At 50.9% G+C, this 56,085-nt stretch carries 60 protein-coding genes and 1 pseudogene (2 of these 61 only partly in view); 26 read left to right on the top strand and 35 right to left on the bottom strand.

The window, feature by feature from the left end; genetic code table 11:
• The 6 genes from OGX89_RS22005 to OGX89_RS21980 form a co-directional block, all read left to right on the top strand.
• On the top strand, positions 1–618 hold the 3' portion of the coding sequence (locus OGX89_RS22005; protein WP_170974252.1) for a TVP38/TMEM64 family protein. It extends 39 nt beyond the left edge of the window; only the last 618 of its 657 coding nucleotides appear in the window; its start codon lies beyond the left edge, outside the window; the stop codon is at positions 616–618.
• Positions 615–1,325 carry a TVP38/TMEM64 family protein gene (locus OGX89_RS22000; RefSeq protein WP_126956095.1) on the top strand — a complete coding sequence of 237 codons (711 nt, stop codon included), beginning with the start codon at positions 615–617 and terminating at the stop codon, positions 1,323–1,325. The genes OGX89_RS22005 and OGX89_RS22000 overlap by 4 nt, the downstream gene beginning before the upstream one ends.
• Positions 1,326–1,357: 32 nt before the next feature.
• Positions 1,358–2,527: an ABC transporter substrate-binding protein gene (locus OGX89_RS21995; RefSeq protein WP_003832516.1), complete on the top strand. Its 1,170-nt coding sequence runs from the start codon at positions 1,358–1,360 to the stop codon at positions 2,525–2,527.
• The gene (locus OGX89_RS21990; protein WP_063941484.1) at positions 2,500–4,035 is read left to right on the top strand and encodes an ABC transporter permease family protein; all 1,536 of its coding nucleotides are present in this window, start codon (positions 2,500–2,502) and stop codon (positions 4,033–4,035) included. The genes OGX89_RS21995 and OGX89_RS21990 overlap by 28 nt, the downstream gene beginning before the upstream one ends.
• The gene (locus OGX89_RS21985; RefSeq protein ID WP_126956093.1) at positions 4,035–4,667 is read left to right on the top strand and encodes an ATP-binding cassette domain-containing protein; all 633 of its coding nucleotides are present in this window, start codon (positions 4,035–4,037) and stop codon (positions 4,665–4,667) included. Before OGX89_RS21990 ends, OGX89_RS21985 begins: the two co-directional genes overlap by 1 nt.
• An 88-nt stretch (positions 4,668–4,755) precedes the next feature.
• Positions 4,756–6,063, top strand: coding sequence for a sulfurtransferase (locus tag OGX89_RS21980; RefSeq protein ID WP_200920490.1), 1,308 nt, complete (start codon positions 4,756–4,758; stop codon positions 6,061–6,063).
• Between the two features lie 100 nt (positions 6,064–6,163).
• Here OGX89_RS21980 and OGX89_RS21975 read toward each other — a convergent pair whose 3' ends face one another.
• Positions 6,164–6,787: a CDP-alcohol phosphatidyltransferase family protein gene (locus tag OGX89_RS21975; RefSeq protein WP_063941483.1), complete on the bottom strand. Its 624-nt coding sequence runs from the start codon at positions 6,785–6,787 to the stop codon at positions 6,164–6,166.
• Complete coding sequence (locus tag OGX89_RS21970) at positions 6,780–7,349, bottom strand: carboxymuconolactone decarboxylase family protein (RefSeq protein ID WP_003832506.1); 570 nt, start codon at positions 7,347–7,349, stop codon at positions 6,780–6,782. Before OGX89_RS21970 ends, OGX89_RS21975 begins: the two co-directional genes overlap by 8 nt.
• A gap of 79 nt (positions 7,350–7,428) precedes the next feature.
• On the opposite strand from OGX89_RS21970, the gene OGX89_RS21965 reads away from it, so the two are divergent.
• Entirely contained in the window at positions 7,429–7,842 is a 414-nt protein-coding gene (locus OGX89_RS21965) for a pyrimidine (deoxy)nucleoside triphosphate diphosphatase (RefSeq protein WP_126956334.1), read from the top strand.
• Here the strand turns inward: OGX89_RS21965 and OGX89_RS21960 are convergent.
• Positions 7,802–8,062 (bottom strand): YnjH family protein, encoded by a 261-nt coding sequence (locus OGX89_RS21960; protein ID WP_170974251.1) that lies wholly within the window; start codon positions 8,060–8,062, stop codon positions 7,802–7,804. The two genes, OGX89_RS21965 and OGX89_RS21960, sit on opposite strands and share 41 nt — an antisense overlap.
• Before the next feature lie 252 nt (positions 8,063–8,314).
• Between OGX89_RS21960 and gdhA the strand changes: the two genes are divergently transcribed.
• Positions 8,315–9,658: an NADP-specific glutamate dehydrogenase gene (gene gdhA / locus OGX89_RS21955; RefSeq protein ID WP_003832501.1), complete on the top strand. Its 1,344-nt coding sequence runs from the start codon at positions 8,315–8,317 to the stop codon at positions 9,656–9,658.
• Positions 9,659–9,746: 88 nt separating this feature from the next.
• On the opposite strand, the gene topB is transcribed toward gdhA, so the two are convergent.
• The 3 genes from topB to OGX89_RS21940 form a co-directional block, all read right to left on the bottom strand.
• On the bottom strand, positions 9,747–11,693 hold the full coding sequence (gene topB / locus OGX89_RS21950; protein WP_032934436.1) for a DNA topoisomerase III: 1,947 nt from the start codon (positions 11,691–11,693) through the stop codon (positions 9,747–9,749).
• Positions 11,694–11,697: 4 nt separating this feature from the next.
• Entirely contained in the window at positions 11,698–12,741 is a 1,044-nt protein-coding gene (gene selD, locus OGX89_RS21945; protein WP_003832497.1) for a selenide, water dikinase SelD, read from the bottom strand.
• A 116-nt stretch (positions 12,742–12,857) separates the two neighbouring features.
• A complete protein-coding gene (locus OGX89_RS21940; protein WP_003832496.1) occupies positions 12,858–13,409 on the bottom strand; it encodes an NAD(P)H nitroreductase in 552 nt (183 codons plus the stop codon).
• A gap of 175 nt (positions 13,410–13,584) precedes the next feature.
• Between OGX89_RS21940 and sppA the strand changes: the two genes are divergently transcribed.
• From sppA to pncA, 3 genes are read left to right on the top strand one after another with little or no spacing between them, the layout of a single operon-like run.
• A complete protein-coding gene (gene sppA, locus OGX89_RS21935) occupies positions 13,585–15,441 on the top strand; it encodes a signal peptide peptidase SppA (protein WP_126956089.1) in 1,857 nt (618 codons plus the stop codon).
• A 55-nt stretch (positions 15,442–15,496) separates the two neighbouring features.
• Positions 15,497–16,513 carry an asparaginase gene (gene ansA / locus OGX89_RS21930; protein ID WP_003832492.1) on the top strand — a complete coding sequence of 339 codons (1,017 nt, stop codon included), beginning with the start codon at positions 15,497–15,499 and terminating at the stop codon, positions 16,511–16,513.
• Positions 16,514–16,527: 14 nt separating this feature from the next.
• Positions 16,528–17,166, top strand: coding sequence for a bifunctional nicotinamidase/pyrazinamidase (gene pncA / locus OGX89_RS21925; RefSeq protein ID WP_126956087.1), 639 nt, complete (start codon positions 16,528–16,530; stop codon positions 17,164–17,166).
• Positions 17,167–17,202: 36 nt separating this feature from the next.
• Here the strand turns inward: pncA and OGX89_RS21920 are convergent, their stop codons facing one another.
• The 8 genes from OGX89_RS21920 to OGX89_RS21885 all read right to left on the bottom strand — a co-directional run bounded on the left by OGX89_RS21920 (position 17,203) and on the right by OGX89_RS21885 (position 25,946).
• A complete protein-coding gene (locus OGX89_RS21920; protein ID WP_191219443.1) occupies positions 17,203–18,561 on the bottom strand; it encodes an MFS transporter in 1,359 nt (452 codons plus the stop codon).
• A gap of 140 nt (positions 18,562–18,701) precedes the next feature.
• Positions 18,702–19,460: a DeoR/GlpR family DNA-binding transcription regulator gene (locus tag OGX89_RS21915; protein WP_032943120.1), complete on the bottom strand. Its 759-nt coding sequence runs from the start codon at positions 19,458–19,460 to the stop codon at positions 18,702–18,704.
• A 136-nt stretch (positions 19,461–19,596) separates the two neighbouring features.
• A complete protein-coding gene (gene ydjG / locus OGX89_RS21910) occupies positions 19,597–20,580 on the bottom strand; it encodes an NADH-dependent methylglyoxal reductase (protein ID WP_003832488.1) in 984 nt (327 codons plus the stop codon).
• Positions 20,581–20,589: 9 nt separating this feature from the next.
• Positions 20,590–21,537 (bottom strand): carbohydrate kinase family protein, encoded by a 948-nt coding sequence (locus tag OGX89_RS21905; RefSeq protein ID WP_003832487.1) that lies wholly within the window; start codon positions 21,535–21,537, stop codon positions 20,590–20,592.
• 4 nt (positions 21,538–21,541) lie between these two features.
• Positions 21,542–22,378 carry a ketose-bisphosphate aldolase gene (locus tag OGX89_RS21900; protein ID WP_003832486.1) on the bottom strand — a complete coding sequence of 279 codons (837 nt, stop codon included), beginning with the start codon at positions 22,376–22,378 and terminating at the stop codon, positions 21,542–21,544.
• Positions 22,379–22,402: 24 nt separating this feature from the next.
• Positions 22,403–23,446 carry an NAD(P)-dependent alcohol dehydrogenase gene (locus tag OGX89_RS21895; RefSeq protein ID WP_003832485.1) on the bottom strand — a complete coding sequence of 348 codons (1,044 nt, stop codon included), beginning with the start codon at positions 23,444–23,446 and terminating at the stop codon, positions 22,403–22,405.
• A 17-nt stretch (positions 23,447–23,463) separates the two neighbouring features.
• Positions 23,464–24,843 carry an MFS transporter gene (locus OGX89_RS21890; protein WP_126956083.1) on the bottom strand — a complete coding sequence of 460 codons (1,380 nt, stop codon included), beginning with the start codon at positions 24,841–24,843 and terminating at the stop codon, positions 23,464–23,466.
• Positions 24,844–24,869: 26 nt separating this feature from the next.
• A complete protein-coding gene (locus tag OGX89_RS21885; RefSeq protein ID WP_003832481.1) occupies positions 24,870–25,946 on the bottom strand; it encodes a zinc-binding dehydrogenase in 1,077 nt (358 codons plus the stop codon).
• Positions 25,947–26,242: 296 nt separating this feature from the next.
• Here OGX89_RS21885 and chiD point away from each other — a divergent pair, with 296 nt between their 5' ends.
• Together chiD and yajD are read left to right on the top strand one after the other, a co-directional pair.
• A complete protein-coding gene (chiD, locus tag OGX89_RS21880) occupies positions 26,243–27,496 on the top strand; it encodes a chitinase ChiD (protein ID WP_126318376.1) in 1,254 nt (417 codons plus the stop codon).
• A gap of 92 nt (positions 27,497–27,588) precedes the next feature.
• Positions 27,589–27,933, top strand: a complete 345-nt coding sequence (gene yajD, locus OGX89_RS21875; RefSeq protein ID WP_003832478.1) for an HNH nuclease YajD — start codon at positions 27,589–27,591, stop codon at positions 27,931–27,933.
• 44 nt (positions 27,934–27,977) lie between these two features.
• Here the strand turns inward: yajD and OGX89_RS21870 are convergent, their stop codons facing one another.
• On the bottom strand, positions 27,978–28,253 hold the full coding sequence (locus OGX89_RS21870) for a YeaC family protein (RefSeq protein ID WP_003030693.1): 276 nt from the start codon (positions 28,251–28,253) through the stop codon (positions 27,978–27,980).
• 42 nt (positions 28,254–28,295) lie between these two features.
• Positions 28,296–28,709, bottom strand: coding sequence for a peptide-methionine (R)-S-oxide reductase MsrB (gene msrB / locus OGX89_RS21865; protein ID WP_003832475.1), 414 nt, complete (start codon positions 28,707–28,709; stop codon positions 28,296–28,298).
• Between the two features lie 341 nt (positions 28,710–29,050).
• Between msrB and gapA the strand changes: the two genes are divergently transcribed.
• Positions 29,051–30,046: a glyceraldehyde-3-phosphate dehydrogenase gene (gene gapA, locus OGX89_RS21860; protein ID WP_003030697.1), complete on the top strand. Its 996-nt coding sequence runs from the start codon at positions 29,051–29,053 to the stop codon at positions 30,044–30,046.
• 72 nt (positions 30,047–30,118) lie between these two features.
• Positions 30,119–31,003, top strand: coding sequence for a D-hexose-6-phosphate mutarotase (locus OGX89_RS21855; RefSeq protein ID WP_126956081.1), 885 nt, complete (start codon positions 30,119–30,121; stop codon positions 31,001–31,003).
• A gap of 652 nt (positions 31,004–31,655) precedes the next feature.
• On the opposite strand, the gene OGX89_RS21850 is transcribed toward OGX89_RS21855, so the two are convergent.
• The 4 genes from OGX89_RS21850 to OGX89_RS21835 all read right to left on the bottom strand — a co-directional run bounded on the left by OGX89_RS21850 (position 31,656) and on the right by OGX89_RS21835 (position 34,621).
• Complete coding sequence (locus tag OGX89_RS21850) at positions 31,656–32,510, bottom strand: aldo/keto reductase (RefSeq protein WP_126956079.1); 855 nt, start codon at positions 32,508–32,510, stop codon at positions 31,656–31,658.
• Positions 32,511–32,689: 179 nt separating this feature from the next.
• Positions 32,690–33,040 carry a hypothetical protein gene (locus tag OGX89_RS21845; protein WP_003832469.1) on the bottom strand — a complete coding sequence of 117 codons (351 nt, stop codon included), beginning with the start codon at positions 33,038–33,040 and terminating at the stop codon, positions 32,690–32,692.
• Between the two features lie 10 nt (positions 33,041–33,050).
• Positions 33,051–33,350 (bottom strand): hypothetical protein, encoded by a 300-nt coding sequence (locus OGX89_RS21840; RefSeq protein ID WP_126956077.1) that lies wholly within the window; start codon positions 33,348–33,350, stop codon positions 33,051–33,053.
• A 524-nt stretch (positions 33,351–33,874) separates the two neighbouring features.
• Positions 33,875–34,621, bottom strand: coding sequence for a MipA/OmpV family protein (locus tag OGX89_RS21835; RefSeq protein WP_063941476.1), 747 nt, complete (start codon positions 34,619–34,621; stop codon positions 33,875–33,877).
• Positions 34,622–35,054: 433 nt separating this feature from the next.
• Here OGX89_RS21835 and yeaG point away from each other — a divergent pair, with 433 nt between their 5' ends.
• Both yeaG and OGX89_RS21825 read left to right on the top strand, forming a co-directional pair.
• A complete protein-coding gene (yeaG, locus tag OGX89_RS21830) occupies positions 35,055–36,989 on the top strand; it encodes a protein kinase YeaG (protein WP_003030707.1) in 1,935 nt (644 codons plus the stop codon).
• Positions 36,990–37,109: 120 nt separating this feature from the next.
• Positions 37,110–38,393, top strand: a complete 1,284-nt coding sequence (locus tag OGX89_RS21825; RefSeq protein ID WP_003832459.1) for a YeaH/YhbH family protein — start codon at positions 37,110–37,112, stop codon at positions 38,391–38,393.
• A 94-nt stretch (positions 38,394–38,487) separates the two neighbouring features.
• Here the strand turns inward: OGX89_RS21825 and OGX89_RS21820 are convergent, their stop codons facing one another.
• On the bottom strand, positions 38,488–39,258 hold the full coding sequence (locus OGX89_RS21820) for a class I SAM-dependent methyltransferase (protein WP_008784518.1): 771 nt from the start codon (positions 39,256–39,258) through the stop codon (positions 38,488–38,490).
• 164 nt (positions 39,259–39,422) lie between these two features.
• Between OGX89_RS21820 and dgcJ the strand changes: the two genes are divergently transcribed.
• The 3 genes from dgcJ to OGX89_RS21805 all read left to right on the top strand — a co-directional run bounded on the left by dgcJ (position 39,423) and on the right by OGX89_RS21805 (position 42,046).
• Positions 39,423–40,913 carry a diguanylate cyclase DgcJ gene (dgcJ, locus tag OGX89_RS21815; RefSeq protein WP_126956075.1) on the top strand — a complete coding sequence of 497 codons (1,491 nt, stop codon included), beginning with the start codon at positions 39,423–39,425 and terminating at the stop codon, positions 40,911–40,913.
• A gap of 44 nt (positions 40,914–40,957) precedes the next feature.
• Positions 40,958–41,461 carry a YbaK/prolyl-tRNA synthetase associated domain-containing protein gene (locus OGX89_RS21810; RefSeq protein WP_126318388.1) on the top strand — a complete coding sequence of 168 codons (504 nt, stop codon included), beginning with the start codon at positions 40,958–40,960 and terminating at the stop codon, positions 41,459–41,461.
• 138 nt (positions 41,462–41,599) lie between these two features.
• Positions 41,600–42,046: a DUF441 domain-containing protein gene (locus OGX89_RS21805; protein ID WP_003832453.1), complete on the top strand. Its 447-nt coding sequence runs from the start codon at positions 41,600–41,602 to the stop codon at positions 42,044–42,046.
• On the opposite strand, the pseudogene OGX89_RS21800 reads toward OGX89_RS21805, so the two are convergent.
• A pseudogene (locus OGX89_RS21800) lies at positions 42,023–42,821 on the bottom strand (AraC family transcriptional regulator). The gene OGX89_RS21805 and the pseudogene OGX89_RS21800 sit on opposite strands and share 24 nt — an antisense overlap.
• Positions 42,822–42,920: 99 nt before the next feature.
• Here OGX89_RS21800 and OGX89_RS21795 point away from each other — a divergent pair.
• Complete coding sequence (locus tag OGX89_RS21795) at positions 42,921–44,108, top strand: CynX/NimT family MFS transporter (protein WP_126956073.1); 1,188 nt, start codon at positions 42,921–42,923, stop codon at positions 44,106–44,108.
• 37 nt (positions 44,109–44,145) lie between these two features.
• Here OGX89_RS21795 and OGX89_RS21790 read toward each other — a convergent pair whose 3' ends face one another.
• Positions 44,146–44,853, bottom strand: a complete 708-nt coding sequence (locus tag OGX89_RS21790) for a CTP synthase C-terminal region-related (seleno)protein (RefSeq protein WP_003832447.1) — start codon at positions 44,851–44,853, stop codon at positions 44,146–44,148.
• 198 nt (positions 44,854–45,051) lie between these two features.
• Between OGX89_RS21790 and OGX89_RS21785 the strand changes: the two genes are divergently transcribed.
• Positions 45,052–45,399: a DUF488 domain-containing protein gene (locus tag OGX89_RS21785; RefSeq protein ID WP_003832445.1), complete on the top strand. Its 348-nt coding sequence runs from the start codon at positions 45,052–45,054 to the stop codon at positions 45,397–45,399.
• 7 nt (positions 45,400–45,406) lie between these two features.
• Here the strand turns inward: OGX89_RS21785 and OGX89_RS21780 are convergent, their stop codons facing one another.
• Positions 45,407–45,655 carry a putative hemolysin gene (locus OGX89_RS21780; protein ID WP_003832443.1) on the bottom strand — a complete coding sequence of 83 codons (249 nt, stop codon included), beginning with the start codon at positions 45,653–45,655 and terminating at the stop codon, positions 45,407–45,409.
• A gap of 185 nt (positions 45,656–45,840) precedes the next feature.
• Between OGX89_RS21780 and OGX89_RS21775 the strand changes: the two genes are divergently transcribed.
• Genes OGX89_RS21775 through yoaJ form a run of 3 tightly spaced genes read left to right on the top strand, consistent with a single transcriptional unit; the run spans position 45,841 to position 47,089 of the window.
• Positions 45,841–46,866 carry a sensor domain-containing diguanylate cyclase gene (locus OGX89_RS21775; protein ID WP_063941472.1) on the top strand — a complete coding sequence of 342 codons (1,026 nt, stop codon included), beginning with the start codon at positions 45,841–45,843 and terminating at the stop codon, positions 46,864–46,866.
• 47 nt (positions 46,867–46,913) lie between these two features.
• Positions 46,914–47,012 carry a YoaK family small membrane protein gene (locus tag OGX89_RS21770; protein WP_032941789.1) on the top strand — a complete coding sequence of 33 codons (99 nt, stop codon included), beginning with the start codon at positions 46,914–46,916 and terminating at the stop codon, positions 47,010–47,012.
• 2 nt (positions 47,013–47,014) lie between these two features.
• Positions 47,015–47,089 carry a protein YoaJ gene (yoaJ, locus tag OGX89_RS21765; protein WP_095533175.1) on the top strand — a complete coding sequence of 25 codons (75 nt, stop codon included), beginning with the start codon at positions 47,015–47,017 and terminating at the stop codon, positions 47,087–47,089.
• 48 nt (positions 47,090–47,137) lie between these two features.
• Here the strand turns inward: yoaJ and OGX89_RS21760 are convergent, their stop codons facing one another.
• A complete protein-coding gene (locus OGX89_RS21760) occupies positions 47,138–47,386 on the bottom strand; it encodes a GlsB/YeaQ/YmgE family stress response membrane protein (RefSeq protein ID WP_003832440.1) in 249 nt (82 codons plus the stop codon).
• A gap of 361 nt (positions 47,387–47,747) precedes the next feature.
• Between OGX89_RS21760 and fdhF the strand changes: the two genes are divergently transcribed.
• Positions 47,748–49,895 (top strand): formate dehydrogenase subunit alpha, encoded by a 2,148-nt coding sequence (fdhF, locus tag OGX89_RS21755; protein WP_126956069.1) that lies wholly within the window; start codon positions 47,748–47,750, stop codon positions 49,893–49,895.
• A gap of 52 nt (positions 49,896–49,947) precedes the next feature.
• Here the strand turns inward: fdhF and OGX89_RS21750 are convergent, their stop codons facing one another.
• The 10 genes from OGX89_RS21750 to OGX89_RS21705 all read right to left on the bottom strand — a co-directional run.
• Positions 49,948–50,592, bottom strand: coding sequence for a hypothetical protein (locus OGX89_RS21750; protein ID WP_126956067.1), 645 nt, complete (start codon positions 50,590–50,592; stop codon positions 49,948–49,950).
• A gap of 218 nt (positions 50,593–50,810) precedes the next feature.
• Positions 50,811–50,993, bottom strand: a complete 183-nt coding sequence (locus OGX89_RS21745; protein WP_003832433.1) for a DUF1869 domain-containing protein — start codon at positions 50,991–50,993, stop codon at positions 50,811–50,813.
• Positions 50,994–50,996: 3 nt separating this feature from the next.
• A complete protein-coding gene (yeaR, locus tag OGX89_RS21740; RefSeq protein ID WP_126956332.1) occupies positions 50,997–51,359 on the bottom strand; it encodes a DUF1971 domain-containing protein YeaR in 363 nt (120 codons plus the stop codon).
• Between the two features lie 173 nt (positions 51,360–51,532).
• Positions 51,533–52,171, bottom strand: a complete 639-nt coding sequence (gene leuE / locus OGX89_RS21735; protein WP_003832429.1) for a leucine efflux protein LeuE — start codon at positions 52,169–52,171, stop codon at positions 51,533–51,535.
• Positions 52,172–52,310: 139 nt separating this feature from the next.
• Complete coding sequence (gene zinT, locus OGX89_RS21730; protein ID WP_003832427.1) at positions 52,311–52,961, bottom strand: metal-binding protein ZinT; 651 nt, start codon at positions 52,959–52,961, stop codon at positions 52,311–52,313.
• A gap of 77 nt (positions 52,962–53,038) precedes the next feature.
• A complete protein-coding gene (locus tag OGX89_RS21725; RefSeq protein ID WP_003832425.1) occupies positions 53,039–53,554 on the bottom strand; it encodes a phospholipase D family nuclease in 516 nt (171 codons plus the stop codon).
• A 31-nt stretch (positions 53,555–53,585) separates the two neighbouring features.
• The gene (locus OGX89_RS21720) at positions 53,586–54,173 is read right to left on the bottom strand and encodes an ATP-binding cassette domain-containing protein (RefSeq protein WP_003832423.1); all 588 of its coding nucleotides are present in this window, start codon (positions 54,171–54,173) and stop codon (positions 53,586–53,588) included.
• On the bottom strand, positions 54,157–54,951 hold the full coding sequence (locus tag OGX89_RS21715; RefSeq protein WP_126956065.1) for an ATP-binding cassette domain-containing protein: 795 nt from the start codon (positions 54,949–54,951) through the stop codon (positions 54,157–54,159). Before OGX89_RS21715 ends, OGX89_RS21720 begins: the two co-directional genes overlap by 17 nt.
• Positions 54,945–55,757, bottom strand: coding sequence for an ABC transporter permease (locus tag OGX89_RS21710; RefSeq protein ID WP_003832419.1), 813 nt, complete (start codon positions 55,755–55,757; stop codon positions 54,945–54,947). The genes OGX89_RS21715 and OGX89_RS21710 overlap by 7 nt, the downstream gene beginning before the upstream one ends.
• Positions 55,747–56,085: the 3' end of an ABC transporter permease gene (locus OGX89_RS21705; RefSeq protein ID WP_003832417.1), read on the bottom strand. The gene runs 636 nt beyond the window's last position; only the last 339 of its 975 coding nucleotides appear in the window; its start codon lies beyond the right edge, outside the window; the stop codon is at positions 55,747–55,749. The genes OGX89_RS21710 and OGX89_RS21705 overlap by 11 nt, the downstream gene beginning before the upstream one ends.

The following is a 56,085-nucleotide window of genomic DNA, read 5'->3' as shown; positions in this document are numbered from 1 at the left end:
CTGACCGACCTGATAACCAATTTCCATCATTTACAAGACGTCATCCGCCAAAGCGGTATGTTCGGCTATACGCTTTATATCCTGCTTTTTATTGTTGCTGCGCTGTGTCTGATTCCAGGCAGCATCCTGGTGATCGTCGGCGGTGTGCTGTTTGGCCCCGTGGCTGGGACGCTTATCTCGTTAGTGGCTGCAACCGTGGCCTCAGCGCTGTCGTTTTTGCTGGCTCGCTGGCTTGGACGGGATCTACTACTGAAATACGTTGGGCACACGGCGACGTTTCAGGCTATCGAAAAAGGCATTGCCCATAGCGGAGTAGACTTTCTGATCCTGACCCGGCTCGTGCCGCTGTTCCCCTATAATATTCAAAATTACGCCTATGGGCTGACGGCCATTCCGTTCTGGTCATTTACCGTAATATCGGCACTTACCACCTTACCCGGCATCTTTATCTATACGCTGATGTCGCATGAACTCGCCAGCGAAGGCATTACCCTGGTATTCATCGGTAAGCTCAGCGTGGCAGGGCTGGCGTTATTCGCCCTCGTTCAGGCAGCCAAAGCCTGGGCCCGATATAAGCATATCGATCCGTCAGCCAACCATGAGTGTACAGGTAAATGATAAAACGGAATAAAGCGCGGCTGGCTCGCTATTACCGGGTGGGTTTGATTGCTCTGCTACTGCTCGGGCTAATGGCATGGGCATGGATACCTGGCGTGAGTGATTTTCTCCACGGCGGCCTGGCAGCATTTACCACACTCGATCAGCATGCTCTGGAAAACTTTATTCGTTCTTATGGAACCCAGGCGGCGGTGGTGTCGTTCTTCCTGATGATCTTACAGGCCATCGTTGCACCGCTTCCTGCGTTTGTGATCACGTTTGCCAATGCCTCGCTGTTTGGCGCATTTTGGGGCGGCGTACTATCCTGGAGCAGCGCAATGGCAGGTGCGGCGCTGTGCTTTTTTATTGCCCGCATTTTAGGTCGCGGTGCGGTAGAAAAGCTGACCGGAAAAACGGTGCTGAACAATATGGACGCTTTTTTCGAGCGCTATGGTAAGCACACTATTCTGGTCTGCCGCCTGTTACCTTTTGTGCCGTTCGACCCGGTAAGCTACGCGGCAGGCCTGACCTCAATTCGTTTTCGCCATTTTTTCATCGCCACCGGCATCGGACAGTTACCCGCCACTATCGTCTACTCATGGGCGGGAAGCCTGTTAACCGGCGGCACATTTTGGTTTGTGACGGGTCTGTTTGTCCTGTTTGCCCTAAGCGTGGTGATATCGGTGGCGAGAAGCCTTTATCTTGAGCGCCAACGGAAAAAAAGCTGAGACCTTCCCCCATTTTTAACCATGGAGATATTATGCGTTACTGCTTATTGTGTCTGAGTTTGTTGCTCTGCCCGCTGGCGACGTTTGCCCAGGACGCCAGCTGGCAACAAATCAAAAATGACGCCCGTGGTCAAACGGTGTGGTTCAACGCCTGGGGTGGCGACAATGCAGTTAACCAGTATCTCGACTGGGTTAGCGGCGAGATGAAAACGCACTACGACATTAACCTGAAAATCGTGCGCCTGGCAGACGCTGCCGATGCCGTAAAACGCATCCAGACGGAAGCGGCATCCGGGCGAAAAACCGGCGGCTCTGTCGATTTACTGTGGGTTAACGGCGAAAACTTCCGTACGCTAAAAGAAGCCGGGCTACTGCAAACCCAGTGGGCGCAAACGCTGCCTAACTGGCGCTATGTTGATACACAAAAACCGGTGACCGAAGATTTCTCCGTTCAAACAGAGGGGGCTGAATCACCGTGGGGCGGTGCCCAACTCACTTTTATTGCCCGGCGCGATCTTACCGCGCAGCCGCCACAATCTCCGCAGGCACTGTTTAAATTCGCGCAGGCGCACCCTGGCACGGTGACCTATCCACGCCCGCCCGACTTTACTGGAACGGCTTTTCTTGAGCAGTTGCTAATTTCGCTCACCACCAAACCACAGGCATTGAAAGTTGCGCCAGATACAGCGACATTCGCCGAAGTTACCGCGCCATTGTGGCAGTATCTTGATACTTTGCATCCTGTACTTTGGCGTGAAGGCAAAGATTTTCCGCCCACGCCAGCACGAATGGATGCACTGCTCAATAGCGGTACCCTGCGTTTATCATTGACCTTTAACCCGGCCCACGCGCAGCAAAAAGTGGCGAGCGGCGAATTGCCTAAAAGCAGTTACAGTTTTGGTTTCTCACAGGGCATGCTCGGCAACGTGCACTTTGTTGCCATTCCGGCGAATGCCCACGCCAGTGCCGGAGCAAAAGTCGTGGCAAACTTCCTGCTTTCTCCTGAAGCACAACTGCGCAAAGCTGACCCGGCTGTCTGGGGAGATCCTTCGGTGCTTGATCCACAAAAATTGCCTGACGAACAGCGTGATGCGCTGCTGGCGCGGATCCCACAGGGGCTCCCTGCCGTGTTGCCAGAACCGCATGCAGCCTGGGTAAACGCTCTGGAACAAGAATGGTTACGCCGCTACGGTACGCATTAATTCTGCTACTCTGGGCCATCATGGCGGCAGTTTATCTGCCGTTGGCGCCAGCGGCATGGTCTCTGATAACACCGGCGCTTAGTACCACACACTGGCTGGCGCTCTTTGCCGATCCTCAACTCCCGCAGGCGTTACTGGCAACGCTGGTTTCCGTCGGCCTCGCGGCTGGGGGCGCGCTGATCATCGCGCTGCTGGCGATCCTCGCCTTGTGGCCCGGCGCAGGCTGGGTACGTCTGTATACGCGTCTTCCTTGGCTGCTGGCAATTCCGCACGTTGCCTTCGCCACCAGCGTGCTGTTGGTTTTTGCTGAAGGCGGCATACTTTGGCAATGGCTCCCGTTCCTCAGCCCACAGCCGGACCGCTACGGCATTGGACTTGGCGTAACGCTGGCGGTGAAAGAGAGCGCTTTTTTGTTATGGATTCTCTCGGCCCTACTGAGTGAGAAACAACTTTCTCAGCAGGTTATCGTATTGGATTCGCTGGGTTACAGCCGACTGCAATGCCTGAACTGGCTGGTTCTGCCCGCTATCGGCCCGGCATTAGGTAAAGCTATGCTGGCGATTGTTGCCTGGTCACTCTCCGTTGTTGATGTGGCAATCGTTCTTGGCCCCGGCAATCCGCCAACGCTTGCCGTATTGAGCTGGCAGTGGCTCAGTCAGGGCGACGTCGAACAGCAGGCGAAAGGCGCACTTGCCAGTCTGTTACTGGTGCTGTTGCTCCTTGTTATCGCGCTGGTGGGTTATCTGCTCTGGCGTGCCTGGCGACATACTATTCCGGCAGTAAACGGTGAACGCCAGCATTTTTCATCTATGACAATCGCACGCCCGCTGGTACAGATTTTGCCCGTCAGCGGTGTGGTATGCGCGCTGGTACTGGCGCTTATCGCCAGCTATTCCTCGCTAAACAACGAGGCGCTCAACAATAGCCTGCAACTGGGGCTCCTTTCCAGCGTGCTGGCGCTACTGATACTTTTTGCCTGGCTAGAATGGGGTCCACAAACCGGACACCGCTGGGTCTGGCTACCGCTGATTTTGCCTGCGCTACCACTGGTAACCGGACAATATCTGCTGGCGTTAGATGCCGAACAAGATGGACTGATGACGACCATTATCTGGGGCCACCTGCTGTGGGTGATGCCCTGGATGCTATTTGTGCTTAAACCGGCTTGGCAGCGCATTGACCCACGATTAATTTTGATTGCGCAAACCCTGGGCTGGACGCGGGGGCGGATATTCTGGCTGGTGAAATGCCCGCAGCTGGCGCGCCCGGCATTGATTGCCTTCGCGGTTGGCTTCTCAGTTAGTATCGCCCAGTATATGCCAACGCTGTGGCTAGGTGCCGGACGCTATCCCACGTTCACCACCGAAGCGGTGGCATTAAGCAGCGGCGGTAGCAGTGCGATTCTGGCAACACAAGCGTTGTGGCAGCTGCTTTTACCACTGCTCGTTTTCGCACTTGCAGCCTTTCTCGCCGCGTGGATCGGCCGCTTTCGACAAGGACTCCGCTAATGCTTACCGTACGAGGCGTTTCGTTGTACCAGGGCGTGAAAGCGCTGGTGAAAGACGTTAATTTTCAGGTTAACAAAAGTGACATCGTCACAATTATGGGACCTTCCGGCAGCGGGAAATCTTCGCTGTTTTCATGGATGATCGGGGCGTTGCCTCCCCAGTTTCAGGCCTCAGGCGAACTGTGGCTTAATGAACGACGCATCGATACGTTACCTACCGCGCAGCGCCAGATTGGTATTTTGTTCCAGGATGCGCTGCTGTTTGACCATTTCAGCGTTGGGCAGAATTTACTGCTGGCCTTACCCGCCAGCCTGCAAGGTCCCGCCAGACGCCATGAGATTGAATGCGCTCTCGCACGCGCTGACCTGGCAGGTTTTTATTCGCGCGATCCGGCGTCACTCTCCGGCGGACAACGCTCGCGTGTCGCCCTGCTCCGTGCACTACTGGCGCAGCCCCAGGCACTGTTACTCGATGAACCCTTTAGCAGGCTGGATGCGTCGCTACGCGATAACTTTCGCCAATGGGTCTTCACCGAGGTGCGTAAGCTGGGGATCCCGGTGGTACAGGTGACCCATGACGCGCAGGACGTGCCGCCTGCAGGCCGCGTATTTCAGATGGAAAACTGGGCGTGAATGTGTCGATATGCTGCGTTAACGCAAGGTTTTTACGTAACTGGCGGCACAGAATGTCGTCTTCTTTTTTTCAATGTCGGGCTATTCGATGAAACGTGTTTCTCAAATGACCGCGCTGGCACTGGCTTTAGGGCTCGCTTGCGCTTCTTCCTGGGCTGCTGAAACAGCACAGGCGCTCACCCTCAACCAGTTACAGCAAAAGCAAGGCGCGGCGATCGATACCCGTCAGAGCGCTTTTTACAACGGTTGGCCACAATCGCTCAATGGTCCTTCAGGACACGAACCTTCCGCACTGAATCTGTCTGCCGCCTGGCTCGACAAGATGAATGATGAACAACTCAGCGCCTGGGTTAAGTCACATCAACTTAAGACCGACGCTCCGGTGGCGCTGTATGGCAGTGATAACGACATGCAGGCCGTTAAATCCCGTCTGCAAAAAGTTGGCTTTAACCATATCTCAACCCTCAGCGATGCGCTGACAGATCCTGCGCGTCTGCAACGTCTGCCGCACTTCGAACAGTTGGTTTACCCACAGTGGCTGCACGAACTTCAGCAGGGTAAAGACGTGACTGCCAAACCAGCGGGTAACTGGAAAGTGATTGAAGCCGCCTGGGGCGCGCCGAAGTTGTATCTGCTCAGCCACATCCCCGGCGCGGGTTACATTGATACCAATGAAGTTGAAAGCGAACCGCTGTGGAATAAGGTTTCCGATGAGCAGCTTAAAGCGATGCTGGCGAAACACGGTGTCCGCCACGACACCACGGTAATTTTATACGGCCGCGATGTCTATGCCGCCGCACGCGTGGCACAAATTATGTTGTACGCAGGCGTGAAAGACGTTCGTCTGCTCGACGGCGGTTGGCAAACCTGGTCCGACTCAGGTTTACCGGTCGAACGCGGCACTCCGCCAACGGTGAAACCAGAACCTGATTTCGGCGTGAAAATCCCTGCCCAGCCGCAGCTGATGCTCGATACGGAACAGGCTCGCGGTCTGCTGCATCGCCAGGATGCGTCTTTAGTAAGCATTCGTTCATGGCCAGAATTTGTCGGTACTACCAGCGGCTACAGCTACATTAAGCCAAAAGGTGAGATCGCAGGCGCACGTTGGGGCCACGCGGGCAGCGACTCCACCCACATGGAAGATTTCCATAACCCGGATGGCACCATGCGCAGCGCGGATGACATCGCCGCCATGTGGAAGCAATGGAATATCCTGCCGAATCAACAGGTCTCTTTCTATTGCGGTACCGGCTGGCGTGCTTCAGAAACGTTTATGTATGCCCGCGCGATGGGCTGGAAAAACGTCTCTGTTTACGATGGTGGCTGGTACGAGTGGAGCAGCAATCCGAAAAACCCGGTCGCCAGCGGTGAACGGGGTCCGGACGCCAGCAAATAAGAGCGTCATTATTGCCGGATGCGGCGAGAGCGCTTTACCCAGCCTGGATAAACCATCATTGGAGGCCGGATAAGCGAAGCGCATCCGGCAACGTAATATCTTACGCCTGACGCTGAACCGCTTTCAGCGTCAGATATCCGCTCCAGATCCGGGTGAACGTTGTCATCCAGCACAGCGCGCCAAAGACCCACGCCAGCACGGCAAAATAGTCCGGGAACAGACACCCCAACACAAACAGCAAAATCGTCTCAGTTCCTTCGGTTAATCCACCCAGATAATAAAACGATTTATGCGCGTAACCGGGGTTATCAATCTGATGTTTTGCTGCCAGTGCGGCGAAAGCCAGAAAGCTGCTACCGGTGCCAATAAACGCGAACAACAGCCAACTGCCTGCCAGCGCATTCTGCGCCGGAGCGGCAAGAATAAAACCAAACGGCACAAGGGCGTAAAACAAAAAATCGAGCGAGATATCGAGAAATCCGCCGGCGTCGGATAGTCCTCTGCGCCGCGCCAGCGCCCCATCCAGTCCGTCAAACAACCGATTGAGTACAATGGCCACCAGCGCCGCCAGATACCAGCCTAACGCCAGAAATGGCAACGCCAGCACGCCAATGGCAAATCCGACCAGCGTAAGTCCGTCCGGGGTAATCGCCGGTTTATCGATAATACCTACGCACCGATGCAACAGCGGTTTTAATCGTGGATGAAGATGGCGGTCAAGCATGCGGGCGTCCTTTAAAACTGTCACACAGTCCCTGCGAGGGAATATCGAGAGCGGCATTAAAACGCGCCGAGAGATTTTGAAACGCAATCAGCGCGGTCATTTCCGTAATGGCAACATCGGTAAAATGCTGCTTCATCTGCGCTTTCAGCGCATCGTCAACCTGTGGAGGCGTTGCGGTAACCGCATCGGCATAGGCCAGCGCTACGCGTTCTTCAGCGCTAAACAGCGTCGAATCTTGCCAGTTGACAACCTGCATGACTTTATCCAGCGCGCCACAGCGTTCTGCCAGCCGTAAACTATTCGCATCAACACAGAAAGCACAGTGGCAGACCTGAGAAACGCGGGTCATCAACAGCGCGCGCATCACCGGCGTTAAGCGCGCCTTTTTACGCTCCAGAAACCCGACAAACAGCGCCACCAGCCAGAACAGAAACGGCATCCGCCCCCACCAGCGCGTGGGATGCAGCACATCGCCATAATGTTTTTTCTGCGTGGCAACGAGCGGTTTTAAACTGGAAGGGATACGCGTTAACGGCTTTACCCACGACTGAGGTTCGTTCAACGGTGACTCCTGAATACTTTAGATAAAACAAAGATAACGATAGTATGTCATTTTCTGCTGTTAGATCTTGATGAATATGATGAAAACCCTCGACGTGGTCGCCGCTATCATTGAACGTGATGGCAAAATTTTACTGGCTCAGCGTCCGCTTCATGCGGATCAGTCAGGCATGTGGGAGTTTGCCGGGGGTAAGGTTGAGCCGGGCGAAAGTCAGCCCGAAGCGCTGATCCGTGAATTGCGTGAAGAGTTGGGCATTGAGGCGGTCGTGGGGCGCTACATTGCCAGTCATCAACGCGAGGTTTCAGGCCGATTGATTCACCTGCATGCCTGGCATGTACCGTCTTTTCAGGGGGAATTGAGAGCGTTTGAACATCAGGATATCGTCTGGTGCTCACCTGAAGAGGCGCTGCGTTATCCACTGGCGCCCGCCGATATCCCGTTGTTAGAGGCGTTTATCCTTTTACGCGCCGCCAGACCAGCGGATTCGTGCTGATCGTTTTATCATCGCGCTGGCACTGCAACAGAACGCCATCGGCTTTAATCACCGCCCCTTCAGAGTAGTTTTGATCCTGATAAATACAGCACTGGCTACAGGGCTGTGCCCGTTGACCGCTGGAACTGAACACTTCCGGCGGTACATTCACCTGCACATCCGGGCGATAAAGCTGATTTGCCAGCGTCGCGCTGGACACCAGAACCAACGCTCCTGCCATGATTAAACGGCGCATTGTGTTTCCTTTTTAACTGACATTTATGCTCAGTATAACGGTATAAATCGGCAGAAACTTTAGTCCCTTCCATCATCGTTTTTGGTTATGACCCACGGCGCAATATTAATTTACTTAGCGGGGTTAATTTTTTCTTGCGTCACGTCACACTGCTGATGGTATAGTCAAAAACTGCACAACACATAACATAAATATCAAAAATATAACCATATCAATACATAAGAGGTTCTTATATCTATGGATCAGACATGTTCTCTGGAGTCATTTCTCAACCATGTGCAAAAGCGCGACCCGAATCAGACCGAGTTCGCGCAAGCCGTTCGTGAGGTAATGACGACGCTGTGGCCCTTTCTTGAGCAGAACCCGCGTTATCGTCAGATGTCGTTGCTGGAACGTCTGGTTGAACCGGAGCGCGTGATCCAGTTCCGCGTAGTTTGGCTGGACGATCGCAATCAGGTGCAGGTCAACCGCGCGTGGCGCGTACAGTTTAGCTCTGCCATTGGCCCGTACAAAGGCGGTATGCGTTTCCACCCTTCCGTGAACCTGTCTATCCTGAAATTCCTGGGTTTCGAGCAGACCTTTAAGAACGCCCTCACCACGCTGCCAATGGGCGGTGGTAAAGGCGGGAGCGATTTCGATCCGAAAGGTAAAAGCGAAGGCGAAATCATGCGTTTCTGCCAGGCACTGATGACCGAACTGTTCCGCCATTTAGGTCCTGATACCGACGTCCCGGCGGGCGATATCGGCGTGGGTGGTCGTGAAGTCGGCTTTATGGCCGGGATGATGAAAAAACTGTCCAACAACAGCGCCTGCGTCTTTACCGGTAAAGGTCTCTCTTTTGGCGGCAGCCTGATCCGCCCGGAAGCCACCGGCTACGGTCTGGTGTACTTCACCGAAGCAATGCTCAAACGCCATGGTCTGGGCTTTGAAGGCATGCGCGTGGCGGTTTCTGGCTCCGGCAACGTGGCGCAATTCGCCATTGAGAAAGCCATGGAGTTTGGCGCGCGGGTAGTTACCGCCTCTGATTCCAGCGGTACCGTGGTTGACGAAAGTGGATTTACTAAAGAAAAACTGGCGCGTCTGTGTGCGATCAAAGACAGCCGTGACGGTCGCGTGGCGGATTACGCCCGTGAGTTTGGTCTGACCTATCTGGAAGGCAAACAACCGTGGTCGGTTCCGGTCGACATCGCCCTGCCGTGCGCCACTCAGAACGAACTGGATGTCGATGCAGCGCGCGTACTGATCGCCAACGGCGTGAAAGCTGTCGCCGAAGGGGCAAACATGCCGACCACTATCGAGGCCACAGATCTGTTCCTCGAAGCGGGCGTACTGTTCGCACCGGGTAAAGCCGCAAACGCCGGTGGCGTAGCGACATCCGGTCTGGAAATGGCGCAAAACGCCGCTCGTCTGGGCTGGAAAGCGGAGAAAGTGGATGCGCGCCTGCACCACATCATGCTGGATATTCACCATGCCTGCGTTGAATACGGCGGCGAAAGCAAGCAGACCAACTACGTACGTGGCGCCAACATCGCGGGCTTCGTGAAGGTTGCCGACGCGATGCTGGGTCAGGGCGTGATTTAATATTGTCTCTGCAGGCCACTAAGCCGGATTAGGTACGGGTGCCGCATCCGGCTAAGCCTGATGCGCTATGCTTATCAGGCCTACAAACTTACAGGCCCGCCTCTTCAGAAGGCGGGCTTTTTTTCGCCGGACGTTTACGCGGCGCGCTTTTTTTCTTATCGCTACCACTACCGCCAGGTGCAGCAATTCCACGAAAGCGTCGTACCGGTGTGCTGCGCGCCTGATCGATAAGCTGATACAGCGTCCCCACCAGCGGCTGCATGAAATCCTGATAGCGACACTGCTTTTCGCTGATTTGGGTCAGGATAGATTCCCAGTGCGCTGTCATGTCCGGGCGCGTCGCCATTTCTGGCAACGAGTGGAACAGCGCTTTTCCCGCGTCAGTCGAATGGATATAACGTCCTTTTTTCACCAGGAATCCACGCTTAAACAGCAGCTCGATAATTCCGGCACGCGTCGCTTCCGTACCTAAACCATCCGTTGCGCGCAGGATCTTTTTCAGATCTTTATCCTGTACGAATCGCGCAATCCCGGTCATCGCTGACAGCAGAGTTGCATCAGTAAAGTGCCGCGGGGGCTGGGTCTGACGTTCAACTACTTCGCCTTTTTCGCACAGCAGTTCGTCATCTTTTGCCACCACCGGCAGCGGCGTCCCGTCATTATCTTCGTCGCGCTCTTTGTTGCCGAGCAGCGTGCGCCATCCGGCTTCCGCCAGAAAACGCGCTTTAGCGACAAACTTACCTTTGGCGATATCCAGCTCAATAACGCACTTCCTGAATACCGCATCTGCGCAAAATTGCATCAGATACTGACGGGCAATCAGGTTGTAAATTTTCGCTTCGTTGTCATTCAGGTTGATGGACGAACTGCGCGCGGTAGGAATGATGGCGTGGTGCGCATCCACTTTTTTGTCGTCCCAACAGCGATTTCGCGTATCGGGATTGACCGCCGGCTGCGGGAGCAGATCCGGCGCATGGACGCTAATCGCGTTCAGTACCGCGTGACGCCCGGCAAAGTGTTCTTCCGGCAGATAACGGCTATCCGAACGCGGATAGGTAATCAACTTATGGGTTTCATACAGTTTCTGGCAGATATCCAGAACGTTTTGCGCACTTAAACCGAAGCGCTTCGCCGCTTCAATCTGCAACGCAGACAGCGAGAACGGCAACGGCGCGGATTCTGATTCCCGTTTATCGTTATAGCTGGTGACTATCGCCGGTTGACCGTTAATGCGGTTCACCACGTGTTCAGCCAGCGTGCGATTCAGCAAGCGCCCTTCTTCATCCTGATACGGCTCACACGCTTCGCTCGGCTGCCAGATAGCGGTAAACCGCTCATCGGCAGGCGTTACGATATGCGCTTTCACTTCGAAGAAGTCTTTGGCGACGAAGTTCTCTATCTCTTCATCGCGACGCACAACCAGCCCGAGCACCGGTGTTTGTACGCGCCCGACCGAAAGTACGCCCTGATAGCCCGCGTTACGTCCAAGAATGGTGTAAGCGCGCGTCATATTGATACCGTACAACCAGTCCGCACGCGCTCGCGCCAGTGCCGACACGCACAGCGGGATAAACTCACTGTTGGCGCGCAGCCGCTCAATAGCCCGCTCAACGGCCTGCGGGTTGAGGTCGTTAATCAGGCAACGCTGCACCTTCTGACGCTTTTCAGGTGCCAGTTGCAGGTAATCCAGCACTTCATCCACCAGCAGTTGCCCTTCACGATCGGGGTCACCGGCGTGAATAACTTCGCTGGCTTCATGCAAAAAGCGCTTAATGACGTTGAGCTGTTTGGTCACCGAGGGGCGCGGTTGCAGTTGCCACTTTTCCGGGACAATCGGCAGATCGACCAGACTCCAGCGAGCATAACGACTGTCGTAGGCATCCGGCTGCGCCTGTTCAAGCAGGTGACCAATACACCAGGTCACCACTTGTCCATTTCCGCATTCGATAAAACCATCGCCTTTGCGATGCGGCTTCGGCAGCACATCGGCGATAGCACGCGCCAGACTTGGTTTTTCGGCAATAAACAACCGCATCGAGTTAACGAATCTCAACCATGGCGCGACCGCCACGAGCTTCCACTAACTCACCAATGGCGGTGAGATCGATACCGAACTGCGCCGCTGCCGCTTTCACTTCGGCTTCAGCTTCCGGCGTTACCGCCAGCAACAGGCCACCGGAAGTTTGCGGATCGCACAGCAGATCGCGTACCGATTGCGGCATTTCACCCATCAGGTGTCCGTAGCTGGCAAAGTTACGTTGGGTACCACCCGGCACCGCGCCCTGCGCGATGTATTCTTCAACGCCTGGCAGCTTAGGAATATCCTGGTAGACGATCTGCGCCTGAACGCCTGCACCCTGACACATCTCACTCAGATGCCCCAGCAGACCAAAACCGGTAACATCGGTCATGGCTTTCACGCCATCAATATCGGCGAATGCCGCACCGGCAATGTTCATCCGGCACATCACTTCTGTCGCCAGTCCTTTGTGTTCTTCTTTCAGCAGTGATTTTTTCTCAGCAGTTGTCAGAACGCCAATACCCAGAGGCTTGGTCAGGAACAACTTACACCCTGCTTCAGCGGTGCTGTTTTTCTTCACGCGTTCGGTCGGCACAACGCCGGTTACCGCAAGGCCGAAGATTGGCTCTGGGGCATCGATAGAGTGACCGCCCGCCAGCGCAATACCCGCCTGACGGCAGGCAAAGCGTCCGCCTTCGGTTACTTCGCGGGCGATTTCCGGTGCCAGCTTATCCAGCGGCCAGCCCAGAATAGCAATTGCCATAATCGGTTTGCCGCCCATAGCGAAAATATCGCTGATGGCGTTAGTCGCGGCGATGCGGCCAAAATCAAACGGATTATCGACAATCGGCATAAAGAAATCGGTGGTGCTGATAACGCTGGTGCCGTTTCCCAGATCGTATACGGCCGCGTCGTCGCGGGTTTCATTACCCACCAGTAAGTTCGGATCAACAAACTTCGCCTGCTCGCTGTGCAGGATGGTTTCCAGCACTTTTGGGGAAATTTTACAACCGCAACCGGCTCCGTGGCTGTATTGCGTTAAACGAATAGCTTGCTCGCTCATGGACATCTCCTGTCATTGCAATCCGGATATGGTAGCGCTCATTCCATGATGTGGTAAGAGTGACTGTCTGAATTCGGGTGTCTTTGCTCAGAATCCAGACAGTTTTGCCGTTGATATCAGAAATAACGGACGAATGCGCTCGGATCGGCAAGGTTAATCGTCGTGGATGCTTTTAGCTGCGGTGTGCCCAGATAGAGGAAACCGACGATTTTATCTTGCGGGCGACAGTCGAATGCTTCGCGAACGACCGCACTTTCGGTTAATGCACCACTGCGCCAGATACCGCCAAAGCCCTGGGCAATTGCGGCCATCTGCATAGCCATCACCGCACAACCGGCAGACATTTCTTGTTCCCACAGAGGAACCTTGTCGTTTTCTTCACATTTCGCCACCACGGTAATAATTAGCGGCGCGCGAAACGGTGCGCTGCGGGCTTTGTCCTGGGCTTTCTCGTCACTGCCTGCGGCAATCGCCCCTTTTTCAAGCACCGCGCTAAAACGCTCACGCCCTTCGCCCTCAATGACAAAGAATTGCCACGGTTGCAGCGTTTTGTGGTCTGGCGCGCGCATACCCGCCCGCAGAATGTTTTGCAGTTGCTCTCCTGTCGGGGCCGGCTCGACGAGACGAGAGGCGCTACGACGGGTAATCAGTAATTCGAGTGCATCCATTTGCTTAACTCCAACAATGAGATTTGTTCACAAAATTAACACGTGAGCGGATTTTGTTACAGCACAGGCGGTGATTCCTGCTGACAAGTGCTTGTCGGGTCATTACGATAGCCTCATCTTATCGCCTTTCTCCGGAATTTCGGGGTGGCGTGTTGTTAATCGGTAGGGAGAATACATGCGAACCCTGTGGCGATTTATTGCCGGATTTTTTAAATGGACATGGCGATTACTGAATTTCGTCCGTGAATTTGTGCTTAACCTGTTCTTCATCTTGTTGGTACTGGTGGGTGTGGGCATCTGGATGCAGGTCAGCAGCAGCAATACCAGTGAACACGCTGAGCGAGGCGCACTGCTGCTGGATATCTCGGGGGTGATTGTCGATAAGCCTTCGAGCACCAGTCGTTTAAGCGTTATTGGTCGTCAGCTGTTTGGCGCCAGTTCCGATCGTCTGCAGGAAAACTCCCTGTTCGATATCGTGAATACTATTCGCCAGGCAAAAGATGATCGCAACATCACCGGCATTGTGATGGATCTGAAAAATTTTGCCGGGGCCGACCAGCCTTCCATGCAGTATATCGGTAAAGCGCTGCGGGAATTCCGCGACAGCGGCAAGCCGGTCTTTGCCGTAGGCGATAACTTCAGCCAGGGGCAGTACTACCTCGCCAGTTTCGCCAATAAAATTTATCTCTCTCCGCAGGGTTCCGTTGATCTGCACGGCTTTGCCACCAACGGTTTGTACTACAAGTCCCTGCTCGACAAGCTGAAAGTTTCCACGCACGTGTTCCGTGTCGGAACTTATAAGTCTGCCGTAGAACCGTTTATCCGCGATGATATGTCTCCTGCCGCGCGTGAAGCCGACAGCCGCTGGATCGGCGAGCTGTGGCAGAACTATCTCGACACAGTCGCTGCCAACCGCCAGATCCCTGCCCAGCAGGTGTTACCGGGCGCACAGGCCATGCTGGACGGTTTGACAAAAGTCGATGGCGATACCGCGAAATATGCGCTCGACAACAAACTGGTGGATGCACTCGCTTCCAGCGCTGAAGTCGAAAAAATGCTGACCAAACAGTTTGGCTGGAGCAAAACGGATAAAAATTATCGCGCCGTCAGCTATTACGATTACTCGCTGAAAACGCCAGCGGATACTGGGGACAGCATTGGCGTCGTCTTCGCGAATGGCGCAATTATGGACGGTGAAGAAACCCCTGGGAATGTGGGCGGGGACACGACTGCCGCGCAGATCCGCGAAGCGCGTCTTGATCCGAAAGTGAAAGCAATTGTCCTGCGGGTGAACAGCCCTGGTGGCAGCGTCAGCGCTTCCGAAGTCATTCGCGCTGAGCTGGCTGCGGCAAAAGCGGCAGGCAAGCCGGTTGTCGTGTCCATGGGCGGCATGGCGGCATCCGGCGGGTACTGGATCTCCACCCCAGCAAGCTACATTGTGGCAAACCCCAGCACGCTGACCGGTTCAATTGGGATCTTTGGCGTGATCAACACTGTGGAAAACAGTCTGGATTCCATTGGTGTACACACCGACGGCGTGGCGACATCCCCACTGGCGGATATCTCCATTACCAAGGCGTTACCACCTGAAGTGCAGCAAATGATGCAACTGAGCATCGAGAACGGCTATAAGCGCTTTATCACGCTGGTCGCAGATGCGCGTAAGACAACGCCTGAGCAGATTGACAAAATCGCGCAGGGCCACGTCTGGACCGGCCAGGATGCGAAAGCCAATGGTCTGGTAGACAGTTTGGGTGATTTTGATGACGCCGTGGCGAAAGCGGCTGAGCTGGCCAAACTGAAGCAATGGCACATTGAATATTATCAGGACGAACCGACATTCGTTGATATGGTGATGGACAGCATGTCCGGTTCCGTTCGTGCCATGCTGCCTGAAGCGATCCAGGCGATGCTCCCGGCGCCGCTCGCTTCTGCGGCGAGTACGGTTAAAGCAGAAAGCGAAAAGCTGGCCGCGTTTAACGATCCGCAAAACCGCTATGCGTTTTGCCTGACCTGCGCCAACGTTCGCTAACTATTGACCCCTCTTCGGGATGAAGAGGGGTTTTCTTTGAGACAGAAGAAAAGTCATGCAAAAGAAATCGATTTACGTTGCCTATACCGGCGGTACCATTGGTATGCAGCGCTCAGAACAGGGTTATATTCCTGTTTCCGGTCATCTCCAGCGTCAGCTGGCACTGATGCCTGAATTCCACCGCCCAGAGATGCCAGACTTCACCATCCATGAATACGTTCCGCTGATGGATTCCTCCGACATGACGCCAGAAGACTGGCAGCATATTGCGGAAGACATTAAAGCGCACTACGACGATTACGATGGTTTTGTCATTCTGCACGGCACTGACACCATGGCGTTTACGGCTTCGGCACTCTCATTTATGCTGGAGAATCTGGGCAAGCCAGTCATTGTGACAGGGTCACAAATCCCATTAGCAGAGCTACGTTCTGACGGACAAATCAATTTGCTGAATGCGTTGTACGTTGCAGCAAATTATCCGATCAATGAAGTTACCCTGTTTTTCAACAATCGATTGTTTCGCGGCAACCGGACCACTAAAGCGCATGCTGATGGTTTTGACGCGTTTGCCTCACCCAACCTTGCACCACTGCTGGAAGCCGGGATCCACATTCGCCGGCTGGGAACACCGCCCGCACCTCACGGCACAGGTGAGTTGATTGTGCATCCTATCACTCCGCAACCGATTGGCGTGGTCACTATTTATCCTGGGATCTCCGCTGATGTAGTACGCAACTTCCTGCGCCAGCCGGTAAAAGCATTAATTTTGCGCTCCTACGGCGTGGGCAATGCGCCGCAGAATAAAGAGTTCCTGAAAGAACTTGAAGATGCGAGCTCGCGTGGCATTGTGGTGGTGAACCTTACGCAGTGTATGTCCGGCAAGGTGAACATGGGGGGCTACGCGACAGGGAATGCGCTGGCACATGCTGGCGTGATTGGCGGCGCGGATATGACCGTCGAAGCCACTCTCACCAAACTGCACTATTTGCTGAGTCAGGGACTGGATACGCAGACAATTCGTGAAGCAATGACGCAAAATCTGCGTGGTGAGCTCACACCTGACGATTAAAGGAGTCTATGCCCATGGCCCGAACCTTACTGTTGGTCGATTTACAAAATGACTTTTGTGCCGGTGGTGCCCTCGCGGTCCCACAAGGTGACAGCACAATCGATATCGCCAACCGCCTGATTGACTGGTGTGCCATACGCGGCGACACGGTCGTTGCCAGTCTGGACTGGCACCCGGCGAATCATGGTAGTTTTGCCAGCCAGCATCAGGTCGAGTCCTACAGCCAGGGACAACTCGATGGCCTGGCGCAGACGTTCTGGCCCGATCATTGCGTACAAAACAGCGAAGGTGCTGCCCTGCATCCGCTGCTGAACCAGCGTGCGATAAGTCAAACGTTCACTAAAGGTGAGAACCCGCTGGTCGACAGCTACAGCGCGTTTTTTGATAATGGTCGTCGTCAGGCTACCGCGCTGAATGCATGGCTACTCGAACACCGCATTGCCGAGCTCATCATCATGGGTCTGGCTACCGACTATTGCGTTAAATTCACCGTTCTGGATGCGCTCGATCTTGGCTACACTGTCAGCGTTATAACCGACGGCTGCCGTGGCGTTAATATTCAACCCCAGGACAGTGCAAACGCCTTTATGGAAATGGCAACTGCGGGCGCAACGCTGTATACGTTGGACGACTGGCTGGAAACCCAGCCGTAAGCGATGCCGACAGGGCTCTCCTGTCGGCGCGTTATCTCAGGCCAGCGCTGAAATCTCTTCCAGTGATACTTTGCGCGTTTCGATGCCGAAACAAAAAAGAATCAGCGCACATAGCACCAACATTACTCCTAGCACGATAAAGACCGTAACCGAGCCATAGCGGGTCAACAAAATAGCGACGCCATAAGGCGTAAACACAGCGACAATCCTCCCCACAGCATTCACAAAACCCGATCCTCTCAATCTAAGATGCGTGGGCCATAGTTCCGGGACATAAACTGCAGAGGCAAAGCAGACATACATATACAGAAAAAAAATCATCACCAGCCCGTAGCTCAGAATTGCCCACTCTTCAGTTTGAAGCGAATAGAAATACCCAAGCAAGGCGATAATAATCAACAAGAATGAGCCAAACAATCGCCGAGGAAAGCGATCGATAATTAACGCGGCAATAAATATCCCAACCGGCGCGCCAATCATAATTATCGCGGTCATAAATATGGATTTCGTTACATCGATTCCCGAATTAACAAATATCGTCGGGATCCATACAGTAATGGTATAGAGCGAAATATTCATTGCGATAAGCACCGTGATCGCCACCAATGTACAGCGTAACATTGGCCCCTTAAATAAGAGCCAAAATGAACCACTTATCGTACTTAAATCCGCCGACGAGCATTCGCTCCGGCAGGATGGTAAAGTGATGTTTTTTTCTTTCTCAATTTGCGATTCCACCTGCATAAGATGTTTTTCAGCTTCGCTTCTCTGCCCTTTGCCAGCCAACCAACGCGGGGATTCAATATAGTATTTTCCCGACAGATACCAGGCCAACAGCATTGCCATGCCGCCGAGCAGAAACATCACCCGCCAGCTTAAAAGTGCAATAATCACGACGCCAATTGCCGCAGATAGCATTGGTGCCCAGTTGCCGACAAATGACAGACGGGCAGACCATTTCCCACGAACCGCGGGTGGAATGAATTCTGTAAATGAGGCATAGCCCACCATAATTAGCGCCCCCATTCCAATCCCCATCAGACAGCGGAAGAAAATAAGCCAGTACATGTTGGGCACAAACGTTGCAGCGCAGGCTGAGGCCCCGACGATTAACAAATTGACGCGGAACGCTTTGCGTCGACCGAGATAATCACCAATAAAGCCACCGGCTAGCGAACCGATAAAGTAACCAAACATCAGCGCTGAGGTAAACGCGGCATTTAGATAATTGTTTGACCAGCCTGTGCTGACTAGTTTTGCTAATACCACATTTCCGGAATAGCTGAGAAAACCAGTGATTAACAAACTAAAACTAATAATTCCAAAAATACGAAAATGAAATCGAGATAAAGGTAAGCGATCTAATCTTGCGCCGATAGGGTCACATTGTTCCATCTGGATGCCTCAAATTCAGCTAAATAGAAAGTATGGCGATCGCGGCAGAAAAATTTTGCCGCGCCATCCATCATCATTAGATTCTTATGGCATTTACCAGGTGCAAACTTAAAATAATATCGACACAATCCTCGTTATAGCTAATAAACGAGTTGAATATTATTCTCTTTGCAAAATGCAATCCACTCTGCACCCGGAGCCTTATTGGTTATTAGGTAATTAATATGGCTAAAGTCCACGAGCTGAACGAAAGCTTTACGGTCAAACTTTGAGTGATCAACTAACAGGGCCACCTCAGTCGCCTGGCGGATCATGGTTTTTTTGATTTCCGCTTCCGCTTCATTAGAATCAAGCGCCCCACTCTGCATATCCAAACCTTTGCAGCTCATCACCATGATATCAACATGATAACGGCTGATAATCTCCTTGGTGATTCTTCCCTGCAGCGACAGCGTATTCTTATTCAGCTCACCGCCGGTAGAAACCACGTTAATTTCTGACTGCGCCAACTCATGAAATGCTTCAGCCGAATTGGTAAGCAACGTCAGATCGTTTCTTTCCTTCAACAGCTTTAATAATTCCATCGCGGTACTGCTGGAGTCGGCAGCCATTGTGGTCTTATTTTTAATAAACGGTAAGGCATTACGGGCAATGATCTGCTTTTCTTCGAAGAAAGATTTTGCACGCTTATAAAAATGAATATTGTCGGACAACGCGGTGGTATTGAGCACTGCACCACCATATGTTCGGGTCAAAAAACCTTCATCTTCCAGTTTTTCAAGATCGCGGCGAATCGTTTCCTCAGTCACCTGAAAGATTGAACTTAAATTAGATACCGCCACTTTCTTATCGTTAGCCACCATTTGCTTAATGGCTTGAATCCTGTCTTTTGCCGCCACGATGACACCTCTGTTTCCTGCAAAGTAATAATAAGACCCTAGTATCTCACAGGCTATGTTTATTTTCAAAAGAACATGTCTGAATCACAGATTTCAATACTTTTTTACGCAGAAACAGAGGTCAATTCTATCCGACTTAATTTATATCCAACGCTTCCGCCATTCGCCTCATCAATAATGAATCATCATCTGTCAGGGGAATGGTTAACGCCTCGACGTTCTCGCGAACCTGTTCAGGTGCGGTTGCACCACTCAGTAAGGTGATCAAATCGCTTTGCTTTAAAATCCACGCCAGAGCTAATGCGGGGATTGTGCAGCGGTATTTTTCACACAGTGGCTGCCACTGCTCTAGCATATCAATCACCCGCAGCATATTTTCCCGCTGAAACCAAACCTTGTTAGCCCGTGCGCCGCCAGGAACATAATCTCGGGCGATAGTACCGGTCAACAACCCCTGCTCAAGTGGTGAATATACCTGCACGATGATGCCATTCTGCTGGCATAGCGGCAGCAGATCAGCTTCCAGCGCCCGGTCAAGAATGCTGTACTTGGCCTGGATGATATCCAGCTCACCGTGTTTGAGATACTCTTTGATATGCCCGGCATCGACGTTCGCCGCACCAATCGAACGGATTTTCCCCTCTTTTTTCAGTGCATTCAGCGTGTCTACGGTTTCCGCAATCGGCGTAAAACAGGGTTCGACCGACTGCCAGTGGGTCATATAGATATCAATACTGTCGATACCCAATCTTTGCAGGCTGGCATCAACCTCCTCACGAATAGACTCAGGCGTGAGGTTTTTATACAGCTGGCGATCGCCCACTTTGTTAAACAGGCTGCCTGTTCGTTCCCAGACGATGCCGCATTTGGTTTCAACAACTACCTCGCTGCGCTGCAGCTTTTTCAGCGCCTGACCGACAATCACTTCACTGTTGCCAAAGTTGTAGCCTGGCGCGGTATCAATCAGATTAATACCGCAGCGATGCGCCTCAACAATGGTATCAATACAAATCTGCAAATCGAGATCGCCATTCCATGCCGGACCGCCGCCAATGGCCCATGTACCTAATCCCATGCGGGAAAGCGTAATATCCGTACTGCCTAAAGGAATCATTTTCATCTGCCGCTATTACCCTTCGTATTCGTCAAGAAGTTGTTCAACCAGCTTTCTGTTCTTCACACCCGTCGTCGCGCCCACGCTCAGTACCGATATTGCCGCCGTTGCATTAGCAAACAGCGCGCAGTCGCGAAGCGGCTTACCTTCAAGCAGCGCGGAGATAAATCCTGAAGCAAAGTTATCCCCCGCGCCGATGGTGTCGATGGCGGTAATCCCCGACACGGCCGGGACTACCATTTTCATATCGACACGTTTGATAAAGCAGCCTCCTTTGCCGGTCTTAATCACGACGGTTTTCACACCACAGTTCAGGAAACTGTCGGCAATCTCATCCAGCGTATCTTTCCCGGTGAGCAGTTTTGCCTCTTCAAAATTGGGAAACAGATAATCCACGTAGCTCAGCGCTTCACGGATGTCGTCCAGCGTTTCATTCAGTCGCGGTTTAATCATATCCGCGCAGATAATGAGCTTATGCGCTTTCGCCTGTGTGAAAATTGCCGTCAGTGCATCACCATCCAACAACGGGCTATTAAAAATACTCGCTAGCGACAGCAGCTTTGCCTGAGAAAAACGGTCGAAATCAACATCGTTTATATTCAGTTTCCATAAACTGCCGTTACGGTTAGTCACAAAGGTGCGTTCGCCATCAGCGGTGACTAAACCTACGTTAATGGAAGTATCAATATCAGCATCCTGCTTCAGGCTTTTAATATCAATATTCTCCCGATGGCAGTGGTCGACAATAAAATAACCGGCTGCATCATTACCTATCCGACTCATTAACGCCGTGCGATGGCCAAGGCGAGAAATAATCGTCGCCTCATTAATAGCGTCACCTCCCGTGGTCATTGCTATTCGTTCTAATGGATAAGAGTCAACATCAAAGATATTTTTACTCACTGGTTGCAAGGGAATATCAACAATTGCCGCCCCTATACAAATGACCTCGATATTATCCATATTGTCATTCCGCTTTACCGTCAGAGCCAAACAGTTTGATTTTCTCCAGCGCGCGCTCTTTTACCGCTTTGCGAACTTCACGCTCAACGTGCAGGAACGGCTGATTCTGGTTCTCCTGCACCGCCGCCATTGCCGCCTGGCACAGTTCGGTATGAATATTGATTTTCGAAATACCTAATGAAATGGCTTTTTTGATATCCGCATCGCTAATGCCGGACGCGCCGTGCAGCACCAGCGGAACGGATACCGCCTCGCGCACGCGTTTGACCACATCGAAATTCAGTTTCGGCTCAGAGGTATAAACGCCGTGCTGGTTACCAATCGCCACCGCCAGAGAATCGCAGCCGGTACGCTCGACAAATTCCGCCGCCTGACTCGGGTCGGTATAGTGATAGCCCGCCAGCGCTTCTTCATAAACCGTTTCATTCCCCACGTGGCCCAGCTCCGCCTCAACCGGAATACCCAACGGATGGAAGAAGTCCACCGCCTCTTTAGTCAGGCGAATATTCTCTTCGAAATCAAAAGCGGAGGCATCGCGCATCAGTGAATTCATGCCGTGAGTCCAGGCGTTATGAATAATTTCCATGCTGCGCCCGTGATCCCAATGGGTAATAACCGGCACCGAGGCTTTTTTCGCCATCGAAACCATCATATGTGAAAAATCTTCAAACGAGGTATTACCCACAAAACCGGTGCCGAATGAGATAATCACCGGCGATTTAGACTCTTCCGCCGCATCCATCACCCCCATTAACATTTCCGCATTCCACACGTTAAAGTGGGCAATCGCATAATGTTTATTCTGGGCATCATTTTCCCAATATTTAATATCTGCCAGCATAGTTGTTTCTCCCTCTTCAATAAATTAATGGTTAACTTTAATAACGCCTTTGATAATTTCACGTTTGTTGTTAACTGACTCATCAAACGCGCGCTGAACATCTTCATAATCATAAATATGCGTCACCATCGACTTGACATCGAAACGCCCGGAGGAAATGGCTTCAATAGTGACCGGATAGCGGTTGGCGTAGCGGAAAACAGTCTGAATGGAGACTTCACGGTTAATTTTGAGGAAATTAATTGCCGAATCACCAGGAACCGTCCCAACGATCATGATTTTCCCACCGCGCATCACCAGGTACGGAGCCTGCTTAACGGTGATTGCCGAGCCGGCAGTTTCAAAAACAATGTCAGCCCCCATATCGCCGGAGAACTGCTGACAGCGGGCAACGGTGTCCTCTTTCGCCCCGTTGATCACAGTCGTCGCGCCAAGCTGCTCGGCCATGGCCAGACGCTTTTCCAGGACATCAACAACGGCGATGTCGGTAGCACCCAAACATTTACAGGCTTGCAGGGTCATTAAACCAATACAGCCCGCCCCCAAAATGACGATTTTCTTGCCCGGTTTAACGTCCGCCAGCATTGCGGCATGCATCCCTACCGCCGCAGGCTCTACCAGCGCGCCTTCCATGGTGTCCATGTTATCGGGCAGCTTGTAAGTGAAGCTCTCCGGATGGCACAGATAGTGGGTTAGCGCGCCGCGATAATTAGGCTGCGTGGCCATAAAGTCGACATCAGGACAGATGTTGTATTTGCCCTCCAGACAGTAGCGGCAGTGACCGCACGGCACGCCGGGTTCAATGTTCACCCGGTCGCCCGGTTTAAATTTACTGACGCGATTTCCTACCGCCACCACCGTACCGGCACATTCATGTCCGAGGCCAATTTCCTGGTTCGGGTCTTTTGGCGGAATAAAGGGACCTGATTCGAAACCGTGAACATCTGAACCGCAAATACCTACGTATTCAATTTTGATCAGTACTTCATGCTCTTTGGGTACCGGGATATCGGCGGCAATAATTTTCATCGTGCCCGGCGTTTTTAATATCGCTTTTGAATTTTTCATTTTATTTCCCATCAATATTATTTGCTGGTAACTGCATCAATACCGAGACTTTCGACAGAGACGCCTTTGGTTTCAATTCCGATGGTAGCAATGGCGACAGCGACAATAATGGAGACCGCACCCAGCAGTACAAATACACCCGTCACTCCATAACCGTTAAGCAATACCGCGACCGCATAAGGCGCGGCGATACCGCTGATACGCCCTACCGCATTCGCCAGACCAGAACCGCGAAGTTTCGCTTCGGTCGGCCATATTTCCGGAACATAGACTGCCGAGGCGTAACAAACGTACATATAGACAAAAGTAATCAGGAAGAAACCAATTAGCGTAATCAGTAGCATGCTGGTTTGCAGTGAATAGATATATCCCAGCACGGCAATTAACACTAATAATCCCACACCCATTGTCTTTCTGGGAATTTTATCCATTACCAGCATGGCGATAAAAATCCCAAACGGCGCGCCGAACATACTCATGGTATTTAAGACAATGGAGTCTTTCAGATTAATACCCTGAGTCATAAATATTGTCGGTAGCCAATTAATTAAGGTGTACTGGACGACGTTCATGGCAATCAGGACAAAGGAACCTAAAATAACTCGCTTGAGTAACACACCCGTTAATAAGGCCGAGTAAGGAACTGTGCGCGGGGCTTTGCCGTCATCTTCAAATACCACAGGCGGCAGTGGCTTGCCGGTCTGCTGAACAACCCCTTCTTCAATGGCCCGCATCACCTTTTCAGCTTCGGCGTAGCGTCCGCGGGATTCCAGCCAACGAGGCGACTCTGGGAAACTACGCCAGGCAATAATGGTCGCCACCAGCGACAGTACGGCCGGGATCAGCAACTGCACGCGCCAGTTCCATTCGGCGCTGATTAACGGCGTCAATCCCATCGCGATCAGCGAACAGAGCGGATAAGACCAGTTACCGATAAACGAGACCCGGCTTGACCAGGTGCCGCGATTTCTGCCTGGCATATATTCGGTGAACCCGGCAAACAGAGTCACCAACAGCGCGCCTAATCCAACTCCCATTACAAAACGGCAGGCGATCAGGAAAGTCATATTGGGTGAAAACGCGCCAACGATCATAGAAATAATATGAATCGCTTCATACAAAATAAATGCGTTTTTACGTCCGGTTTTATCGCCAATAATTCCCCCACCGAGCGCGCCGAGAAACATTCCCGCCGTCGTAATGGCAGAAAACGTGGCGGTGGTGGAATTATCGGTCCAACCAAGCTCTTTTAACTGCGCGAGAATTAATCCGCCAACGGCATTACTCCAACAAACCAGTAATCCAAAGGCAACCATCGCAAACATCGACGTGTGCCAACGGCAGTCAGGTAGCCTGTCCAGCCTGGCTCCGCAGTGCGGTTTTGCTATTTGTTCCATGCGATAACGTCCTTTTAATAAACATGTTATTCATCAAAGTCGTAAGTCATGATGACTTTAATCGCGGTTTTATCGACCATGGCGTCAAACCCTTCGCGCCATTGCGACAGGCCGATACGGTGAGTGATCATCGGTTTAACGTTGATTGCGCCGCTGGCCAGCAGGCGTATAGCATTGCGCCAGGATGTGGAATCGTAGGCCATATGGCCAATGATGCTTTTATTCCACGCGGTGATATCGTTGATGGAGAAATCGAGAGGTTTAAAGCCCATACCGACGCGAACGACTTCACCATTCGGGCGCAGCATTTCGATCGATTGTTTTAGGGCGATATTGGCACCAGAGCATTCGATGACCAGCCCCAGATTGTCTTTACCGCAGATTTCCTGGCAGCGTGCAACCACATCTTCGGTCGAACCGTTAACGACAGCTGTCGCACCCAGCTCTTTGGCGATCGGGAAGCGTACGGCAACATCCTCTTCCAGCCCGACCATCACAATATTAACGGCCCCCATAATGCGCGCCATTTGAACGGAAAAGAGTCCTAATGGACCGGTACCAAAGACCACCACATCCTGGCCTGGAAGAAATTTGGATTGCTGAGCGATAGATTTGTAGGCATTGCATATAGGATCCAGTACAGCCGCCTCTTCATAATCTACCCCTGCCGGGATTTCCCACAGAGCATGGCGGTGAATTTTGAGTATTTCCCCAGGGACCAGACAATATTTAGAAAACCCACCGCCCCAGGTATTGTTGTCCAGACCTAAATTCACCTTTTCTGTACAACAAAGAAAATCGCCCTGTTCACAGGCCGGACAAACGCCGCAAACGTGCCCGCTGTTGTCAGACACAACTCGCTGTCCCACCTTCCAGTCCTTAACCTTGTCGCCAACCTGCACAATTTGACCCGCAAATTCATGACCACGAATCGAATTAAACTGCTCGGATCCACTGTCGACATTGTAGTGTTTCATGTCAGCGCCGCAGATAGCAGCAGCCTTAATTTCAATCACAACGTCATCCGGACCACATACCGGTTCCGGAACATCAATCATCTTGTAGCCGCCAAAGGCCTTGCCAAATCTTGCCAGTGCTTTCATGGAATTTTCCTTTGTGTTTAGTTTTGCATCAGTGACCATCATACTTATCCATATAATTTTTGAGGTCAACACCAAATCTTTAAAACACAGATTTTGATCTGTATTTCACAACCAAGATCACAAATAAATGCAAAGTTGAACTGAAACCCAAGTGAACGTGGCTGCCGCTTCGCTAAAATGGCGTGAACCCCTTCGCATTTTTCCTGTTATGAAACTGTTAACCTGTGGGTGCTGTTTTTTTCGCCACGCCATTTCCGTGGCGTGTTTGCTTGTTTAAATGTCAAAGAGGAACACCGATGAAACTATTGCCTTTGTTGGCAGCACTACCCCTGCTCTGCGCCAGCGTTGTTTCCGCCAGTTCACTGATGTCAGTTGGCTACTTTAATGGTGGCGGCGACGTCACTGCCGGTCCCGGTGGCGACATCAATAAACTGGATGTTCGCCAGATAACCCATCTCAACTATTCGTTTGGCCTTGTCTATAACAACGAAAAAGACGAGACCAATGACGCCTTAAAAGACGCCAGCAAACTGCATCAGATTTGGCTTTCACAGAAAGTGCAGGATGATTTGCTGAAAATTCCACAGCTGCGTAAACAAAATCCAAACCTGAAAGTTTTGCTTTCCGTCGGCGGTTGGGGAGCGCGTGGATTCTCTGGCGCGGCAGCAACGAAGGAAACACGCGCAGTGTTTATTCAGTCTGCGCAGGAGATAATTGCGAAATATGGTCTGGATGGCATCGATCTCGACTGGGAATATCCGGTTAACGGCGCCTGGGGACTGGTCGAAAGCCAACCGGCTGACCGCGCTAACTTCACCGCGCTATTAACAGAGCTGCGCGCCGCATTGGGGCATAAAAAACTGCTGACCATCGCCGTGGGCGCAAATGCAGAAAGTCCGAAAAGCTGGGTGGATGTCAAAGCCATTGCACCATCGCTCGACTACATCAACCTGATGACCTACGACATGGCTTACGGCACCCAATATTTCAACTCGAACCTGTATGATTCGACGCAATGGCCGACGGTCGCCGCAGCGGATAAGTACAGCGCCGATTTTGTGGTCAATAACTATCTCGCCGCCGGTCTGAAACCGAGTCAAATGAATCTGGGCATTGGCTTTTATGGCCGCGTACCAAAACGCGCCGTTGAGCCAGGTATTGACTGGAGCAAACCTGACGCGCAGAAAAACCCGGCTACCCAGCCCTATTTCGAGTCAGCTCAAATTGAGTTGTTCAAATCACTGGGCATCGACCTGAGCAAAGATACCTACGTGAAGTACAACGATATTGTGGCGAAGTTGATTAACGATCCGCAAAAACGCTTTAGCCAACATTGGGATGATGAAGCGAAAGTGCCGTGGCTGTCGGTACAGTCTGCGGATGGAAAAAAACTCTTTGCCCTCTCCTATGAAAACCCGCGTTCAGTGGCGATCAAAGCCGACTACATCAAAAGCAAAGGGTTGGCAGGCGCCATGTTTTGGGAGTACGGCGCAGATGACAATAATCAGTTGGCGAAGCAGTTAGCCGATTCGTTAGGCATCAAACACTGATCCCAACACCTGACACAATAGGTTATGATTAGCGCATTCCGCTGCGCCAGCTTTTGGCGCAGCTCTTCATTTCTACTGGAGGCATGAGCTTTATGGCTTTTATCCCTAAAAATTACGCCCGTCTGGAAGTCGGTTACCGGGAAAAGGCGCTTAAACTCTTTCCCTGGGTCTGCGGACGCTGTTCCCGTGAGTTCGTGTATTCAAATTTGCGCGAGTTGACGGTACACCATATCGATCACGATCACTCGAATAACCCGGAAGATGGTAGCAACTGGGAAATGTTGTGCCTGTACTGCCACGATCACGAGCATTCCAAATATACGGAAGCGGACCAGTATGGTTCAACGGTGGTTGCAGGAGAAGATGCGCAAAAGGCCGTAGGCGAAGCGAAATACAACCCATTCGCCGATCTGAAGGCGATGATGAACAAGAAATAATATCAACTGCAGGCCCGACACAGATGTTTGCCGGGCCTGGGTAATCAGGATTTAAACGTCGCAATCGGTTCTGGCGTAATACCAAACTCAACCTTCAACTGCTGCTTGCTCTTCATAACCATCTCACCATTGGTATCAATCGTCATATGCTGTGCGTCAATATTGTTTCGCGCCTGCCATAACATCACCAGCTGTAAGCTATTCTCTTTTTGTTCTGCCGTTAGCGCTACGCCATCCGGCCATTTCCCTAGCTCAACGGCAGTCGATAAGCGCTGATAAACTTCCGGCGTCATGCTGTTGATCATCTCATCAAGATTCATGTTAAATCCACTCTCCGTAGAATAATTTGCTGAATCGTTTCTTCAACCCTTGGTTTGCTCACCGTTTTCACCATCGGTGAAGTTCAAAGACGCTGAGTTAACGCAGTACCGTTCACCGGTAGGTTTCGGACCATCCGGGAAGACGTGTCCCAGGTGCGCATCACAGTTTCCACAGCGGATTTCAATGCGCTGCATGCCGTGTGACGTATCTTTTATGTAACGGATAGCCTCATCGCTGACAGGCTCGTAAAAGCTGGGCCAGCCGCAGCCAGAGTCATATTTTGTCTCGGAACGAAATAGCGGATTGTCGCAGATCAAACAGTGGTAGATGCCGTCACGTTTGTTATGTAGCAAACGTCCGGTAAATGGCGGTTCTGTCCCGTGATTCTGCGTTACGTAGAACTGCATTTCGGTTAAATTTTTTTTCAGTTCTTCTGGAGAAGGTTGATTAGCCATTTGCTCACATCTCGCTTTATCTAAACTCACATCGCGAGACAGATTCTAACAAAACATTAACACCGGAGTGCGAACTTTTGTTCTAAACTTGATCCTTGCGAAATGGCAGCCTGCAATTCGTGATCAGAATCACGTTTTTATCTTGATTGCCCTTTAAAATTCGGGCCGCCGACCCCATGTGGTTTCAAGCCCAAAGGAAGAGTGAGGCGAGTCAGTTGCGCAAAGCTTAGGCAGCAGATTGATTTGTCGCAATGATTGACACGATTCCGCTTGACGCTGCGTAAGGTTTTTGTAATTTTACAGGCAACCTTTTATTCACTAACAAATAGCTGGTGGAATATATGACTATCAAAGTAGGTATCAACGGTTTTGGCCGTATCGGTCGCATTGTTTTCCGTGCTGCTCAAGAACGCTCTGACATCGAGATCGTTGCAATCAACGACCTGTTAGACGCTGACTACATGGCTTACATGCTGAAATATGACTCCACTCACGGCCGTTTCAACGGTACCGTTGAAGTGAAAGACGGTCATCTGATCGTAAACGGTAAAAAAATCCGTGTTACCGCTGAACGTGATCCGGCTAACCTGAAATGGGACGAAGTTGGTGTTGACGTAGTAGCTGAAGCTACTGGCCTGTTCCTGACAGATGAAACCGCTCGTAAGCACATCACTGCTGGCGCGAAAAAAGTGGTTCTGACTGGTCCGTCCAAAGATAACACTCCGATGTTTGTTAAAGGCGCTAACTTTGACAAATACGAAGGTCAGGACATCGTTTCTAACGCTTCCTGCACCACTAACTGCCTGGCTCCGCTGGCTAAAGTTATCAACGACAACTTCGGCATCATCGAAGGTCTGATGACTACTGTTCACGCGACCACCGCTACTCAGAAAACCGTTGATGGCCCGTCTCACAAAGACTGGCGCGGCGGCCGCGGCGCATCCCAGAACATCATCCCGTCCTCTACCGGTGCAGCTAAAGCTGTAGGTAAAGTACTGCCAGAACTGAACGGCAAACTGACTGGTATGGCGTTCCGCGTTCCTACCCCGAACGTATCCGTTGTTGACCTGACTGTTCGTCTGGAAAAAGCTGCTTCTTACGAAGAAATTAAGAAAGCAATCAAAGCTGCTTCCGAAGGCCCGATGAAAGGCGTTCTGGGTTACACCGAAGACGACGTAGTATCTACCGATTTCAACGGTGAAGTTTGCACTTCCGTGTTCGATGCTAAAGCTGGTATCGCACTGAACGACAACTTCGTGAAACTGGTATCCTGGTACGACAACGAAACCGGCTACTCCAACAAAGTTCTGGACCTGATTGCACACATCTCCAAATAAGTTGAGATGAAATAGTAATCTGTAAGAGCGACTCAGGTCGCTCTTTTTTTTGCCTGAAGAAAGGATTGCGTAATGATTAATAAAATTTTTGCACTTCCGGTAATCGAACAAATTACCCCTGTCCTCTCCCGCCGTCAGCTTGATGAGCTTGAGGTTCTTGTTGTCGATCACCCACAGGTTAAAGCTTCTTTCGCACTGCAGGGCGCACATCTTCTTTCCTGGAAACCAAATGGTGAAGAGGAAGTCCTGTGGCTAAGTAATAATACCCCATTTAAAACCGGCGTAGCGCTGCGTGGCGGCGTACCAATTTGCTGGCCGTGGTTTGGTCCGGCTGCTCAGCAGGGCCTGCCTTCGCATGGTTTTGCCCGCAATCTACCATGGACGCTGAAAGCTCACAACGAAGACGACAATGGCGTGATGCTGACGTTTGAACTGCAGAGCAACGCTGAAACGCGTCAGCTTTGGCCACACGAGTTTTGCCTACTGGCCCGCTTCAAAGTGGGAGCCACCTGTGAGATGGAGCTGGAAGCTCATGGTGAGTTTGAAACCACCTCGGCACTGCATACCTATTTCAACGTTGGTGACATTGCGGCAGTGAAAGTCAGTGGTCTTGGCGATCGCCTGATCGATAAAGTGAATGATGCTAAAGAAGATGTGCTGGCTGATGGTATCCAGACCTTCCCGGACCGCACCGATCGCGTTTATCTGAATCCGGAAGCGTGTAGCGTGATTCATGATGATGCGTTGAATCGCAATATCGACGTTGTCCATCACCACCACCTGAATGTCGTGGGCTGGAACCCTGGCCCGGCGCTGTCCGTCAGCATGGGCGACATGCCGGATGATGGTTACAAAACGTTTGTTTGCGTAGAAACGGCTTACGCGACCGCTCCGCAGAAAACCACCGAAGAAAAACCATCTCGCCTCGCGCAGACTATTCGTGTAGCTAAACGCTAACACAGCTCCGCGCACCATGCCGGATGCGGCCAACGCCTTATCCGGTCTACAAACTACATGCAGCCATAGGCCTGATAAGCACAGCGCATCAGGCAGTTCCGCGCACCGTGCCGGATGCGGCCAACGCCTTATCCGGCCTACAAACTACATGCAGCCATAGGCCTGATAAGCACAGCGCATCAGGCAGTTCCGCGCACCGTGCCGGATGCGGCTAACGCCTTATCCGGCCTACAAACTACATGCAGCCATAGGCCTGATAAGCACAGCGCCATCAGGCAGTTCCGCGCACCGTGCCGGATGCTGCCAACGCCTTATCCGGTCTACAAACTACACGCAGCCGTAGGCCTGATAAGCACAGCGCATCAGGCAGTTCCGCGCACCGTGCCGGATGTGGCTAACGCCTTATCCGGCCAACAAACTACATGCAGCCATAGGCCTGATAAGCACAGCGCATCAGGCAGTTCCGCGCACCATGCCGGATGCTGCCAACGCCTTATCCGGTCTACAAACTACACGCAGCCGTAGGCCTGATAAGCACAGCGCATCAGGCAGTTCCGCGCACCGTGCCGGATGTGGCTAACGCCTTATCCGGCCTATAAACTACACGCAGCCGTAGGCCTGATAAGCTGTGGGAACATCGGCATTTGGCAAATCAGGCCATATCCAGCGCGGTTTTACCTTTTGGCGCCGGATACGCCTTATCTAACTGCTTCAACTCATCTACAGAGAGCGTTATCTCCAGCGCGGCGGCATTTTGTTCGACATGCGCTACGCTTGCGGCTTTCGGAATTGCTATTACCCCCGACTGGCGAATCACCCATGCCAGCAAAATCTGCGCAGCGCTAACATTGTGCGCGTGCGCGATGTCATTCACCACAGAGTTAGAAAGCAAATCGCCACGCAGTCGTCCCGCCTGGGCCAGCGGACTGTATGCCATGACCGGCATCTGCTGCTGCTGGCACCACGGCAGTAAATCATATTCAATACCGCGCGAGGCTAAATGATAAAGCACCTGATTAGTTGCACACTCTCGTCCACCGGGTACCTGCCATAACGCCTGCATATCATCATAATCGAGATTCGAGACGCCCCAACGGCAGATTTTCCCCTGCGCAATCAGTGTTTCCATGGCATCGACGGTCTCTGCAAATGAAAAATCGCCCATCCAGTGCAGCAAATAGAGATCCAGATAATCAGTTTTCAGTCGACGCAGGCTCGCTTCGCAGGCGGCAATGGCTTTCTGTCCGCCGGCATTCCATGGGTAAACTTTCGAGACTAAAAAAGCGCTATCACGCCGCCCCGTTAATGCTTCACCCACTACCTCCTCCGCTGCACCATCAGCGTACATTTCTGCGGTATCAATCAATCGCAGGCCTAGATCCAGTCCGGCCTGCAGCGCAGACACTTCATCCCGGCGTCGGCTTGGATCCTCGCCCATGTACCATGTTCCCTGCCCAATAGCAGGAAGCGATACCTGGTTTGTAAACGTCACCTGTTTCGCTGTCATCGCACCCTCCTGTGTTAATGCACCACAGTAAAGCAAAACAACGCGCATGTGTCCTGTTAGGGTGCACAAATTGCACCATCATGGATTGGAAACCGATCGTTAAGGCGAGCGAAATAAAAAGCCCGGGAACAGCAGATGTTCCCGGGCCGAAATAATACAAAATCTTAACTACGAAGTGGTTACTTTAACCGACCTAGATATTTTCCCTCTTTCATGGCGTTGATTTTTCCGTTTTTATAGACGATGACGGAAATCAAACCTGCGCTATAAGACTGAGCTTCTGCACTATTCTCATCATTTGCCGCAGGTTTGCCATTAATATAAGCAATGCCATCAGCACCACGTTTAAAGTCCACTCCAAGTTTATTCACATGCACGGGCGTGATTTTACTGGCGTGTACCGGAGCATTCGCGTCACTGACCATGGTTTTATGTTCATGCTGTAACTGCTGGCGGTAAGCCTCGCTAATGGCATACGCAGGTGCAGCAGAGGAAGCCACCAACGCAGCGATAATAATTAATTTTTTCATACGTTACACCTTAATACTTATCGTGTTTGTGGTGATGGCTGGAATTAGTATCATTTGTGCCATACACGTTTTGCGCGTTTTCCATAGCCTGTTTTTCAGCGGCAGCATTGATTGTCGCCTGACGGTTTTGCTCCGCAACATAACAGGCATCACGGCTCACACCCTTACTTTCGCAAGCATTCATGCGTGAAGCCTCGGTGGAACAACCAGCCAGAATCCCGCCCATCACAGCTATCATGATTAACTTTTTCATTATATATACCAGGTTTATTCTCAAAATATCCACATGGCGTATTATATTTAATGCCATGAAGAGTTGCTGTCGCTACTTTAAAGTTTACTTAATATCTGCAATGGAATATTTAATGTCAATTTTAATTTTTTCAGATAAACACCTAAAGATGTAAAATTAAAATCAATCGATTAATTTTTGTTTTTTTCACATGAAAGTTAACTTTCGCCATGAGATAAACATGCTAAAAGAGTTATCAATAATTTTCATTGCGCTTAACAATAAGAAAATTACGCTTACCTCGATCGTAAATTTTAGTATTATCAACGCATTGAATAGCTACAAACCATTACTTCATGACAATGATTTGCTAAACCATCACGACTTTATTTCGTTCAAAAATGAATAGATAACAGGCTAATAAAATAGCAAGTATATTTTTAGTAACAGCGACAGGAATAATACGTTAAAAATTCGTTGTAGCCTGACAGAATGCCAAAACAGCACAAAAAATCAAATTTCATGTTTTAGATCAATATTCATCTCCGTCAAGCGCAAAAAAGCCCGCACTGATGCGGGCTAGTGTTTGACGCGCATTAGTATCAGAACTTGTAGGTTACACCCACCGAGAAGATGCCAGACCAGGACTTATCGACCATCGGGCTGTCTTTCACTTCATCACTCAAACGCACATAACGGCCAGTGCCGTATACGTTCCAGTTGCCAAGGAAGTTATAGCTCGCGGTCAACTCCAGGTACGGATCCCATCCATCGTCAGCGTTGTAGCTTTTCAGACCACTGCGGCGAGACTCGTGATTGGACACGCCATAATAATAGTCGTTGTAGTTTTCGCTGCTGTACTGCACACCGATACCCGGCGTCAGAGTCAGCCCACCATTAGTGTAACGGTAGAGCCAGGCCAGATCCCAGATAAAGCCGTTGCTGTTATCCAGAGTATCACCCGCCAGTGCAGTACGCAGGAAACCATACTGGGTGTTATGTACATACGAGAGGCCAGCCATCATGCTGCTTTTACGCTTGTCGAGTTGGCGCAAAGCATGGCTATCGCTATCACCTGGCTTGAAATGCGTCGGATCATAGTACGCCATGATGGAAAGCTTATCTGTCGTGTCATTCCACAAATAGTAACCGCCACCCAAGCCGTGGAACCACACATTATCGCCTTCATAGGTGACAACCGGAACAGGGTAAACATCGCGGTCATACTGTTTGTATGGGCTGTTAATCACGCCGACACCCGCGCCAACAGTCCACTGGCTTTCAGCCTGTGCGGTGCTAACTGCGGTTGCGGCAAGGACGCTAAGTGCCAGAAGTTTGAGTTTGGTCACAATCCATAATTCCTTATTCAAATGTGTAGCGGTCAAAGTGTAACCGCCAATACGCTTCAGCCCAACTATTTTACGTATTCGCCCCAGAATGTAACCCCCTAATTTCTCAGCGAGTGATGACATTTTGCTTGCAGGACGATGAACACCGCATGAATCCCGCTCCAATTCTTTACATAAGATGTGCTTTTTTTGCTGATGAGTTATTGATATGCCATTGAAATTCATTTGCGCACACAGGCAAGTTTTGCAAATGCCATCTACGCTTAATTTTAGAAGGTGTATCACCGAATACGTTGATCTCCTGACCACTAAAATGGCATGAGAGTTGCTTATTTCCTCAGCAGCGACGTCGTTCAGTTTACCTCTTCAGGGGCCTCTACTATTCATATGAACGGCTCTTAACATGTGCTAAAAAACGAAAGGACGGCATACCATGAATATATTCGATCACTATCGCCAGCGTTATGAAGCTGCCAAGGACGAAGAGTTCACGCTGCAGGAGTTTCTTACCACTTGTCGGCAAGATCGCAGTGCTTATGCCAACGCGGCAGAGCGGCTATTAATGGCTATTGGTGAGCCTGTCATGGTCGACACTGCCCACGAACCTCGACTTTCTCGACTCTTTTCGAATCGGGTAATTGCACGCTATCCCGCCTTTGAAGAGTTTTACGGCATGGAAGACGCCATTGAGCAAATTGTTTCTTATTTGAAACATGCGGCTCAGGGTCTGGAAGAGAAGAAGCAGATTCTGTATCTGCTGGGGCCTGTGGGAGGGGGGAAATCATCTCTTGCTGAGCGGCTGAAGTCGCTGATGCAGAGAGTACCAATTTATGTCCTGAGTGCCAATGGCGAACGTAGCCCGGTCAACGATCATCCGTTATGCCTGTTTAATCCGCAGGAGGACGCGCAGATCCTGGAAAAAGAGTATGGGATCCCGCGTCGCTATCTCGGTACGATCATGTCGCCCTGGGCTGCGAAACGTCTGCACGATTTTGGCGGGGACATTACAAAATTCCGCGTCGTCAAAGTCTGGCCGTCTATTCTGGAGCAGATCGCTATCGCCAAAACGGAGCCTGGTGATGAAAACAACCAGGATATTTCTGCGCTGGTCGGGAAAGTGGATATTCGTAAACTCGAACACCACGCCCAGAACGATCCTGATGCCTACGGTTATTCGGGGGCACTGTGCCGCTCAAACCAGGGGATTATGGAATTCGTTGAGATGTTTAAAGCACCGATTAAAGTGCTGCATCCTCTGCTGACCGCCACCCAGGAAGGAAACTACAACGGGACAGAAGGTATCTCTGCCCTGCCGTTTAACGGGATTATTCTTGCCCACTCGAACGAGTCCGAATGGGTAACGTTCCGTAATAACAAAAACAATGAGGCGTTCCTTGACCGTGTTTACATCGTCAAAGTGCCTTATTGCCTGCGGATCTCTGAAGAGATCAAAATTTACGAAAAACTGCTTAACCACAGTGAGCTGACCCATGCGCCTTGCGCACCGGGCACGCTGGAAACGCTCTCTCGCTTTACCATTCTTTCTCGCCTGAAAGAACCTGAGAACTCGAGCATTTATTCGAAGATGCGCGTTTACGATGGCGAAAGCCTGAAAGATACCGATCCGAAAGCGAAATCCTATCAGGAGTATCGGGATTACGCCGGGGTTGATGAGGGAATGAACGGTCTGTCCACGCGTTTCGCGTTTAAGATCCTCTCTCGCGTCTTTAACTTTGACCATGCCGAAGTGGCAGCTAACCCGGTACATCTGTTTTACGTACTGGAGCAGCAAATCGAACGTGAACAGTTCCCGCAGGAGCAAGCTGAGCGTTATCTTGAGTTCCTGAAAGGCTATTTGATCCCGAAATATGCTGAATTCATCGGCAAAGAGATCCAGACGGCTTATCTCGAATCCTATTCCGAATACGGACAGAACATTTTCGACCGTTATGTCACTTATGCGGATTTCTGGATTCAGGATCAGGAGTATCGCGACCCGGATACCGGTCAGCTGTTTGACCGCGAGTCACTGAACTCAGAACTGGAGAAAATTGAGAAGCCGGCGGGTATCAGTAACCCGAAAGATTTCCGTAACGAGATCGTCAACTTTGTTCTGCGTGCCAGAGCGAATAACAGCGGTCGCAATCCAAACTGGACCAGTTACGAAAAACTACGCACGGTTATTGAGAAGAAAATGTTCTCCAATACCGAGGAGTTGCTGCCGGTCATTTCGTTCAATGCTAAAACCTCGACTGACGAGCAGAAAAAACACGACGATTTTGTCGACCGTATGATGGAAAAAGGCTACACGCGTAAACAGGTGCGTTTACTGTGCGAATGGTATTTGCGCGTACGTAAATCGTCTTAACATAAGTGCCCGGTGGCGCATGCCTTACCGGGCTTGCAAAACAATGTTCCGTAGGCCGGATAGCGCCAGCGCCATCCGGCACTTACAGACATGGCGAACAGTTGGCAGTACGGGGGGCTTATGACCTGGTTTATTGACCGGCGTCTTAACGGCAAAAACAAGAGCACGGTAAACCGCCAGCGCTTCTTACGCCGTTATAAATCGCAAATTAAACAGTCGATCTCCGAGGCCATTAACAAGCGTTCGGTGACTGATGTGGATAGCGGCGAATCTGTCTCTATTCCGACTGATGATATTAGCGAACCAATGTTTCATCAGGGACGTGGTGGTCTGCGCCATCGCGTGCATCCGGGTAACGACCATTTTGTGCAGAATGACCGCATTGAACGCCCACAGGGCGGCGGTGGCGGTTCAGGAAGCGGACAAGGCCAGGCCAGCCAGGATGGTGAGGGTCAGGATGAGTTCGTCTTTCAGATCTCTAAAGATGAATATCTCGATCTGTTGTTCGAAGATTTAGCACTTCCTAACCTGAAGCAGAATCAGCAGCGTCAGTTAACGGAGTACAAAACGCACCGGGCAGGTTTTACCTCTAACGGTGTGCCTGCCAACATCAGCGTGGTGCGATCCCTGCAAAACTCACTGGCGCGCCGCACGGCGATGACAGCGGGTAAGCGTCGCGAACTGCATGCTCTCGAAGCGGATCTGGAAACCATCGCGAAAAGCGAACCAGCGCAGTTGCTGGAAGAGGAACGGTTACGCAAAGAGATTGCCGAACTACGGGCAAAAATCGAACGCGTGCCATTTATCGACACCTTTGATTTACGCTACAAGAATTATGAAAAACGCCCCGACCCTTCCAGCCAGGCGGTGATGTTCTGCCTGATGGACGTCTCTGGTTCAATGGATCAGTCGACCAAAGATATGGCTAAACGTTTTTATATCCTGCTGTATTTGTTCTTAAGCCGGACCTATAAGAACGTGGAGGTGGTTTATATTCGCCACCATACCCAGGCGAAAGAAGTGGATGAGCACGAGTTCTTCTACTCTCAGGAAACCGGGGGAACCATTGTCTCCAGTGCGCTGAAGTTAATGGATGAAGTGGTGAAAGATCGCTACAACCCTGCCCAATGGAACATCTATGCTGCACAGGCATCGGACGGTGATAACTGGGCTGATGATTCACCGCTGTGTCATGAGATTTTGGCGAAAAAACTGCTGCCAGTGGTACGCTATTACAGCTATATCGAAATCACTCGCCGCGCTCACCAAACCTTGTGGCGTGAATACGAACATCTGCAATCAACTTTTGATAACTTTGCGATGCAACATATTCGCGATCAGGATGATATTTACCCGGTATTCCGCGAACTGTTTCATAAACAAAGTACGACCAGCAATAGTTAATCACCTAAACAAATCAGCCAGAGGTTATCTTCTCTGGCTGATTTTTTACGGGTGCTGATTTTTCATCTTATCAATATTCATCCGTTTATCCTTTTTATTTTCCCTTTACAGAGCAGCAGGCAATGTAATTGAGTTGATGACGTTGCGAACGGAAGAAGCGAAACATTTTCAGGAAACGACGACGATTTTCGCTCGTGCGTAAGCCGTTAAACACAATTTTTACCGCCCCCGTAAGCCCTTCATCACGAACTAATCCGCGCGGCGACATCAGCGACATGTTGCCATTCTGTTGCAGGACCTGTTCGAACCCGCAGTTAAGAAATAAATCACGCCAGCCTTGTCTGGTCATTGGACTAACGTTTGATTTCACCACATCGACAAGCTGGCCCTGATCGCCCGCGCCCAGTTTCTGGGCGGTGAACATAATGTCGTGGGTGAGCAGACGCCCACCGGGCTTCAACACGCGATAATATTCGGCAATTAACTTCGCCTTCGCTTTATCGGCATACATTGTCAGCATGGCTTCGTTAATCACAACATCGAAACTGTTATCCGCAAAAGGAAGAGTGTTGGCGTTAGCAGCCATCACATGAATATGATTTTCCAGACCATTTGCCGCTACGTTATTCCTTGCATTTGACAGTGCGGTTTTATCCATATCAATGGCGTATACGGTACAGCCATAGCGTTGAACTAACTCTATCGCCGTCGTGGCCATGTTGCACGCCACTTCAAGTACCTGGCTGCCGGGCGTCAGCTGTGACTGGCTAAACAACCATTCGGTTGCTTCAACGCCGCCCGGACGCAGACGGGTTTTGCCCAGGCTGGCTAAAAATGTATGACCCGCTTTTTCAGTCGCGCTCATTGGCCTGTCTCCTTTCTATAAGTTGCATTATAAATACAACATTAAGAGTTAAAGGTGAAGCGCGCGAATGATTTTTATTACAAAATGTCCTTGCCCGTAGCGTTAGAGCGGATGTATGCCCTGTGATAGACTGAAGTATCAGACTTACAGGGCTGTAAATCATTATGAAATTGCATCATAAAGCGCTCAGGATCTTTATCTCCGTCAGCGTAATTGTTTTGACATCTTCTTTTTTGGTTTATGAGCTCATTGCCAGCGATAAAGCAATGAATGCGTACATGCGCTATATCAATGAGAAAGCCGACTCCTCGTTTCTCTATGATAAGTACACAAATCAGAGCATCGCAGCCCATCTGATGCGCACATTTTCGTCCCCTCAGGGGCCTGCTTCTCTCGAACAGCAAAAAGCACTTTGCAACGCTTTCGACAGCGTTAACGGCACTCATGGGCTCAATCTCACTAAGCGTAACTATCTGCCATTACACGGTACGTTGCAGACCACCTCAACAAAATGTAGCGAACAACTTGATGACATTTTTCTGCTGCCCTCTTTTGACCGGGCGGTCAATGTTAATCGCCAGCAGAAAGATTACGGTCAGGGATTAGGGACGCTGGAGTATAAATTTCGATATTACGTCGATCTCAAAAATAACTACGTCTATTTCTATGATGTGATCGACTCGCGGAAATTTGCGATACACAACTGGTCGTTTTTGCAAAAAGGCACGCTGGGAATCGACCAGAATGATATTGACGGTATTTTTACTGGCCGCACGGTGATCTCCAGTATTTATGAAGATAACCTGACCGAGAAAAAGGTGATGAGCTTTTTAACACCGGTTTACTACGCCAATAAGCTAAAAGGCGTGGTGATGGTGGATATTAACAAAGAGAATTTACAGAATATTTTCTATACCAGCGACCGTCCTCTCGTCTGGCGCTATCTTAACGTAACGGTCTCTGACACCAGTTCAGGTAAAGAGATTCTCGTTCATAAAAGTGAAACCGATCTGTTCCGCTATGTTAACTATGAGAAGGACATACCCGGCGGTATACGCATCACTCTCTCACTCGATGTTATGTACTTTATTGTCTCGTCCTGGAAGATATTCGCGTTCTATCTACTGGCAACGATATTGCTGCTGAATATGGTCAGAACGCATTTTCGGCTGTATCACAACGTCACGCGGGAAAATATCAGTGACGCGATGACCGGGCTCTACAACCGTAAAATTCTAACGCCGACGCTCGAACAGCGTTTACAACAGTTAGTAAACTCCGGCACCCTCGTGACCTTTATCGCTATTGATTGCGACAAACTAAAAGTTATTAATGATACGTTGGGGCATAAGGAAGGCGATCGCATTATCACCCTCCTGGCCAAAGCTATTCAAACGTCCATTCGCAAAAGTGACTATGCCATCCGCCTCGGTGGCGATGAGTTTTGCATTATCCTCATCGATCACCCCAGTGAATTAACGCCCCGCCTGCTGGAGAGGATTCGCTATAACTTACAAATTATTGCGCAAGATAGATCAATCAGCTTCTCTGTCGGAATTTATAATATGCAGCCAAACGACACCATTGATGATGCCTACAAAGCATCTGATACACAGCTCTACCTGAACAAACAGAAAAAACGCACCGATGCGTAATCATTTTTCTGACAGGATTTTCATTGTTGTACCAGGAGTAAGTCATGACGGAAGTAAACAAAGGTAACGCAACGCACCAGCGTTTAATCTCCCTGTTGTCAGAACACGGTGCGACCTACCGCGTAGTCAGCCATGAAGCCGTAGGCAAATGTGAAGCTGTCTCTGAAATTCGCGGTACCGCACTGGGTCAGGGTGCAAAAGCGCTGGTCTGCAAAGTAAAAGGCAACGGCGTCAATCAGCATGTTCTGGCGATCCTCTCTGCCGATCAGCAGGCGGACCTGAGCCTGTTGGCCAGCCATATTGGCGGGTTGAGAGCGTCACTTGCCAGCCCGGCGGAGGTAGATGAACTAACAGGCTGCGTATTTGGTGCTATCCCACCGTTCAGTTTTCATCCGAATCTCAAGCTGGTCGCCGACCCGCTGTTGTTTGAGCGTTTTAATGAAATTGCGTTCAATGCCGGAATGCTGGAAAAATCCGTGATCATGGATACCGCAGATTACCTGCGCATCGCGAAACCGGAATTAATCCCGTTCCGCAGAGCACAATAACTGCCCAAGTTAGCAGTAAAAAACATCGCTTCGTGCGTTAGCCCAAAAAAAATCATAATCATTAAAAAAAGCCTGTTCCGTCACGCGTTTACGCGTACAGTAAGCAGGCTTATTTTTTCTTTTGGCAAGGAAACTACGATGTTTGATGTCACTCTGCTGATCCTGCTCGGACTGGCAGCTCTGGGCTTTGTCAGCCACAACACCACAGTCGCTGTTTCAATTCTGGTGCTGATTATTGTCCGTGTTACCCCTCTGAATACCTTCTTTCCCTGGATTGAAAAACAGGGCCTGACCGTCGGGATTATAATTCTGACCATTGGCGTCATGGCGCCGATCGCCAGCGGAACGCTACCGCCCTCCACGCTCATCCACTCCTTTGTGAACTGGAAATCACTGGTTGCTATTGCCGTTGGGGTATTTGTCTCCTGGCTTGGCGGACGCGGCGTTACGCTAATGGGCAGCCAGCCTCAGCTTGTTGCTGGTTTACTGGTGGGCACGGTACTGGGCGTGGCGCTGTTTCGCGGTGTGCCAGTGGGGCCGCTTATTGCGGCAGGTCTGGTCTCATTGATTGTTGGGAAGCAGTAGCCAGCCCGTTCAGATAACGGCCTGGTGTCTGTCCCAGGCCTTTTTTGAACATAGTGATAAATGCCGTGGTCGAATCGTACCCGAGCATTTGCGCGACCTGTTGTACATTGCGACCATCAATTAACGCCTGCAGCGCCAGAATCAGCTGGAGCTGGTGACGCCAGCGGCGAAAACTCAACCCCGTTTCTTTGACGACCAGGCGAGCAAGGTTACGTTCACTCATCGCAAATACGCTGGCCCATTGTCCCAACGTCTGCCATTGTGCAGGCTCTCTCGCCATCGTTGCGACCATTCTGCGAATTTTCGGGTGATCGGAAACCGGCAACTGCATTTGCTCCTGGGGTTGCTGCGGCAGTTCATCAAACAACACCTGCGTCAGCCGCTGGGTTGCCGGCTCCAGCCGTTGGGCATCCGTTTTGGATGCCAGCGCCAGAATAAGCTCCCGGCACAACGGAGCAATTTTCAGCGTGCAGCAACGATCGGGCATCACGACGGCCTGCGGCTCAATAAACAAAAAGCATAATTGTGCGCCAACGGTAACGTGGTTGCTGTGTGGAATTTCACCGGGGATCCACACTGCATATTGCGGGGGCACCATCCACATAGCATTTTCAACCTCACAAGTGATCGCGCCATGCAACGCCAGAATCAACTGGCCTTTACGGTGCTGATGCAGCGGACTAAAAAGTTCATCTTCCCGGGCCTGAATACAAAACGCCACGGCCGCATCGTGGTGAAGATCCGGTTCATATCCATCCAGCCTCAGTCCTAACATAAAAATGTCCGATTTAAGCGATAAACTGTCATTTTAGCTTGATTCATCCATTGTGTAAAAACGCTAAGGTATCGCCTCGCCTGACGATATGAGAAAAAAATGACAAATACTCCTTCCTCCCGTGGCAAGAACGCAGCGTTGCTGATCGCGGGGATCCTGATGATTGCCACCACATTGCGCGTCACCTTTACCGGAGCTGCCCCGTTGCTGGATGCAATTCGCGCCGACTACGGACTGAGCACTGCCCAGACGGGGCTTCTGACCACCCTGCCACTGCTGGCTTTCGCACTGGTTTCACCTCTGGCTGCCGCCGTTGCGCACCGTTGGGGTATCGAACGCAGCTTGTGTGTCGCTATGCTACTGATTTGCGCTGGTATTGCGATACGTTCGCTGCCCTCACCAGGGTTCCTGTTTAGCGGCACCGCGATCATTGGTTGCGGAATCGCCTTGGGCAATGTGCTTTTACCCGGACTGATTAAGCGTGATTTTGCTCAGCATGTGGCGAAACTCACTGGCGCATACTCGCTGACCATGGGCGCGGCAGCGGCACTGGGTTCCGCCATTGTGGTACCGCTGGCGTTGAACGGGTTTGGCTGGCGCGGTGCGCTGATGGTACTGATGGCCTTTCCGCTACTGGCGCTGATTATCTGGTTACCCCAATGCCGCCAGACGGCCAATGCCAGCTTGAGCAACTCGCGCGCGCTGCATTCCCGCGCGATCTGGCGCTCCAGCCTCGCCTGGCAGGTGACGCTGTTTCTGGGGATCAATTCGCTTATCTACTACGTCATCATCGGCTGGCTGCCCGCTATTTTGATCAGTCACGGCTACAGCGAGTCGCAGGCCGGTTCACTGCATGGTTTACTGCAGCTGGCGACCGCCGCGCCGGGATTATTGATTCCTCTCGTCCTGAACAGATTTAAGGATCAGCGCGCCATCGCCGCTCTGGTTTCATTAATGTGCGCCGTCGGCGCGGCGGGATTCGCCATAATGCCCGACCAGGCATTGCTATGGACCATCCTGTTTGGCTTTGGCTCGGGCGCGACGATGATCCTCGGCTTGACCTTTATTGGCCTGCGCGCAAGCTCAGCGCATCAGGCTGCTGCCCTCTCCGGCATGGCACAGTCTGTCGGATATTTACTGGCGGCCTGCGGACCACCACTGATGGGGAAAATTCACGACCTCAACGATAGCTGGCTGATTCCTCTTGGCGGGGTCGCCGTGTTAGCGATGCTGATGGCGGTATTTGGTTTGTGCGCGGGGCGCAATCGGGAGATCGCGAGCGCATAATGCACAGGGCAGGTTCGTGAACAACCTGCCCGTTTTTTTATCCGCGCGCGGCGCGCAGCATCGCCTGAACTAACGGCACGGGTTTTCCCGCCAGCGCTCCGCGTTCATGTTGAAAGAGCGTGCCAACATAAAATGGATGCGTCACCAGCTCAATGGCACGAATATCACCAACCTCATCCCAACCGGTCACCCGAAGATCGCCGCTTTCAAGCTCGGCGGCAAAATCCTCCGATACGCCATAGTTGCAGTGATATCCCTCGGTGATAACATCCCGCCCGTAGGCTTTGGCAATCAGCGTATTGGCCCGCAGCTCAATATCATCCGTTTTTTCTACCAGCGAGCAGGTCAATGGTGCTATCACCATTCGACCCGTGGTGTCCGTCTCGGCGTGGCCGGCATCGCTCCAGCCCAGCACGTTGCGGGCGTACTCCAGAATCGCATGCTGAAAGCCGCCGCAGGTACCCAGGAATGGGATGCTGTTTTCACGCGCGTAGCGTATCGCTATCAGCGCCCCTTCAAGATGGCGATATGGACTGCCTGGAACGACCCAGATGGCATCATAGCCAATCAAGTCCTCACTGCTGTTGATATCAGATGTAGTTAGCCAGTCGTAATCGGCCACTAATTCCAGAACGGCGGCAGCATCATCGATAGCAAGGGGAATAGCCTGGTGCGCCACAATATCGGGGCTGTAATCACCCACCAGCGCAATGCGAAGCGTATCTTTAATTGGGGAAATTTCCATTAAGCTTTCCTTGTGTCCTGACAATAAGGGACAGCATAAGGAGCCTCAGCCTACCGACTTTTTAGTGGTATCACAATCCCTTAAATTGGGAGTCAGGACAGGCAAAATGCTATAATGGTCACGTTTTACGATCTTATTTAACCGTAATAAAGTTGATGATAAATACCTGAGCGGTAGCTGAAAGGAGCGGATGAAGAGATGAAGATTCAGTGTAAACGTGTGTATGACCCGGCAGAAAAAAGTGATGGTTACCGCGTGTTGGTCGACCGGTTGTGGCCACGCGGGATAAAAAAGACTGACCTTGCTTTCAACGAATGGAACAAAACGCTGACGCCATCCTCTGAATTGCGCAAAGCATTCCACGCAGAACTGATCGATTTTTCACACTTTTCCGAGCAATATCGCGCAGAGCTGGCCCAACAGCAGCAGGAAGGAAAGCGCCTCGCAGAGATTGCCCGACAGCAAACCTTAACGCTACTGTATGCAGCGAAAAATACCCAGCAAAACCACGCACTGGTGCTCGCTGAATGGCTACGTCAATGCTGACCGCGTATTACTTGGCCGTTGCCGGATGATCTCTACGCCAGAGTGACCATTCATCAATTACTTCCCCGTTGGGTAGTTTGCAGTCAGACTTAACACCTTGCGGAGTCTGCACCGCAATCAACGAGCCGCCCTTTTGTTCGCAATACACCGATGCTGGATTCGCCATGCCAACTTTCGGTGGCACAGGCGCTTCCGGTTCCGTGGTACACCCCGCCAGCACCAGCAAGCCGGGCAAAAAAATAGATGCCAGTTTCATATTTACTCCTGTTAAAAACCTTATCCTGGCAGGTTACCCCGACTTTCCATCTATCTCCATGTTTTCCTGTCAGCTATCCATTTTATGTTTACATTCTGAGCTGGATGGCGTGTTTCATCTTTCACCTCGATGTTCTATCATGCGGGCAACGTCAGCCCAATCATTACTCAGGAGCATTTCACCTCATGTCGGACATGATCCTTGCCAGAGTCTCACAATCCTTAGCTACGGAGCAGTCAGTTGAGAGTCTGGTTCGCCAACTTCTGGAGATGCTGGAGATGGTGACTGAGATGGAATCAACCTACCTGACCAAGGTCGATCTGGATGCCCGTCTGCAGCATATTCTGTATGCGCGTAATAGCCGCCAAATGCAGATCCCCGAAGGGCTATCCGTGCCGTGGGATGAAACGCTGTGCAAACGCGCGATTGAGGAAAACTGTCTGTACAGTGACAACGTGCCCGCACGCTGGCCGGAATGTACCGCTGCTCGCGCACTGGACATCACCACCTTTCTAAGTACTCCCGTTCATCTTCCGGACGGAACGTTTTACGGTACACTCTGCGCTACCAGCCGCCGTCAGCAGGCACTGAGCCAACGTGGAGAACAAGTATTACATCTGTTTGCCGGTCTGATCGCCCAGTCGATTCAAAAAGAGTCGCTGGTTGCTCAGTTACGTGAAGCGAACGCCGCGCTGATTGCTCACTCCTACACCGATGCCCTGACAGGGTTACCGAATCGGCGCGCAATTTTTGAAAATGTGGAGACCCTATTTTCGCTTGCCCGCCACCTCAGGCAGAAGATAGTTGTTGCCTATATCGATTTGGATGATTTCAAACTGATTAATGACCGCTTTGGCCACGAGGTTGGTGACCAGTTCCTGATCCAGATTGGGCAGCGCCTGCTCCGTGAATGTAGTGATAATGACATTCTCGGTCGACTGGGCGGTGACGAATTTTTAGTCGTTCGCCTGTCAGCGGAAGATGAACTTGATCAGCTTATGCGTCTGCAGCAGGTGAAAAATCAGCTGCAACAGCAGATTTGCGGTGACTACCACCTGGGTGATATTCATCTGTATTATCCTGGTGCCAGTCTGGGTGTGGTGGAAATTGATCCGCTGGAGACTGATGTAAACTGTGCGCTTCATCTTGCAGACAGCGCAATGTATCAGGATAAAAAGCGTCAGGATAAAACCCCTTTTGTCGTACATTAAGCCCTGCTATGCTGGCTCGTCTTTAAATAACTCTGGTAGATAATCGTATGCGACTCGGTATTATTTTCCCCGTCATTATTTTCATTTCCGCTGTCGTTTTCTTATCCTGGTTTTTTATTGGCGGCTACGCTGCGCCGGGAGCATAACGATGAAAAAAACAACGATTATTATGATTGGCGTGGCGATCATCGTGGTTCTGGGCACGGAACTGGGGTGGTGGTAACCAAAATAAAGGCCACTTATCAGTGGCCTCTATTGTCTGTATGTTTACTTAACTTTTGATTTTTCTGTAGATAAACAACACCACAATCGCACCGATAACCGCTACGACGAAACTGCCGAAGTTGAAACCATCAACTTTACCAAAACCAAAGAAGGTACTGATCCAGCCACCCACTACCGCACCGACAACCCCTAAGATAATGGTCATAAAGAATCCGCCGCCATCTTTACCCGGCATAATCCATTTTGCCAAAATCCCAGCGATAAGACCGAAAACCACCCATGAAATAATGCCCATAATTTTCCTCACTTATGTTTTTAAATTAACGATTCACTCGTTGTATAAAAGCATAGCATAGCGCTGAAAAATTAAAATTTGTGATCGTCATCACTTCATATTTTCATCTTTTTCCGATGTTTCATAAGGTTATGACTGCTGACCGGTAGGCTAAATTTTTGCCGCTCCTCGTCATTAATGTCGAATCGTCAGTCATTATGCTTAACGCTTTTGCCGTCAGCCCCGTTATTGCTGGGTTTTCACTTCTGGCACACTTTATGCTTTAACAACCCGTCGCTACGACAAATCGTAGTCCGCGGTGCTTATCGCGTGGCTGCGTCTACAATTCGCGCTATTTCAGCATTTAACAGGTCTGTTATTGATGAAAAAAATCACCAGTGTTTGCCCATACTGTGGGGCCGGGTGCAAGCTCAAGCTTGTTGTCGAAAATAACAAAATCATCCGTGCCGAAGCCGCAGAGGGTGTAACGAACCAAAATCAGTTATGCCTGAAAGGCTATTATGGTTGGGACTTTCTTAACGACACTCGCCTCCTGACTCCCCGTCTGACTCGCCCGATGATCCGTTATGAAAAAGGTGGCAAATTCACGCCCGTTAGCTGGGATGAAGCCATTCGTTACACCGCAAAACGCCTGTCTGAAATCAAAAAAACCTATGGTCCTCGCGCCATCATGACCACCGGCTCCTCCCGGGGAACCGGAAATGAAACTAACTACGTGATGCAAAAATTCGCACGTGGTGTACTTCATACCAATAATGTCGATTGTTGTGCCCGCGTCTGTCACGGTCCTTCCGTTGCCGGGTTACAAGAAACGTTAGGCAATGGCGCCATGAGCAATTCCATCAGCGACATTGAAAACTCAAAATGTCTGCTGATCTTTGGTTATAACTGCGCCGACTCGCACCCAATCGTAGCCCGCCGGGTAATTAAAGCTCGCCAGAACGGCGCAAAAATCATTGTCTGCGACCCACGTCGTATTGAAACCGCTCGTATTGCTGACCAACATTTGCAGTTGAAAAACGGTTGCAACATGGCTCTGGTTAATGCCTTTGGTCATGTTCTTATCGAAGAGCAACTCTACGATCGCGAGTATGTGCAAAAGCATGCGGAAGGGCTGGAAACATACTGGGAAACCGTTAAAGACTATGCGCCTGAAGCGGTTGAACATTTGACCGGCGTTCCCGCACAGCAGGTTCGTCAGGCAATGCGTACATTTGCCGCAGCACCATCGGCAACCGTAATGTGGGGGATGGGCGTCACTCAGTTTGGTCAGGCTGTTGATGTGGTTCGCGGTTTATCGAGCCTGGCGTTGTTGACCGGGAATCTGGGTCGCCCTAACGTCGGCGTTGGTCCGGTGCGCGGGCAAAATAACGTGCAGGGTGCGTGTGATATGGGGGTACTACCTAACCAGTTCCCGGGATATCAGGACGTGACCGATTCCGCAGTCAGGGAAAAATTCGCCAGCGCATGGGGCATTGACGTTAATCAGATGGATGACAAGGTTGGAACGCGCATCACTGAAGTTCCACACCTGGCTATCGAAGGCAAAATAAAAGCCTACTACATCATGGGAGAGGATCCGCTGCAAACCGAGGCCGACCTGGGCCTGGTCCGCGAAGGGTTTAACGCGCTCGATTTTATCGTCGTGCAAGACATCTTCATGACTAAGACAGCGGAAATGGCCGATGTTCTCCTGCCCGCCACCTCATGGGGCGAACATGGCGGCGTCTTTACCTGCGCCGATCGCGGCTTCCAGCGTTTTGAGAAAGCGATTGAACCCACCGCTGATGTAAAACGTGACTGGGAGATCATCAGCCTTTTGGCCAGCGAAATGGGCCATCCAATGCAGTATCAAAATAACCAGCAAATCTGGGATGAGATGCGCGAGCTGTGTCCGCTGTTCTACGGCGTGACCTATGAGAAAATGGGGGAAATGGGGCATGTTCAGTGGCCATGCCCGGATCTCGATAGTCCTGGTACGCCATACCTTTACGCACACAGCCAGTTTGATACCGCCAACGGCAAAGGCAAACTGTTTGCCGCACCGTGGCGAGCGCCCGCAGAAGTTCCGGATGACAATTATCCGCTGGTACTGTGTACCGTGCGTGAGGTTGGGCATTACTCCTGTCGCTCTATGACCGGTAACTGCGCAGCGTTACAAGCGTTGGCTGATGAACCAGGATATGTGCAAATCAATACCCATGATGCCGAAAAACTCGGTATCCGTCATCGTGATCTGGTGTGGGTCAGCTCGCGTCGGGGTAAGGTCATCAGCCGTGCGGATGTATCCGAGCGCATCAATTCCGGAACGGTTTATATGACCTATCAATGGTGGATTGGTGCATGCAACGAGTTGACCCAGGATAACCTCGATCCAATCTCGAAAACGCCAGAAACCAAATATTGTGCCGTAAATATCGAGCACATTAGCGATCAGAGATGGGCTGAAAAGTATGCCGCTCAATCGTATAGCGACATGAAATCACGCTTATGTGAGGCCATTGCGTAATTCCCCACCATCGCCACCTGAGTCTGGTTACCCAGACTCAGGTCTTATCTCATTACTTTACCAGGTGAGGTTCACTGAAACGGATGGAGACAGATTCCTCCTGCATATCCCGCTGCATAAAACCGAGGTTCATCAGAAACAGGCCAGCCATAAACGGCAGTTCGTACAATTCTTCAATCATATCGCCATATTGGGCATTGTGCAGGAAGATGGGAGCCAGCAGACGATGATGCTCTACCGTATCGGAAATCAAAAATGCGCAGGCGGTGATCGCCAGCAGCCAGAGCGGTAGCGGTTCATTACGCACGCGTCGGACAATATCCAAGCGTAAGCGCTTCGACAACAGCACCGGCAGAATAATCATGGAAATCATTACAACAGAGATAGCTCTGAACAGAAGTTTAGGCTGCTCCGGGAAATAGTCGCGGCCCCAACTGGTGCTTCTCCCCAGCAATACCAACCACCACGCGGCTGCCCAAAGCCAAAATTGCTTCTCGCCTTCAGGTCGTGATAAAGGCCGAATATAGCCAAGGGTAAATACCGCACCAAACAGTAGCCATAGCGCCTGCCCATTTTCGATCCATCTGACGACAGTGCCGTTAAGCAGCGGAAGATTCCAGTTCGCGGTGAACGGGATCGCCACAATGACCAGTCCTAGAATAAGTGTGGGGAATGTAATTTGGGTATTCAGTTTCATAAGCGCGATGTTCTGTATTGTTACTTTTTTGCGATCATAACTCCTGTGAATGATCGACAATTAGCATTCAATGCGGATTTCTTAAGGTATTCTTAAGGAATCTTTTTTCGGACATCACTACGTTCAACACAAATAAAATAACCGCACAGCGCCGTCAAAACGCTGTGCGGTTAGTATATTAAAATTCTTTTTATTCAATCAGTAAGAGTATTTAATACCTACCATCCGCAGACTTCATGCTCATTCTCGGTATCGTACGAACGAACGGTATTGACCAAGTCTTTGACCACTTCTGCTGCCACATCCGGCACCAGTAACGTCATCGGCGCTTCTGTTTCATAATCAACAGAAACACCGTTGCTGTTATTGGTCACGGTTACGGTATAGGTTGCTTTGCCCATGATTTACTCCTTGCCGGTGCGCACGACTTTTCGTTGATTTACACTCTCCATCAGAACTTCCGGGGCAACGAAAAAATCGATATTAAAGTAAGTGTCGTCGGTCATCACTTCGATGTTATGCCATTTTTCCGGCGGAAAAACGCCAAACTGACCGGCTTCAATAACCATCACCTCTACTGGCTCCGGACTGTGTTCATCGGCGTATCCGAGATATTTGACCGCCCCCTGCATAACCGAAAGTCGTGGATAAACCCCAGCACGAGTTCCTTTATCAAGGTGGCGTTCGAAAATTCCGGCAGGCGCGGTTTCTTTGTTCCAGAATGGTGTAGAGCGTGTATGGATATGATTCTGTGGAATTTGAAGCATTTTTCTTCCCTTTTCCAGTCGACAACCAGCGAGTCTTATTGAATCGCTGCTGTACACAGGGTACGCCTCAAAATATACATTTAAAATACCATTTATTGGTTATAACCCTACAATTATAAATGAAAAGCAAAGCGTCATATTGAAGGCCCGCCGCAACCAGCGGGCCATTGGCATCACGACTGAAGCGTGGCCAGACGAGCGGCAAAACCAACGAAAATCAGGCCGATTAGGGAATTACCCACTTTGGCCAGTTTTTTCTTCGTGCGAATATACTGCGTCACAAACGCGCCGGAGAAAATAAGGAAGCTCAGATAGAAAAAGCTCACTACTTCAAGCGTAATGGCCAAAATAAAGAATGACAGCCCTGAGTGCGGTGCATTGACATCAATAAACTGCACAAAGAACGAAACATAAAACAAAATAGCTTTGGGATTCGTCAGGCTCAGAATTAATGCTCGCTTAAAAATAGCGCCAAACGGGACTTCCTCAGGTGCGGCGTCGCTTGCTTTCGATTTCAGTGTCGCATACAGGATCTTCGCACCTAGGTACAGCAGATAAAACGCGCCAAGATAGCGAACGATATTGAACAAAACAGGCGTTGTTTTGATCAATGCGGCAACACCGGCATAGGCCAAAAACATCAGCACGGCATCACCGATAAACACACCGCTTGCGGCGAGATAACCACCCTTCACTCCCCGACCGACGCTGTTCTTCAACACAAATATCGTATTTGGCCCCGGTACCAACACGATAAAAATGGCTCCCACCAGATACGTCCAGTAATTCAGAACTCCATACTCTGCGAACACGTTAACCTCTTCCTGAAAAAACACATGCACTTGCTGCGATACAATATGCTAACGAATGCATCGGGTGATGGAAAGAAAAGGTTATGAATTAAAAAACCCGCCACTGGTGACGGGTGTGTACAGATAAGGTTAGCCCGGATTAATGGTGCAGCATCTCATCCACAACCTCTTCTCCCTTCAACTGATAAGGGTAATAGGTAGGCCAGTTTTCCATCTCTTCAAGCAAGGCTGCCTGCGAGGTATTTCCCATAAAGATATGGAAGTGGCTCGATTTACGCGGCGCGATAATATGATCGCTAAATTGCACATATTTTGGCGCTTTGCTGTCAGCAGCTTTACACTCAAACAGATACCGTACACCTTTCTTGCCTGATTTATAATTCAGGATCTTATATCCGGCATAGTCGTATTTACATGATGCAACCTGATTCCCGGTATGAAACTCCATCACGCCATTTTCAATACCGATAGTGTCTACGTTGGTTGCATAGCCTGTACGGTAATACGCTTTGATTTGTTCTGCCGTTTTGCTTTTATCTTTCTCCGCTTTCTTTTTGAACACCGGATCAAGCTCGCCGCTGACCAGATACGGATAGACAGATTGCCACATGCCATCCCAGTCGGTCAGCGCCCTGTTCTGCACCTGGTTGTCATCAAATACCCCTTCAGACGCCTTTTGTTCTGCTTCACTCATTGGCGCACCATGGGAATGATGACCATGCGCCAGAACCGAACTACTGACTAAAAGCATCCCCAGAGCGATTGTCAGTTTCTTAAAACGAATAGCCAAAATTTCACCCTCAAATCAATTGCGAGTGAAATGTTATAATATAACATCACATTTAAATCAACGGCGTTGTGAAACATTTAACCGCTCTGGTGCGCGATTTTCCAACGGCTGTCAAAATGGGCCTGATACTGCGCAACAACGGCAGGTTCGTCACGAATAACTAACACATTTTCAGAGTTAGCAAATTCTGCGGATTTGGCAAAGTTGAACGAACCGGTTTCCAGCGTGTCGCCATCAATAATCATTACCTTGTCGTGCTGGATGTGGTAGTGACCATCCAGTTGAACATCAACCCCATTCGCGGCAGCAAAAGCGATGGCCTTCTGGCTCACCTTACCCTGGTTTCGTTTCTTATCGATAACAGCCCGAACCACAACGCCTCTCTTTTCAGCGTTGACCAATGCCTGAACAATATCTGCAGACTGAAATGAATAAGCCATCATATCGATGCTGTGCTGCGCATGGTTGATTGAATCCAGCACTAAAGCCCGAGCCGATCCTTCCGGTGAAAAACCCACCTGAATGGAAGCATGTGCTGCAAAAGCACCCGCCCCGTACATTAGCGCAGCCACAGCGATAGTTTTTACGATCACGTTAGTTATTTGCCTGAAATGCGAAAGAGACCTAAGAGAGTAGCGCTCGCGTGCAGATCTGATCAAGCAGTGCCTGCTGATGACTGATAATGAGCATACCCAATGGCCGACGCTGAGATTCTTCAAGCAGCAGCGCCCAGATATCCCGTTGAATAGAAGGATCAAGCTGGGCAGTAATTTCATCGGCAATAAGAAAACGTGTCCGCGGGTCCAGCGCGCGAAGTAAAGCAATTCGCGCCAGTTCACCACCAGAAAGTTGTCCAGGACGGCGGGTTAACCACTCTGGATTGATGTGAAGACGGGTAAGCATTGCAGCATCCGGTCGCCATGCATCATACACCGCATCACCGGTGCTGCGTCGGGGGTTAAAAGTTAATTCCGGATGCTGTGGCACCAGTTGCACCGGGCAATACTGGTGCATCGGCAAAGGTTGGTCATCAACCAGAATGTCACCGGAAGTTGGTTTCTGCCAGCCCGCCAGCACGCGTCCCAGCGTCGTTTTGCCAGTTCCACTGGGCGCACAAATCCCAATACGTTCTCCAGGGCGTAGAGAGAAGGTCAGATTTTGCCACAGAACCTTTTCCCCCTGACGGATTGTTACATCACGACAGCACAGCATCGCGCTCTCCAAAAAGTTGATTTCTTTCAGGCAGCGCCCGCCATTGTCGTTGCAGGTGTTCGCTAATCTCTCCGCGTAACAGCTGTTCCCGGCTGACGTTATCCGACACCCTTCCCTGATGCAGCGCGACAATACGATCCGCATGGCGGGCCGCCAGCGTGAGGTCATGCGTTACCCATAAAACGCCAGCCCCTTGCTCACATTGCTCACGCAACTGTTCAAGCAGTTGATTAGCGAGAGGTGCATCAAGCCAGGCGGTAATTTCATCCGCCAGAATATAGCGAGCCTGACTCAGAGACGCATGACAAGCCAGAACACGTTTTGCCATACCGCCTGAAAGCTGACGCGGAAAAGCATCTAATACGCGACTTTCCAGTCGGCTACGCTGGAGCAATCGTTCAATTTTTCCGGCACTCCATTGCTGGTCAGAAAGCTGGCATGCCCTGCGCAGATGCTTTTCAATCGAGAGCAGCGGGTTAAGTGCCTGAATACCTTGCGGGACGTAGCTAAAGGTATTGCCACGACATTTGCGAATGTCATCACTGTCCAGCGTTTTACCTTCCAGGGTAATAACGCCGTTGAAACGCAAATTGTCTGGTAAGAGATCGAGCAGACATTGCAGCAATAGGCTTTTACCTTCTCCACTTCCTCCAACTAGCGCCACCATCTGACCAGGCGCTACGTCGAAAGAGATATCCTGCAACAGCGAAGACCAGTTTTTCGCGCCGTACCAGCGATAACGCGCCACGTCCAGTGAGACCTGCCTTAAACTCAACATGCGTCACCTCGTAACCATAAACGATGCACCGCCCTTGCGAGCTGATCGAATAACATCACCAGACTGAACAGCATCAGTCCAGGAAACAGCACTAACCACCAGTCGCCATGACTGATAAACCTCAGCGCATCCGCCAGCAGCAGGCCCAGCGACGGTTCATGCGGTGCCAGTCCAAAACCGAGGAAGCTTAACGCCGCGCTGTGCAACACTGCATGGGGAAACATCAGCAATGTTCCCGTTAGCCACTGGGGTAACAACGCCGGTAGATAGTGATGCCGCCAGCAGTAAAAATGGCCGTGCCCCAGACGCCAGGTCAACGTCAGATAGTCACTGTGGGCCACGCGCTGCGCTTCAGCACGCAGGATCAGCGCCAGACGCGGCCAGTGCGTTAGTGCAACCGCCATGATTACCCCGTTTTTCCCGCCGCCCAGCGTAAAACAGATCAAAATAAGCAATAGCAGATGCGGCATCGACAGCATGGCATCAGTTATAAGGCGCATAAGCACATCCAGACGCGGATGTATGCGCGAAACCGCCGCCATCATTAACGCAATCAAGCCACTGCACAACGCCGCACCAATACCAATTTGCAGACTGGTTAGTGCCCCCTGAAAACAACGGATCCACAGATCGCGACCAAGATTATCGGTGCCAAACCAATACATCGCATCAGGTGGAAGATGACGGGCAAGCAGATTAACGCTCAACGGATTATCCAGCATTGCGGCACCATACACTGCAATGAATAACAGGCAGCTGAAAGAGAACAAAAGACGAATTAGCGTCGGCGTCGGGTTATAGAGCATCAGGTCGCTCCAGAGCACGGTTCAACATACGGACAAGCCAGGTAGACAGCGAATTGCCAATGAACACCAGTACGGTACTGAACAACACAATCCCCATCAGTAACGGCAGATCGCCGCGTAATCCGGCATCAATGGTGGCCTGCCCCAGTCCTGGATACGCGAAGACTTTTTCGGCCAATAGTGCACCTCCCAGCAGTTCTCCCAGTGAGGCAAACTGCAAACACAGCGCAGGCGTAATTGCATGACGCAGAACCTGATGGCGTAACAGTGACCAGCCTTTATCTCCCTGGGAACGTGCAAAACGGACAAATTCGCTTTTCATTACGCT

The sequence above is a fragment of the Citrobacter sp. Cpo103 genome (assembly GCF_030332605.1).
GTDB classification, from domain to species: Bacteria; Pseudomonadota; Gammaproteobacteria; order Enterobacterales; family Enterobacteriaceae; genus Citrobacter; species Citrobacter portucalensis.
The sequence above is the reverse complement of the archived record's forward strand: the minus strand, read 5'-3'. Positions and strand labels throughout refer to the sequence as shown.

What these genes read in the sequence shown, in the direction of transcription:
- dgcJ (WP_126956075.1), top strand. Translation starts at nt 39,423, where the DNA reads ATGAAATTGCATCATAAAGCGCTCAGGATCTTTATCTCCGTCAGCGTA.
- OGX89_RS21790 (WP_003832447.1), bottom strand. Translation starts at nt 44,853, where the DNA reads ATGGAAATTTCCCCAATTAAAGATACGCTTCGCATTGCGCTGGTGGGT.
- selD (WP_003832497.1), bottom strand. Translation starts at nt 12,741, where the DNA reads ATGAGCGAGCAAGCTATTCGTTTAACGCAATACAGCCACGGAGCCGGT.
- OGX89_RS21870 (WP_003030693.1), bottom strand. Translation starts at nt 28,253, where the DNA reads ATGAATCTTGATGAGATGATCAACAGCATGACGCCGGAAGTTTATCAG.
- OGX89_RS21985 (WP_126956093.1), top strand. Translation starts at nt 4,035, where the DNA reads ATGCTTACCGTACGAGGCGTTTCGTTGTACCAGGGCGTGAAAGCGCTG.
- OGX89_RS21820 (WP_008784518.1), bottom strand. Translation starts at nt 39,258, where the DNA reads ATGAGCGCGACTGAAAAAGCGGGTCATACATTTTTAGCCAGCCTGGGC.
- yeaR (WP_126956332.1), bottom strand. Translation starts at nt 51,359, where the DNA reads ATGCTTCAAATTCCACAGAATCATATCCATACACGCTCTACACCATTC.
- OGX89_RS21825 (WP_003832459.1), top strand. Translation starts at nt 37,110, where the DNA reads ATGACCTGGTTTATTGACCGGCGTCTTAACGGCAAAAACAAGAGCACG.
- OGX89_RS21770 (WP_032941789.1), top strand. Translation starts at nt 46,914, where the DNA reads ATGCGACTCGGTATTATTTTCCCCGTCATTATTTTCATTTCCGCTGTC.
- OGX89_RS21995 (WP_003832516.1), top strand. Translation starts at nt 1,358, where the DNA reads ATGCGTTACTGCTTATTGTGTCTGAGTTTGTTGCTCTGCCCGCTGGCG.
- OGX89_RS21795 (WP_126956073.1), top strand. Translation starts at nt 42,921, where the DNA reads ATGACAAATACTCCTTCCTCCCGTGGCAAGAACGCAGCGTTGCTGATC.
- fdhF (WP_126956069.1), top strand. Translation starts at nt 47,748, where the DNA reads ATGAAAAAAATCACCAGTGTTTGCCCATACTGTGGGGCCGGGTGCAAG.
- OGX89_RS21885 (WP_003832481.1), bottom strand. Translation starts at nt 25,946, where the DNA reads ATGAAAGCACTGGCAAGATTTGGCAAGGCCTTTGGCGGCTACAAGATG.
- OGX89_RS21980 (WP_200920490.1), top strand. Translation starts at nt 4,756, where the DNA reads ATGAAACGTGTTTCTCAAATGACCGCGCTGGCACTGGCTTTAGGGCTC.
- OGX89_RS21895 (WP_003832485.1), bottom strand. Translation starts at nt 23,446, where the DNA reads ATGAAAAATTCAAAAGCGATATTAAAAACGCCGGGCACGATGAAAATT.
- OGX89_RS21990 (WP_063941484.1), top strand. Translation starts at nt 2,500, where the DNA reads ATGGTTACGCCGCTACGGTACGCATTAATTCTGCTACTCTGGGCCATC.
- msrB (WP_003832475.1), bottom strand. Translation starts at nt 28,709, where the DNA reads ATGGCTAATCAACCTTCTCCAGAAGAACTGAAAAAAAATTTAACCGAA.
- ansA (WP_003832492.1), top strand. Translation starts at nt 15,497, where the DNA reads ATGCAAAAGAAATCGATTTACGTTGCCTATACCGGCGGTACCATTGGT.
- OGX89_RS21760 (WP_003832440.1), bottom strand. Translation starts at nt 47,386, where the DNA reads ATGGGCATTATTTCATGGGTGGTTTTCGGTCTTATCGCTGGGATTTTG.
- OGX89_RS21845 (WP_003832469.1), bottom strand. Translation starts at nt 33,040, where the DNA reads ATGAAAAAATTAATTATTATCGCTGCGTTGGTGGCTTCCTCTGCTGCA.
- OGX89_RS21840 (WP_126956077.1), bottom strand. Translation starts at nt 33,350, where the DNA reads ATGGCATTAAATATAATACGCCATGTGGATATTTTGAGAATAAACCTG.
- gapA (WP_003030697.1), top strand. Translation starts at nt 29,051, where the DNA reads ATGACTATCAAAGTAGGTATCAACGGTTTTGGCCGTATCGGTCGCATT.
- gdhA (WP_003832501.1), top strand. Translation starts at nt 8,315, where the DNA reads ATGGATCAGACATGTTCTCTGGAGTCATTTCTCAACCATGTGCAAAAG.
- chiD (WP_126318376.1), top strand. Translation starts at nt 26,243, where the DNA reads ATGAAACTATTGCCTTTGTTGGCAGCACTACCCCTGCTCTGCGCCAGC.
- OGX89_RS21775 (WP_063941472.1), top strand. Translation starts at nt 45,841, where the DNA reads ATGTCGGACATGATCCTTGCCAGAGTCTCACAATCCTTAGCTACGGAG.
- yeaG (WP_003030707.1), top strand. Translation starts at nt 35,055, where the DNA reads ATGAATATATTCGATCACTATCGCCAGCGTTATGAAGCTGCCAAGGAC.
- OGX89_RS21785 (WP_003832445.1), top strand. Translation starts at nt 45,052, where the DNA reads ATGAAGATTCAGTGTAAACGTGTGTATGACCCGGCAGAAAAAAGTGAT.
- OGX89_RS21710 (WP_003832419.1), bottom strand. Translation starts at nt 55,757, where the DNA reads ATGCTCTATAACCCGACGCCGACGCTAATTCGTCTTTTGTTCTCTTTC.
- sppA (WP_126956089.1), top strand. Translation starts at nt 13,585, where the DNA reads ATGCGAACCCTGTGGCGATTTATTGCCGGATTTTTTAAATGGACATGG.
- OGX89_RS21850 (WP_126956079.1), bottom strand. Translation starts at nt 32,510, where the DNA reads ATGACAGCGAAACAGGTGACGTTTACAAACCAGGTATCGCTTCCTGCT.
- topB (WP_032934436.1), bottom strand. Translation starts at nt 11,693, where the DNA reads ATGCGGTTGTTTATTGCCGAAAAACCAAGTCTGGCGCGTGCTATCGCC.
- OGX89_RS21750 (WP_126956067.1), bottom strand. Translation starts at nt 50,592, where the DNA reads ATGAAACTGAATACCCAAATTACATTCCCCACACTTATTCTAGGACTG.
- OGX89_RS21975 (WP_063941483.1), bottom strand. Translation starts at nt 6,787, where the DNA reads ATGCTTGACCGCCATCTTCATCCACGATTAAAACCGCTGTTGCATCGG.
- OGX89_RS21960 (WP_170974251.1), bottom strand. Translation starts at nt 8,062, where the DNA reads ATGGCAGGAGCGTTGGTTCTGGTGTCCAGCGCGACGCTGGCAAATCAG.
- OGX89_RS21780 (WP_003832443.1), bottom strand. Translation starts at nt 45,655, where the DNA reads ATGAAACTGGCATCTATTTTTTTGCCCGGCTTGCTGGTGCTGGCGGGG.
- OGX89_RS21805 (WP_003832453.1), top strand. Translation starts at nt 41,600, where the DNA reads ATGTTTGATGTCACTCTGCTGATCCTGCTCGGACTGGCAGCTCTGGGC.
- OGX89_RS21855 (WP_126956081.1), top strand. Translation starts at nt 30,119, where the DNA reads ATGATTAATAAAATTTTTGCACTTCCGGTAATCGAACAAATTACCCCT.
- OGX89_RS21715 (WP_126956065.1), bottom strand. Translation starts at nt 54,951, where the DNA reads ATGTTGAGTTTAAGGCAGGTCTCACTGGACGTGGCGCGTTATCGCTGG.
- ydjG (WP_003832488.1), bottom strand. Translation starts at nt 20,580, where the DNA reads ATGAAAATGATTCCTTTAGGCAGTACGGATATTACGCTTTCCCGCATG.
- yajD (WP_003832478.1), top strand. Translation starts at nt 27,589, where the DNA reads ATGGCTTTTATCCCTAAAAATTACGCCCGTCTGGAAGTCGGTTACCGG.
- OGX89_RS21905 (WP_003832487.1), bottom strand. Translation starts at nt 21,537, where the DNA reads ATGGATAATATCGAGGTCATTTGTATAGGGGCGGCAATTGTTGATATT.
- OGX89_RS21940 (WP_003832496.1), bottom strand. Translation starts at nt 13,409, where the DNA reads ATGGATGCACTCGAATTACTGATTACCCGTCGTAGCGCCTCTCGTCTC.
- pncA (WP_126956087.1), top strand. Translation starts at nt 16,528, where the DNA reads ATGGCCCGAACCTTACTGTTGGTCGATTTACAAAATGACTTTTGTGCC.
- OGX89_RS21900 (WP_003832486.1), bottom strand. Translation starts at nt 22,378, where the DNA reads ATGCTGGCAGATATTAAATATTGGGAAAATGATGCCCAGAATAAACAT.
- OGX89_RS22000 (WP_126956095.1), top strand. Translation starts at nt 615, where the DNA reads ATGATAAAACGGAATAAAGCGCGGCTGGCTCGCTATTACCGGGTGGGT.
- OGX89_RS21965 (WP_126956334.1), top strand. Translation starts at nt 7,429, where the DNA reads ATGAAAACCCTCGACGTGGTCGCCGCTATCATTGAACGTGATGGCAAA.
- OGX89_RS21890 (WP_126956083.1), bottom strand. Translation starts at nt 24,843, where the DNA reads ATGGAACAAATAGCAAAACCGCACTGCGGAGCCAGGCTGGACAGGCTA.
- OGX89_RS21720 (WP_003832423.1), bottom strand. Translation starts at nt 54,173, where the DNA reads ATGCTGTGCTGTCGTGATGTAACAATCCGTCAGGGGGAAAAGGTTCTG.
- OGX89_RS21920 (WP_191219443.1), bottom strand. Translation starts at nt 18,561, where the DNA reads ATGGAACAATGTGACCCTATCGGCGCAAGATTAGATCGCTTACCTTTA.
- OGX89_RS21810 (WP_126318388.1), top strand. Translation starts at nt 40,958, where the DNA reads ATGACGGAAGTAAACAAAGGTAACGCAACGCACCAGCGTTTAATCTCC.
- OGX89_RS21745 (WP_003832433.1), bottom strand. Translation starts at nt 50,993, where the DNA reads ATGGGCAAAGCAACCTATACCGTAACCGTGACCAATAACAGCAACGGT.